The sequence below is a fragment of the Nonomuraea candida genome, from assembly GCF_000725485.1.
GTDB lineage: Bacteria > Actinomycetota > Actinomycetes > Streptosporangiales > Streptosporangiaceae > Nonomuraea > Nonomuraea candida.
The window spans coordinates 57,672-115,342 of the sequence record NZ_JOAG01000010.1; the positions used below are offsets into that span (position 1 = coordinate 57,672).

Genomic DNA, 57,671 nt, shown 5'->3' on the forward strand with positions numbered 1-57,671 from the left:
GTCGGCGGACCAGACCGGGGTCAGGCACGGCGTGCCGCCCCGCAGCCCGCTGACGATCGTGGTGGTCCTGCCGCCCTGGCTGACCTGGAGCCGGCCGCTCTGCGTCACCCAGGCCGCCTTCCTCCCGTCGGGCGAGACGGTGTACTGCGCCATGGAGCGGGACCTGACGAGCGTGTGCCACCGGCCGTCCTCGTACCGGCTGAGCCGGTCACCGGCGGCGGTGGCGTAGACGGCGGCGCCGGACAGCGGGGGCGGCGCGGCCTCGGGGGACGAAGGGGCCGCCGCCGACGCGGGCGCGGCGGACGCGGACGCGGACGCGAGCGTGGCGGACGCGGACGCGTCCGCGGTGGAGGCGAACGCGGGCGCGGCGGACGCGGAGGCCACCAGAGCGGTGGCGGCGCCGAGTGCGACTCCCGCCGCAAGACGAATCTTCATGACCAGCATGGTGCCCGACCCGATCGCCCGGATCGGGCCACGGCGCGCTACAGGCGCACGAAGGGCTCGCTGAAGTGGGAGGTCGCGAGGATCGCCCGCTCGGCCTTGAGCGCGGCGAGCACCTCGGCACGGCTGCGCGCGGCCGTCTCGGGGTCGTCGTCGTAGAGGTAGCGGATGCTCGGGTCGTCCACCTGCACCGGGTGGTGGACCAGGTCGCCGGTGAGGGCCACCTCGCCGACCCTGACGATCTGGTGGCCGGGGGTGTGCCCGGGAGCCAGGTGCACGCGCACGCCGGGTGCCGCCTCCGCGTCGCCCTCGACGACGTGGAGCTGCCCCTTGATGACGGAGACGACCTCGTCGAGCACCGGCCCGCCGACGGCGTCCAGCTCCGCCCGCTGGACGACGTGCTGGGCGTTCTCGAACAGCGGTCGGCCGCCGGCGACCGCGCCGGAGACGTGGTCGCTGTGCAGGTGGGTGAGGACGACGGTGCCGATCTCGGCGGGCGCGACGCCCACGGCGGCCAGCTCGGCCGCCAGCGTGCCCGGGACCGGGGCCCAGCTCGACGCGGGCGAGTCCGCGGCGCCGACGCCGGTGTCGACCAGGGTCAGCCGGTCCGCGGCGTCGCGGACGAGATAGCAGTGGAAGTGCAGGACCCAGGGCTCGTCGGGGAGCCCGGACCCGGCGAACATCTCCGCCGACGGGCGGCTCAGCGCGGGCCCCATGGGGCCCACGGCGTCGCAGAGCGGCGTGACTTCGACGCCGGAAACGGTGAGCGGTCGGTGTGGCACCCGACAAGACTAGGCGGCCGTGGCAGCCGGCAAGGCCAGGCGGCCGTGGCAGCCGGCAAGACTAGGCGGCCGTGGCACCTGGGCAAGGGCAGGCGGCCGTGGCAGCCGGCAAGGCTAGGCGGCCACCGGCTGGCGCGGAACGTACTCGTTCTCGAGGTCGGCGGCGTACACGGCGCGGCGGCAGTTCGCGCACCGGTACATGATCGGGCCCTCGTCCAGCTCGTGGTGGCACCGCGGGCAGCGGTTGACGGTCTTCATGGTGCTCCCCCAAGGAGATCTAGCGGTGTTCGATCCTCATGGAACCCTCACCGAGTTGCAGGGGCCCTGCATGCCACTTGACACCATGACGCTGCATCGGTGGGGGTTCTGTGTCGCCCGGCACACCGTGCGCGGTAATTTTCCTCGCAACACGTCGCCGAGAAGAACATTGTCACGTCTCCTGTCCCGCAGGGGCGGGTGGAAACACGAGAACAGCCCAGGAATAGCCCAAGAGGGCTAGGTGTTGTATGGGTCAGATCGTGTGGTAGCTTGCCACCGAGCGTCGAGCTCCAGCTCCGCTTGATCTCCAGAGAACGGTCCGTCCCTCGCTCTTGAGCCGGGGAAACGACCTCTCTTCTCTCTTCATCGTCTTCGCGACCGGCGTGACGTGCGCGTCCCGGCCGCTTCTCCCTCAAGGGGCTCAACATGACTGTGCAAACTCCCACCATTCCGCGGCAGCGTGCCGCATCCGACCAGATCCACCACGTCAGCGGCCTGCTGGACGTCCACGACAAGGCGGCGATCCTGCGGGCGGGCCACCTGCCGGGCCCGGGCGACGTGCGCCTGCCCCCCGAGCGGCTGCGCCAGTACGACCTGCGTCCCGGCGACCACGTCACCGCCTCCTTCGCCGGCAACAGGCTCGTGGACGTGCACGCGGTCAACGGCAGTGCCGAGTGGCGCGGGCGGCCCCGGTTCGGGGAGCTGACGCCCGTACATCCGGCCGAGCGGCTCGTCCTGGAGACCCCGGCGCTGAGCACGCGCGTCATCGACCTGTTCGCGCCCATCGGCAAGGGCCAGCGCGGCCTCATCGTCGCGCCGCCCAAGGCCGGCAAGACCATGGTGCTGCAGGCGCTGGCCGCCGGCATCACCGCCAACCACCCCGAAGTGCACCTCATGGTGGTCCTGGTGGGCGAGCGGCCCGAGGAGGTCACCGAGATGCGCGCCAGCATCCGGGGCGAGATCTTCTCCTCCACCTTCGACCACCCGGACCGCGACCACGCCGCCGTCGCCGAGCTGGCCCTCGAGCGCGCCAAGCGCCTCGTGGAGGCCGGCCGGGACGTGGTGCTGCTGCTCGACTCGCTGACCCGGCTGGGCCGGGCCTACAACAACCTGGCGCCGGCCGGCGGACGGGTGCTCACGGGCGGCATCGACGCCCGCGCCCTGTACCCGCCCAAGCGCTTCTTCGGCGCCGCCCGCAACGTGGAGGGCGGCGGCTCCCTCACCATCCTCGCCACCGCCCTGGTGGACACCGGCTCCCGGATGGACAACAGCCTGTACGAGGAGTTCAAGGGCACCGGCAACATGGAGCTGCACCTGGTCCGCGAACTGGCGGAGCGCCGCCTGTTCCCCGCCGTGGACCTCGACGCCTCCGGAACGCGCCGCGAGGAGCTCCTGCTGCCGGCCCAGGACCTTCAGGTGCTGTGGCGGCTGCGCCGCACGCTCACCACGTTGGAGAAGCACAAGGCCCTCGAACTCCTCAGGGACAAACTCCGCGCCACCCCCACCAACGCCGCCTTCCTCGCCGAAGCCGCCAGCTGATCCCCCAGCCCCCGGCCTCCACGCGCGCCGCGACGGCGAGAAGCCGCACGGACGCCCGGCACGACGCGGACGGCGCCGGCGCACCAGAATGAACGCCTCGGACGCACACCAGAAGTGGGGCTCCTCACCCGCACACCGGAGCGTGGCTCCTCACCGGCACCGCGAGCGGGCGCCTCGGACACACCCGATCAGGTGCCTCGGACGCACCCGAGCGAGCGACTCGGACGCACACGTGAGTGAGCGCCTCGGCGCACACGCGAGTGAGCGCCCAGGACGCACGAGCGAGTGGGCGCCTCGGACGTGCACGAGAATGGGCCGCATGCTGGCTGACATCGTCGAATATCTCATCTGTCCCGTCTGCCGAGCCGACCTGCGACTGCACGGCGGCGTCGTGCGGTGTGCGGGCGGGCATGCCTTCGACGTGGCCAAGCAGGGTTACGTGAGCCTGCTCGTCGGCTCCAGGCCCCCGGGCACCGCCGACAGCGCCGAGATGGTGGCCGCCAGGGCCGCGTTCCTCGACGCCGGCCACTACGCCCCGCTGGCGGAAGCTGTGGCGGATGCGGTGGCGGAAGCTGTGGCGGATGCGGTGGGGGATGGGGTGCGGGCGCACATCCGGGGTGAGAACGTTCCACAAAAACGTGAGTCCTCCACCGAAACGAATGACGGCGCGGAGTTGAGGGCGTACCGTGGGGCGGGAGTGGAGGCCGGTTACGGCCTGGACCCGCAGGGGGCCGGGCGGCAGCCGGAAATCGTCGAGGGTCGCGGCGCGGCGGGCAGGGCCGGGCCGGTGATCGTCGACGCGGGCGCGGGCACCGGGCACTACCTGGCGGGCGCGCTCGACGTGATCAACGATGGCATCGGGATGGCGTTCGATGTGTCGAAGCACGCTGTACGCCGGGCGGCGCGGGTGCATCCCAGGGCGGGGGCGTTCGTGGCCGACGTGTGGCGCCCGCTTCCGATCAGGAGCGGGGTGGCCGACGTGGTGATCGACGTCTTCGCGCCCAGGAACGGGCCGGAGTTCCGGCGGATCCTGCGGCCGGGCGGCGTGGCCGTGGTCGTCACGCCCGCGCCCCGGCATCTCAGCCCGCTGGTGGAGGAGCTGGGGCTGCTCTCCGTGGACGAGGAGAAGGAGCGCAGGGTGGCCCGCAGCCTGGAGGGGTTCACCGAGACCGGGCGGCGCTCGATCGAGTTCGAGATGGAGCTGGCACATGGCGACATCGCCCAGGTCGTCGGGATGGGCCCGAGCGCGTGGCACCACGACCCGGCCACGCTCGATGGGCGAATCGCGGCGTTTGTCTCCCGGAATGTCGCGAAAAAGCAGCAAAAAGTAGTAACGCGTGCGGCGTTTCATCTGTCTACCTTCGCGCCGACATCCTGATCAAGACCCGTTCCTTGACGGGTAGCTGCGACTGGTGTTACTGATGGGGCATTTAGTCCGAAATTCCCCCACATTCTCGGAGTATTTCCCCGGCGTAGGCGCAATACTGGACGGCATCCCTCGCCCCGAGGCGCGGGACATCAGAGGGAGGGGGCGCGCCGGATGAAGGCGGAGGAACGCTGGCAGGCCAGGTTCCGGGCGTCGCGCATGACGCTGCCGTCCTGGGCGCGCCAGGCCCCGAACCGCTCCATCTACCGCTCCAACGCCACCGGAAAGTGGGAGGTCTACGCCTGGGACCGCGTCACCGGCGCCACCCGCCAGGTCACCGACCAGCCCAAAGGCACGGCATACGCCGCGATCGACCCCACCGGCCAGTGGATCTACTGGTTCGCCGACACCGACGGCGACGAGTTCGGCGGCTGGTGGCGCGCGCCGTTCACGGGCGGCGAGGCCGCGCCGGTCGCGCCCGACCTGCCGCCGGGCCAGCCGGGCGGCATCGCGCTGTCCACGACCGGCGTCGCGGCGATCAGCCTGGCCCGCGAAGGGGCGTTCCGCATCCACCTGGTGCGCGCGGGCGAGCCGGCCCGCACCCTGTACGAGCACTCCGAGGCCGCCTGGGTGGCCGCCATGTCGCTCGACGGCTCCCTCATCGCCATCAACCACGGCGAATACGGCGACGTGCGCCACCCGGCGCTCCGCGTCGTGCGCCAGAACGGCGACACGGTCGGCGAGCTCCACGACGGCCCCGCCAAGGGCGTGGTCGGCCTCAGCTTCGCCCCGGTGCCGGGCGACCGCCGCCTGCTGGCCCTGCACGAGCGCCGCCAGCGCCACGAGCCCCTGGTCTGGGACCCGGTGACCGGCGAGCAGCGCGAGATCTGGCTGCGCGACTCCGGCGACCTGACCGCCGAGTGGTACGACGACGGCCGCGGCCTGCTCATCCTGCGCGACGACCGCGCCCGCAGCCACCTGCACCGCTACGACCTCGCCGGCGGCGGCCTGACCCTGATCGAGACGCCGCAGGGCGTGATCGAGGAGGCCGCGCCCAGGCCCGGCGGCCACGTCGAATACTCCTGGTCCAACGCCTCGCGCCCGCCCGTCATCCGGTCCAGCACCGGCCAGGTCGTGGTCAACCCCATCGGCCCGCCGGCCCCGCCGAGCGTGCCGGTGGAGGACATCGACGTCGAGGGCGAGGGCGGCCTCATCCACGCGCTGGTGTCCAGGCCGGAGGCGGGCGCCGCCCCCTATCCCACCGTCTTCCTGCTGCACGGCGGGCCGACGGCGCACGACCGCGACGCGTTCTCGCCGGAGGTGGCGGCCTGGGTGGACGCGGGGTTCGCGGTGGTGCGGGTCAACTACCGGGGCTCGACCGGCTACGGCTCGGCCTGGCGCAACGCGCTCCACGGCGACGTGGGGCACATCGAGCTGGCCGACGTGGCGGCCGTGCGCCGGCGGGTGGTCGAGCGCGGCATCGCCGACGCCGACCGTACGGTGCTGGCGGGCTCCGCGTGGGGCGGCTACCTGACGCTGCTCGGCCTCGGCACCCAGCCCGGCCTGTGGGCGTGCGGCATCGCGGCGGTGCCGATCGCCTGCCACCAGACCTCCTACGAGGACGAGGCGGAGAGCCTGCGCGCCTATCACCGCGCCCTGCTCGGCGGCTCCCCCGACGAGCAGCCCGAACGGTACGCCGCCAGCTCCCCGATCACCTACGTCGACCGGATCGAGGCCCCGCTGCTGATCCTGGCGGGCGAGAACGACACGCGGTGCCCGCTGCGCCAGATCGAGAAATATGTGGCCGCGCTGGCCGAGCACGGCCGCGAGCACGAGGTCTACACCTACGACGCGATCCGGGGCTCGCTCGTGGTCGCGGAGCGGATCGCGCAGACGATGCTCCAGCTCGAATTCGCCCGCAAGCACGTGGGTTGACCTGGCAGGTTGACGCTCTGTAAGAATAGCGCTGACCCTGATCCTTGAGTGCCGGTCAGCTCCCCTGTCAACGTCTCGCCCATCGCAGTCGGCCGAAAGGCGCACCTTTGAGCACCACTTCCGCCCGCGCGCCCCTGGCGGCGGCGCGCCGCGACACCCCGGCCCCGCGGGAAACGCGGTGAGCCCGCTGACCACCGGCGTGCGGCCGGTGCGGCTAGCGGGCGCGCAGGACCACGATGGCCAGGTCGTCGGCGCTGGGCTCGGAGGCGAACTCGGCCGCGCCCCTGCGGATGCGCTCGGCCACCGCCCTGGCCGACAGCCCCGCGCACTCGGCCAGCAGCTTGGCCAGGCCGCCGTCGTCGTCGAGCAGCCGCCCGCCCGAGCGCCGCTCGGTCACCCCGTCGGTCACGGCCAGCAGCACGTCGCCGTGGTCGAGGTGCACGGTGTCGGCCTCGAACACCACCTCGTGGAAGACCCCCAGCAGCGACTGCGGCGTGGTCACCGCCTCGACCTTGCCGCTCGGCTTGAGCCGCAGGGCCTCGGGGTGACCGGCCGACACCAGCCGCACCTCCAGCCCGTCGGGCACCGGCGTGATGTCGCCGTGCAGCAGCGTGAGGAACCTGGCCCGCTCCCCCTCCTCCAGGATCGCCTGGTTGAGCCGGCCGAGCACCGCGGCGACGCCGTAGCCCTCCCTGGCCAGCAGCCGCAGCGTGTGGCGGGCCAGGCCGGTCACGGCGGCGGCCTCGGGGCCGGTGCCGCAGACGTCGCCGATCGCGAAGCGCCAGGAGTCGTCGCCCGCCTTGAACAGGTCGTAGAAGTCGCCGCCGACCTCGTTGGCCTCGCCGGCGGGCTCGTAGATGACGCCGTAGTCGAGCCCGGGCACCTCGGGCTCGTTGGGCGGCAGCAGGCTGCGCTGCAGGGCCCGGTTGGCCGCGGCCTGCTGGGCGTAGAGGCGGGCGTTGTCCATGGCCAGCGCGGCGCGCCTGCCGATGTCCTCGGCGAACTGGATGACCTCGTCGGGGAAGCGGTCGGGCCGGCCCAGGCACATCATGCCGAGGCTGCGCCCGCGCGCGGTCAGCGGCACGGCGAGCACCTGCGACTCGGCCAGGTGGATCAGGGAGGTGACCCTGGTGTCGGCGGCGCTGACGTCCATCTCGTCGAGCTGCTCGCGCAGCCCGTCGATCCTGGCCTCGTCGGCGTGCCAGAGATAGACCAGCCGCGGCGGGCCGGAGTTGTCGGAGGTGTAGACCGCGCACCAGCTCGACAGCCGGGGCACGACCACCTGGGCGATGATCGCCGGCACCATGTCGGGGTCCAGGGTGCCGGCGAGCAGGTCACTGGCGTCGGCCAGGAACCCCAGCCAGTGCGGCCCCCTGCTGCTCTCCTCCAGCCATTCGGCTGCCACCCTGTCGGCGGAGCCGGGTAGCGTGAGCCTTGCCCAATGGACACGGGAATCGCCCGCAAAGGTGACTCCCCACTCCTCGACGTTGACGGAAGGAGCCTTCGGATCGCTTTGGGAGAGGTTTCGTTGCCGCAACTCCACCTGGACTGCGTCCCCGAAATGCTTCCAAATCACCTCAAACGGCTCGTCAGCGACCTGCTCGGCCAGATCGGCGGCGGCCTGCTCGGCGGTATGGAGCACGCCACCGGTGGCCCACGCGGTCATCACCTCGCGCGTGAACCTCATCGCAGCCGTCACAGCGGTCTCGCCGGGCGCGAACGTCGCAGCCAGCACCGCATGGGGAGAAGCAGTCATCCCAACGTGCCTACCACACTTCCCGCTGACTTGGGGTAAATCCAAGGACAGGACTACGAGCTACTCATCGTGACAGACTTGAATCACTCGCCGGAGCCAGCAGCGGGTGAAGGAGGCCCCATGACCACGGCCAAGGCCGCGCCAAGCTCAGAGGAGAGGACTTACACCGAGTCGGATCTCGTGCCCATCCTGGAGACTCTCTTCTCTTGGCGTGACGGCGACTTCCGGCGTCGGGTTCCTCATGCCCCTCCGGGCATCCTCAGCGAGGTGCGGCTGCTGCTCAACGAAGTGGCCGACCGTCGCGAGCATCTCGCCAACGAGCTGGTACGCGTACGTAAAGAAGTCGTCAAGGAAGGCCGCTTCGGCGAGCGCCTGACGCCCGGCCCCGGCGTCGGCGCCTGGGCGGAGAGCGTCGAGTCGGTCAACATGCTGATCGACGCGCTCGTGAGCCCGGTGAGCGGCGCGGCCGACGTCATCGACGCGGTCGCCAAGGGTGACCTGTCGCGGCGCATCGACCTCGACCGGTCGGCGCGCGGCGAGGTGCGCCGGCTGGGCAAGGCCATCAACGGCATGGTCGACCAGCTCGCGCTGTTCAACTCCGAGGTCACGAGGGTGGCGCGCGAGGCGGGCACCGAGGGCCGGCTGGGCGGCAGCGCCAACCTGCGCGGCATGTCGGGAAGCTGGCGCGACCTGACCGAAGCGGTCAACACGATGTCCTCGCGCGTGGCGGCGCAGGTGCGCGACATCGCCGTGGTGACCACCGCCGTGGCCAAGGGCGACCTGAGCCGCAAGGTCACGGTCGACGCCGTGGGCGAGATGTTCGAGCTGAAGAACACCGTCAACACGATGGTCGACCAGCTCTCGGGCTTCGCCGAAGAGGTGACCAGGGTCGCCCGCGAGGTGGGCACGGAGGGCCAGCTCGGCGGCCAGGCGCAGGTGACCGGCGTGTCGGGCGTCTGGAAGGACCTCACCGACAACGTCAACTTCATGGCCAACAACCTCACCTCCCAGGTGCGCAGCATCGCGACCGTGGCGACGGCGGTGGCCCAGGGCAACCTGTCGAAGAAGATCACCGTTGACGCGCAGGGCGAGATCCTGCAGCTCAAGGACACCCTCAACACCATGGTCGACCAGCTCCCTCACCGACAACGTCAACTCCATGGCCAACAACCTCACCTACCAGGTGCGCAACATCGCCCAGGTCACCACGGCCGTGGCCAACGGCGACCTCACCCGCAAGATCGACGTCGACGCGCAGGGCGAGATCCTCGAGCTCAAGTCGACCATGAACACGATGGTCGAGCAGCTCTCGTCGTTCGCCTCCGAGGTGACCCGCGTGGCCCGCGAGGTCGGCACGGAAGGCCAGCTCGGCGGCCAGGCGCAGGTGCGCGGCGTGTCCGGGGTCTGGAAGGACCTCACCGACAACGTCAACTCGATGGCCAACAACCTGACCTCGCAGGTGCGCCAGATCGCGGCGGTGTCGTCCGCGGTGGCCCAGGGCAACCTGTCGAAGAAGATCACCGTTGACGCGCAGGGCGAGATCCTGCAGCTCAAGGACACCCTCAACACCATGGTCGACCAGCTCGGGCGTGTCGGGCGTCTGGAAAGACCTCACCGACAACGTCAACTCCATGGCCAACAACCTGACCTACCAGGTGCGCAACATCGCCGAGGTGACCACCGCGGTCGCCAACGGCGACCTCACCCGCAAGATCGACGTGAACGCCCAGGGCGAGATCCTGGCGCTCAAGACGACCGTCAACCGGATGGTCGACCAGCTCTCGTCGTTCGCCTCCGAGGTGACCCGCGTGGCCCGCGAGGTCGGCACGGAGGGCCAGCTCGGCGGCCAGGCCCGGGTCGAGGGCGTCGAGGGCACGTGGAAGCGCCTCACCGAGAGCGTCAACGAGCTGGCGGGCAGCCTCACCACGCAGATCCGCGCCATCGCGACCGTGACCAGCGCCGTCGCCCGCGGCGACCTGACCCGTTCCATCGCCATCGAGGCGCAGGGCGAGCTGGCCGAGCTGAAGGACAACATCAACTCGATGGTGGGCAGCCTGCGCGAGACCACGCAGGCCAACCAGGAGCAAGACTGGCTCAAGTCCAACCTGGCCCGCATCTCCCGGCTCATGCAGGGCCACCGCGACCTGCTCGAAGTGGCCAAGCTGACGATGAGCGAGCTGACGCCGCTGGTCTCGGCCCGCTACGGCGCCTTCTACAGCATCGACCCCGAGGGCGACCACGAGCTGATCCTCATCGGCGGCTACGGGGTGCGCCCCGACCGGGGCCCGCGCCAGCGCTTCGCGATCGGCGAGGGCATCGTCGGGCAGGCGGCCCGCGAGGGCAGGCACATCGTGCTCGACGACGTGCCGCCGCAGTTCATCACCATCGACAGCGGCCTCAGCCGCTCCACGCCCGCGCAGATCGTGGTGCTGCCGATCCTGTTCGAGAACCGCGTGCTGGGCGTGCTGGAGCTGGCCTCGTTCACGCCGTTCGGCGAGGTGCACCTCGACTTCCTGACGCAGCTCGTCGAGACCATCGGCGTCACGATGAACACGATCATCGCCAACTCCCGCACCGAGGACCTGCTGACCGAGTCGCAGCGGCTCACCCGCGAGCTGCAGGAACGCTCCGACGAGCTGCAGCGCCAGCAGGAGGAGCTGCGCAGGTCCAACGCCGAGCTGGAGGACAAGGCGGCGCTGCTGGCCAAGCAGAACCGCGCGATCGAGATCCAGAACTTCCAGATCGAGCAGGCCCGCCGCACGCTGGAGGAGCGCGCGGAGCAGCTCGCGGTCTCCTCGCGCTACAAGTCCGAGTTCCTCGCGAACATGTCCCACGAGCTGCGCACGCCGCTCAACAGCCTGCTGGTGCTGGCCAAGCTGCTGACCGAGAACGCCGAGGGCAACCTCACCTCGCAGCAGGTCGAGTTCGCCCGGACGATCCACAGCGCGGGCTCGGCGCTGCTCCAGCTCATCAACGACATGCTCGACCTGTCGAAGGTCGAGGCGGGCCGGATGGACATCCACCCGATCCAGGTGTCGCTGCCGAAGATGGTCGACCTGCTGGAGGCCGCGTTCGCGCCGCTGGCGCAGGACAAGGGGCTCTCGTTCAGCGTGGAGGTCGATCCCGACGTGCCCCACGAGCTGCGCGCCGACGAGCAGCGGCTGCAGCAGGTGCTGCGCAACCTGCTGTCCAACGCGGTGAAGTTCACGCCGAGGGGCGAGGTGAAGCTGCGCGTCGCGATGGCCCCGCCGGGGGTCGACTTCGACGACGACAGCCTCCACGACGCCACCGATCTGCTGGCCTTCCAGGTGATCGACACCGGCATCGGCATCGCGCCCGACAAGCGCGACGTCATCTTCGAGGCGTTCAGGCAGGCCGACGGCACCACGAGCCGCAAATACGGCGGCACGGGCCTGGGCCTGGCGATCTGCCGCGACATCGCGCGGCTGCTGGGCGGCGAGATCCACGTCGACAGCGAGCTGGGCCAGGGCAGCACGTTCACGCTCTACCTGCCGGCCTCCTACACCGGCCCGCTGGCCGCGACCGACCCCGCCACCGCGCGCCGGCAGCTCATGACGCCGCCGTCGGACGACCAGCAGGGCGCCTCCACGACGCCCGAGCCGCCGCTGCCCTCGCTGGACCTGCCGATGCCCGAGCTGGTCGAGCCGCCGGTCGAGACGCCCAGCCAGTGGCAGGGCGACGACCCGCTCAACGGCGCCAAGATCCTGATCGTGGACGACGACATCCGCAACGTGTTCGCGCTGACCAGCGTGCTGGAGCGGCACGGCTCGACCGTCGTCTACGCTGAAAACGGACGGGAGGGCATCGAGCAGCTCGAACGAAACGAGGACGTCGCGCTCGTGCTGATGGACATCATGATGCCGGAGATGGACGGGTGGGCCACGACCTCGGCCATCCGCCGCATGCCCCAGTTCGCGGACCTGCCGATCATCGCGCTGACCGCCAAGGTCATGCGGGGCGACCGGGAGAAGAGCATCGCCTCGGGTGCTTCCGACTATGTGCCCAAGCCGGTCGACGTGGACCGCCTGCTCGAACGGTTGCGCGGCTGGCTCAGCCGTGGCCGGGGCTCCGCGTCCGACTCGTCAGCCTCAACAGCCGAAGGGTCGTGATCGATGCCGGATCGTGCCAAGATCCTCCTCGTCGATGACCGCGAGGAGAACCTGATCGCCCTCGAAGCCATCCTCAGCTCGCTCGATCTGGTGCCCGTACGCGCCAGGTCGGGCGAGGAGGCGCTCAAAGCGCTGCTCAACACCGAGTTCGCGCTGATCCTGCTGGACGTGCGCATGCCCGGCATGGACGGCTTCGAGACCGCCGCGCACATCAAGCGGCGGGAGCGCACCCGCAACATCCCGATCATCTTCCTGACCGTGGTGGACAGCGCTCCCGACTACGCCTTCCGCGGTTACGCGGCGGGCGCGGTGGACTATCTGACCAAGCCGTTCGACCCCTGGGTACTGCGGGCCAAGGTGTCGGTGTTCACCGAGCTGTACAACATGAACAAGCGCCTGGCCGAACAGGCGACGATGCTCCGCGACCGCCTCAGCGGCGAGCTGCCGCCGGGGGCGGGCGACCACGCGTCCGTGCTGCCCGAGCTGTCGCGGCGGCTGACGGCGGTGGAGGACGAGCTGGCCAGGGTCAGGGAGCTGGCCCGCAAGTCGCAGGATCCGGCCCTGGCCGTGCCGCTGGCCGATCTGACCGATCGTGTGACGCATCTGCGCGCCGGATTCGACGCGCTCTCCTGAGCCTTCCCGCGCCACCCCCGGGCTTCATCCTGCCCGGGGGGTGTCCGCGCGGCCATGCGCTGCCGGCGGCGAGGGTGAGGCGGGCCGGACCCTCCTGGGTGGCCACACACGCGCCGGGCCGCCCTGGGTGCCCGCTCGCGCGCCGGGCCGCCCTGGGTGCCCGCTCGCGCGCCGGACTGCCGCGGGCGCTCGTCGCCGCCGGGGGCGGTCAGGTCGTGGCGCGGCGGGTGGCGGCCGAGGCCATGCCGAGCCAGGTATGGGGGTTGCCCTCCCAGCACCAGCCGAGCTTGGGCGCGCCCTGGCTGATCCAGAGGGCCGGCACGCGGCGGTCGCCGCAGCGGGAGCCGCCCAGCGAGAAGCACTTGTTCTTCACCAGGATCTGCGGGAACTGCGTGACCAGCGCGATCCCCTCCTCGATCGTGAGCAGCGCGCGCCCTCTTTCGGTGATGGTGCTCATGGCGTCGTTGGGGATCGCGCCGCAGAACTCCTCGCCGCGCTCCACCTCGAACAGCAGGTAGGCGCGCGGGTCGGGAAGCGCGGTGGCGGGGGTGGCGACGAACCGCTCAAGGGCGCCGGGCTCGAAGGAACGATCGACGAACCCGGGCTTGCGCCCGCCGTGCAGCGTGGTCGCCGGCATGGTCTGCTCGATCGGCGCGACCTGGCGGGTGACCACCAGCAGGAACGGCGCCCGGCCGCCCGCCGGATCGCAGGCCGTGTCCCCGTGGCGGACGGCGAGCTCCCGCAGCGGGGCGAGCATCGCCTCGAACCCCGCCGGATCGAGCCCGGCCATGGCCGGGTAGCCGAGGCCGGCCAGGGTGCGGACCTGCCGGTCGAACTCGGCGCCCGGCTCGAAGGGGGCCTGACCGGTCGCGGGTCCGGCCTGATCGGTGCCTGGGGTGCGGGCCAAGGGGACCTCCCGGGTGAGAGCGGACGAGCGGCGGACGGCGGTGGTGCGGGTGGAGGTCAGTTCAGCTCCCTGAGACGTGCGGCGATAGGGCATCGAGACCGGCCCGGCTCCCGATGCGGGAAGCGGGACGGGCTTCGGGTCGGTCCGGCTCCCGGGCGGGGGACGGGCCCCGGGGTCAGTACGCGGCGCGGCGGGGGACGGCGCCGCGAGCGTGCGCGGCGTGCTGCCGCGCCGCCGGCTTCAGCTCGCGAGCCGGTACGGCGGTGCGCCGCCGCACCGCCGGTCGGTGGACCCGGACGGTGGCGGCGGTGAGGGAGGCGGGCAGCTTGATCTGGATCGGCTCTCGCATGTGCACCTTTCCCGTGCAAAACTTATGACGGTAGTAAGATTATGACCGGATCAGTGAGACGTCAAGAGGAAATTTATGACCGACACAAAAATCTTCGGCCTGCGGGAGCTGAAGAAACGGGAGACCCGCCAGGAGATCTCCGACCAGGCCACCCGCCTGTTCATCGAGCGGGGCTTCGAGGAGACGACGATCGCCGAGATCGCGGCGGCCGCGCGGGTGGCCAAGAAGACGGTCACCAACTACTTCCCCCGCAAGGAGGACCTCGCCTTCGACCACCACGAGCAGTTCGTGGCCGCGCTGGCCGAGATCGTGGCCCGCCGGCCGCCGGGCGAGTCCGCGCTCGCCGCGCTGAGGAGCGCCTTCATGGAGGCGGCCGGGCGGCAGGACCCCATGCTCGGGTTCACCCGTGACGGGTTCGGGCGGATGATCGTGGAGTCGCCGACGCTGGTGGCGCGCCTGCGCGAGCTGCTGGAGCAGCGGGAGGAGGCCCTGGCCCGGGTGCTGGCCGCCGAGACGGGCGATCGGGGGCTCGTGCCCCAGGTGGCGGCGGCCCAGCTCGCCGCCCCCTACCGGGTGCTGCTCGGCCGGATCATGGAGCTCACGCTGGCCGGGCTGGACAACGCCCGGATCACCGAGCTCGTGACCGAGTCGGCCCGCGAGGCGTTCGACCTCATGGAGCCGTCCTTCGCGACCTACGCGGTGCGCTGATCCCCACGGCCCGCGCGTTTCACCGGCGCGTCCGTGGGATGGGGTCAGTGGCGGAGCGACGTTCGCGGCGGGCGCGATCGCGGGGCCGCAGGTCAGTGGCGGGCGGCGTTCGCGGCGGGCGCGATCGCGGGCCGCGGGTCAGTGGCGGGCGGCGTTCGCGGAGGGCGCCGACCGCGGGGCCGCGGGTCAGTGGCGGGCGCGTTCGAGGGCGTCCCAGAAGCCGCGGCGCAGCGCGTGGCGCACCTCGTCGTGCAGCAGGAAGTCGATCGGCAGCGACGAGCCCTGCAGCAGCCGCGCCTCCAGGTCGGACGGCATGCGCGGCTTGCGCGCCAGCACCGCCTCCAGCCACAGGGCCGGCGCGTCTCTCGCCACCGACTCGCCGAAGTCGTGCCCCTCGCGGTGGGCGGCCTTGACGGCGTCGGCCAGCGTGGTGGCCCCGGCCGTGGCGGCGGGCGGCGTGACGGGGGCGGGCTGCGGGCCGGTGTAGGGGCCGAGCTGGGAGGGCTGGTAGGCGCCGCTCGACGGCGCGGAGAACTGGCCGGTCGTGGGGCTGGACGGCTGCGACTGCGCCTGGATCGGCCCGGTGACCGGAGCGGCGGGCGGCGGCTGGGCCGGCGGCTGCTCCTGCTGGTAACCAGTGTACGTGGGCAGCGCCGGCGGCGTGCCCTGCTGACCACGCCCGGACCCGTTGGCAGAGGGCCCGTTCAGGGAAGGCCCGTTGAGCGAGGGCCCGTTGACCGAGGACCCGCCGCCCGACGGCTGGCCGCCGGAGGAGGGCGCCGCGTGGCTGCCCCCGGACGCCTGCGGCAGCGAGGAGGGCAGTGAGGCCGGCGGCGAGGCGGGGGGCGAGGTGGGCGGCAGGGACGGCGGCTGCGCGGCCGGCAGCGAGTGGGCGGCCTGCCCGTTGCTGATCGGCTGGTGGTGCCCGTTGGAGGACTCGTTGACGCCCGACACCACGCTGACGTAGGGCCGCAGGTGGACCGCCCCCAGCTCCACCAGGTCGTCGCACTCCTGCCGCAACGACCGCGAGACGGCCCAGCCGCCCTCGGCCGCGATGTGGATGACGCTCACCCTGATGCCGAGGTCCTGCGCGTCGCACACGACCTGGGCCAGGTCCTCGTCGCCGCTGACCACCACGGCGTCGCAGATGGCGTTGTTGCGCGCCAGCGTCATCAGGTCGCGGTGCACCTGGGCGTCGACGCCCTCGCGCCGGCCCGGCCTGATGCGGGAGAGCCTGAGCTTGAGGCCGGGGATGTCGGCCAGCGCGTCGTGCTCGGGGGTGCGGCGGCCCTCGACCGTCGCTTCGTACCAGTAGCACCGCAACAGCGGCAGGCCCGTGCGCTCGCGCGCCAGGCCGGTCATGAGCTGCAGCAGCCCCGGGTAGTCCCAGGAGACCGCCTCGCGATGACGCGTGCCGTGCACGGCCATCGCTCCGTCAGCCAGCAGATAGCCGGCGTCCACGAACAGCGCGCAGCGATCCACTGACACCGCCCCTTTCCTGGTGGTCCGACCTTGCTGGCTCTGCACCGTCAGAGACCGGACTCGGCGGCCCTCTCTCAGGGTAATGAAAGCAGGTGATCGCGCGAGGGTTAATCCCGACGATTCGGCCCTCGCTCGCCGTCCGCCCGGACCAATAGCGCAGACCGTACCAGTTTGTCCCGTTCGTGGTCACGATCGCGCCCGCACGCTCAGAGCGGCCACCCCGAACAGGACCACGTCCTTGTCGGTGGCGATCGTCAGCGCGGGATCGACCCCCAGCTCGGCGCTGACGGTGTCGACGTCGGTCCCGAACGTCATCTCCGCCGCGCCGTTGGCCGAGCCGTCGAAGACGTTGGAGCGGTCGCGGTCGCCGCCGCCGGGCACGAGCGCGCCGGAGCCCAGCGAGACCCGGTCGCCCCGGAGGTCGGCGTCGCCCTCCCAGGTCACCAGCTCGACCCTGGCGGGCGCGGCGGCCGGGCTCAGCCCGCCCAGCGGGATGCGCGCCCGCCGCGCCGGGCCGCCGACCACGGTCGCCGTGTCGAGCACCACGGCCTGGCTGTAGGGCTCGGCCGGATCGGTGACGATCACCACCAGGCTCCACCCGGCGTGCCGGGAGACCCCCTCCTTCATCGGGGCGTCGGCCGCCCACCAGGTGCCGTTCGCGCGCACGTCGCCGGCCAGCTCGCTCACGTCGGCGAACGCCTGGTAGGCCGGGCCGTGCGGCAGCTCGCGCACCGACACCTCGGTGGGGCTCACCGTCAGGTATCTGCGCCGGCCCGGCGGCCTGATCCTGATCGGCCCGGCCTCCTCGCCCGCCGCCGACCAGTAGAGCCCGGCCCACACGACCTCGCCGCCCTTCGGCAGGGAGAGCCCCGCCCCGCTGGAGGAGGCGGTGTCGGGGCGGTCGTCCTGGTCGAGCGCGGTCATCGGCCACAGGTCGTTGTCGCGCTGGTCGCCCTGGCGCCGCCCGGCCTCCGCGCAGCTCGCCCGCTCGCGCGGGCAGCTCAGCAGCGCGTTGCCGATCGCCCTGACCGCCACCTTCCCGTCGGTGGCGAACCTGGCGGGCGCGCCCGTCGAGCGCACCCCCGCCTCGGCCCGCGCCCGCACCCGCAGCGGACCCGCGGCGATCCGCACGGCCGGCCCGGCCCCCTGCGGGGCCTCGTCGGCCACGTGCACCCGCAGGAACACCGCCGTGCCCTGCCCGGCCGGCAACGGCCGCCTGGCGCACCGGGCGCCGCCCTCCGCCGGGCGGCAGGCCCAGCCGTCGACCGTGCCGACCGGGTCGAGCAGCGCGACGCCGTGGCCGCGCGCGGCCGGGGGGACCAGCGTCACGCCGGGCGGCAGGTCCACGTGCGCGGCCAGCTCCTCGCTGGAGCTCTCCCCGTCGTTGTGCAGGCGGACGCCGACGATGCCGGGCTGGGCGCGTACGAGGGCGCCGAGCGCGTCGATTGTGGCCCGCAGCCGCGCCCGGCCCGGTCTGTCCTTGCGGACCGGCGCGGGCACCCGCGCCGGAACCCGGCTCGGCCCGGCCACGGGCGCCGGCACGGGCGCGACCGAGGCGGGCGGCAGCGCGGCCGACGTCGTGGTCACGGGCCGCCTCTTGACCGGCTCGTCGTCGGCGACCAGCAGGAAACCGGCCACCACGGCCGCCGCCACCACCACGGCCGAGCCGCCCATCACCGCCGCCTGCTGCCGGGGCACCCGCCGCAGCCCGCCGAACGCCCGCAGCACCCCACCCGCCCCCATGCCGCCGGCGCCCGCCTTGGCCAGCGCCGCCGCGTAGCCGCCGAACAGCGGCCCGGCGATCAGCGGCCCGACCATGACGCGCAGCCCGCGGTTGACGTCGGTCAGCTCCAGCAGCACCCCGTGGCACTCCTCGCAGGCGCTGACGTGCTCGTCCACGACCCTGGAGTCGCGCCGGGGCAGCCCGCCGCGCACGTAGGCGCCCATCTTGCCCAGCACCGGCCGGCACTCGTGCTGCGGCGGCGTGCCCAGGTGCATCTGCAGGTATGCCTGCCGCAGCCCCTCCCTGGCCCGGTAGGCCAGCGCGGCCACGCCGTTGGCCGACAGCCCGAGCAGCGGCGCGACCTCGGCCGGCCTGGCCCGCTCGACCTCGGTGTGCCACAGGACCGCCCGCCAGCGCTCGGGCAGCGACAGGTAGGCCCGGGCGATCAGCGACTTCTCCAGCCCGACGAGGGCGGGGTCGACGAAGGGCACCGCGGGGTCGTAGTCCTCGATCTCGCCCGTGCTCACCTGCCGGCTCTCGACCCTGGAGCGGTCGTAGACCGTGCGCCGCACCACCGTGAGCAGGTAGGTGCGGAAGCCGGAGTCGGGCCCGCCGCCCCTGCCCACGAGGTCGAGGATCTTCGTGAACGACTCGGCGACGACGTCGTCGGCCTCCGCGCCCCTGACGAGCTGCCGGGCGAGCGCACGGGACGCGGCGACGTGGCGCTCGTAGAGCTCCCCGTAGGCGGCGGCGTTGCCTTCTCTGGCCGCCTTCAGCAAATCTGCATCGCTTCGCGGCGATTCGACACCCATAGTGACCTCACGATTACGCGGGGTTGCCCCGCGCAATCATTCCGCATTCCCCGTCATGGCTAAACCGCGCCCGCGTCTTTATCCACGGGCCGATCCGATGGAGCGTTCATCCACGGGCCGATCCGACGGAGCGCGGCGCGGGCCGGCGGGAGCCGCCTGGTGGCGGCCGCCCCCGCGTCCGGGTACGCCCCCCGCCCCGCTCGTACGGCCAGGCGCCGGCGCTCGTGAGGGCGCTGGGCCCGGAGCCATAAGCTTGGGCGCATGACGGATCGCGACAACCTGCTGGCCGAGATCAGGAACAAGGCCATCGTGCACGGCAAGGTCACCCTCTCCTCCGGCCAGGAGGCCGACTTCTACCTCGACCTGCGGCGCATCACGCTCGACTCGGTGGCCGCGCCGCTCGTCGGCGGCGTGATGCTCGATCTGACGGCCGACCTCGACTACGAGGTGGTGGGCGGGCTCACGATGGGGGCCGACCCGGTGGCGCTGGCGATGCTGCACGTCGCGGCCTCCCGCGGGCGCAGGCTTGACGCGTGCGTGGTGCGCAAGGCGCAGAAGGCCCACGGCCTGCAGCGCCGCATCGAGGGGCCCGAGGTGAAGGGGCGGCGGGTGCTGGTCGTCGAGGACACCTCCACCACCGGCTCCTCGCCGCTGACGGCCGTGGAGGCGCTGCGCGAGGCGGGGGCCGAGGTGGTGGCCGTGGCGACGATCGTGGACCGGGGGGCCAGGGAGCGCGTCGAGGGCGAGGGGCTCGACTACCGCACGGCGTACACGCTGGGGGACCTGGGCCTCTAGCGCCGGCGCCGGAAACGGAGTGGATCTTTACGTGCGGTGTCACTAAGATCCGGCCCTGCCTTGACGTCAAAGGAAAGGACATGACGTGCGCAAGAAGGCAGTGGCCCTGGCCACCATGGCGATCGCCGGTACGGTCCTCGTTCATCCCACCGCGGCGTTCGCCGGGGCGTACTCCCCGGAGACCGCCTGTTCCAAGGAGTCGGGAAGCGGCGGCTGGACCCGCTCGCAGGACGGCCACCGGGCGGTCAAATCGGGCGGGTCGACGTGGGGTCACGTCTACCTCATGTGGAACGGCCGCCTGAAGAAGAACTGCGTGGCGGTGATCAAGACGGCTTTCGCCGGCACGCCCACGTACACGCAGGCGGTCCTGACGGTCGAGGGGCGCGGCACCTACCGTGACCCGAGCCGGCTCACGTCCAAGAAGTACAAGTACTTCGCCGCCGCCGTCGGCAACGGCAACGACCGGTGCGTGAAGTACGAGGGCTACACCGCCGACACGCGACTCGACTACACGCTCGCCTCGGCCAAGCGCTCCTACTGGGGCAACTGCAGCTGAACCCCCGGCTAGCCGGGGCCGCGGACGGTGAAGGCCTCACGGGCGCCGTCCGCGCCCTGGGCCCGCGGCTCGCCGTTGACCGTGACGCGCACCGTGCCCGCGTCGGTCAGCACGACGTCGAGCTCGGGCTCGAAATAGCGGACCTCCTCGCCCCTGCTCATCTCCCTGTGCTGCAGCACGTCGCCGCCGGGCACGCGCACCGTGACGAGGGGACAGGTCTCGGCGAGGCATTCGATGCCGACGGTGGGCGCCTGCGCGGTGGCCTCCCCACCCGTCGGCTCTCCCGCCGGCCCTCCTGTCGGCCCTCCTGTCGGCCCTCCTGCCGGCCCTCCTGTCGGCCCTCCTGTCGGCTCTGTGGCCGTCCCGGTGGCGGCGGCCGGCTCGCGCTCCGGTGGCGCGTCGAGCAGGCCGAGCAGCGCGCGACCGCCGATCACCAGCAGCGTCACGACGGCGCCCACCGCCAGGGCGGCGAGCGCTAATCGGGCCAGGCCCATCGGATCCGAGCTGTGGCGTCCCACAGGGGGCAGCGTACCCCGAGGTGATCCTCGTCACGGTGAACTCCCCCGCCGCGCCCCGGCGAGGACACGGGCAACAACCACGCGTTGTCTCTACCCCAGCGGGTAGGGAGCCGGGATACTGGGCCCTGGCGCGCAGCCGCAACTTCTCAGGGAGATGAATCATGCCTATTGCGACTCCAGAGATCTACGCTGAGATGCTCGACCGGGCCAAGGCCGGGGGGTTCGCCTATCCGGCGATCAACGTGACCTCCTCCCAGACGTTGAACGCCGCCCTGCGCGGCTTCGCCGAGGCCGAGAGCGACGGCATCGTGCAGGTCTCGACGGGCGGCGCGGAGTTCCTCTCGGGGACCACGGTCAAGGACATGGTCACCGGCGCGACGGCCCTGGCGGAGTACGCGAGGGTGGTGGCCGCCAAATATCCCGTCACGGTGGCGCTGCACACCGACCACTGCCCGAAGGACAAGCTCGACGGCTTCATGCGGCCGCTGATCGACATCTCCCTGGAACGCGTCTCCAAGGGCCTCGACCCCCTCTTCCAGTCCCACATGTGGGACGGCTCGGCCGTGCCGCTGGAGGAGAACCTGGAGATCGCCAAGGAGCTCCTGGAGAAGTGCGCCAAGGCGCGGATCATCATGGAGATGGAGATCGGCGTCGTCGGCGGCGAGGAGGACGGCGTCGTCGGCGAGATCAACGAGAAGCTCTACACGACGGCCGAGGACGCGCTGGCCACCGCCGAGGCCGTGGGCGTCGGCGACAAGGGCCGCTACATGCTGGCCGCCACGTTCGGCAACGTGCACGGCGTCTACAAGCCGGGCCACGTCAAGCTGCGGCCGAGCGTGCTGAAGGAGATCCAGGACGCGGTGGGCGCGAAATACGGCCAGGACAAGCCGTTCGACCTGGTCTTCCACGGCGGCTCCGGATCGCTGCTGGAGGAGATCCACGAGGCCATCTCCTACGGCGTCGTCAAGATGAACGTCGACACCGACACCCAGTACGCCTTCACCCGCCCGATCGCCGACCACATGTTCCGCAACTACGACGGCGTGCTCAAGGTCGACGGCGACGTCGGCAACAAGAAGACCTACGACCCCCGCTCCTACGGCAAGGCCGCCGAGGCGGGCATGGCGGCCCGCGTGGTGGAGGCGTGCCAGAGCCTCAAGAGCGCTGGGACGAAGCTCTCCTAGCCACGTCGGCGGCTCGGCGGGTATGACTTGTCCTATGGATAACCTTCTCGCCGGGCCGCCCCCGACGCACCTGCCGGACCTGCCCGAGGCCAGGGAGGCGCTGGAGTCGGGTGCCAAGGCCTCCGACGTGGCCGCCCGTTTCCCCGCCTACCCGGGGGCCTGGGCCGCACTCGCGGAGGAGTACTTCGCCCAGGGCCACGCCGTCACCTCATATGCCTTCGCCCGCACGGGCTACCACCGCGGCCTCGACCAGCTGCGCCGCAACGGATGGAAGGGGCACGGGCCGATCCCGTGGGAGCATGAGCCGAACCGCGGCTTCCTGCGCTGCCTGTACGCCCTGTCCAGGGCCGCCCAGGCGATCGGCGAGAAGGACGAGGCCGAGCGGTGCGCGCAGTTCCTCAAGGACAGCACCGAGAGTGGTTACGACGCGCTGACCAAGGGCTAGCCCTTGGGACGAATAGACACGTTCGGGTAGTCTCTCTACGCAAGAGCCCCTGTCGCGCTTGCGCCAGGGGTTTCGTTTTGTGCTCGGGAGACTGAACCATGCCGGCTGCCGTTCTCGTTGGTGCCCAGTGGGGCGATGAGGGCAAGGGCAAGGCCACCGACCTGCTCGGTGGCGACGTCGACTACGTCGTCCGCTATCAGGGTGGCAACAACGCGGGACACACCGTGGTCATCGGTGATCAGAAGTACGCGCTCCACCTGCTCCCCACGGGGATCCTCTCGCCGGAGGTGGTGCCCGTCATCGGAAACGGCGTGGTGATCGACCCGGGCGTGCTGCTCAGCGAGATCGACGGCTTGGCCGAGCGGGGCATCTCCGCGGAGCGGCTGCTGATCTCGTCCAACGCGCATCTGATCATGCCGCACCACAAGGCCCTGGACAAGGTGACCGAACGTTACCTGGGCAAGGCCAAGATCGGCACGACGGGGCGGGGCATCGGTCCCGCGTACGGTGACAAGATCTACCGCATGGGCGTGCGGGTCCAGGACCTGCTCGACCCCGGCATCCTGGCCAAGAAGATCGAGGTCGCGCTGACCGAGAAGAACCAGGTGCTGACCAAGGTCTACAACCGGCGCGGGATCGACCCGGCCGCGGTGCTGGAGGAATACCTCGCCTACGCCGAGCGGCTCAAGCCGCACATCGCCGACACCTCGCTGGTGTTGTCGAAGGCGCTCGACGACGGCAAGTTCGTGCTGCTGGAGGGCGGGCAGGGCACGCTGCTCGACATCGACCACGGCACCTACCCGTTCGTCACGTCGTCCTCGCCGACGGCCGGCGGCGCGTGCGCGGGGGCGGGCATCCCGCCGAACCGGCTGACGAAGATCATCGGCATCCTGAAGGCGTACACGACCCGCGTCGGCTCCGGTCCGTTCCCCACGGAGCTGACCGACGAGATGGGCGACTGGCTGCGCCAGACCGGCGGCGAGTACGGCGTCACGACCGGCCGCAACCGCCGCTGCGGCTGGTTCGACGCGGTGATCGCCCGCTACGCCACCCGGATCAACGGCGTCACCGACTACTTCCTGACCAAGCTCGACGTGCTGTCGGGGCTGGAGCGCATCCCGGTGTGCGTGGCCTACGACGTGGACGGCGTGCGGCATGACGAGATCCCCATGACGCAGACCGACTTCCACCACGCCACGCCGATCTACGAGGAGTTCCCCGGCTGGCAGGAGGACATCACCAGCGCCAAGTCGTTCGCCGACCTGCCGCCGAACGCGCAGGCGTACGTGCGCACGCTGGAGGAGATGAGCGGCGCGCCCATCTCGGCCATCGGCGTCGGGCCGGGCCGCGACCAGACGATCGTGGTGCGCTCGCTGGTCTGACGTCTATGAGTACCGCGCGGAGATCTCGGCGGCTGCCCTGGCCATCTCCGCGCGGGCCTCGGGCGGCGTCATGACCTCGACGTCCGGCCCGAACTGCAGCAGGTGGCGCACCGCGCTGAGCACCGGGTAGGCCAGCTCGACGCGGGCCCAGTCCGGGTCGTCGTCGGCGGCGACGGGCGGCCCGGTGAAGAAGCCGCCCGCGATGCGGGTCATCATGTCCAGCCGCCCGCGCCGCACCCGCACGCCCACGCGGACCTCCGCGTTGCGCTCCTCCACCCCACGCCGCAGCGTGTCCCAGACCTCGCCCAGCTCCACGCCCTCGCGCCGGCGCGCCTCGGCGGCGGTGACGGTGACGCCGGACATGCGCTCGACGCGGAACAGCCGCGGCCTGCCCCGGTGGTCGGCCACCAGGTACCAGACCCCGGCCTTGGCCACCAGCCCGTACGGGTCCACGGTGTAGGTGTTGACCTTCGTCCCGCCGCTGTGGCGGTAGCGGATGCGCAGCCTGCGGTCGGCGAGCACGGCGGTGTGCAGGCTCTCCAGGTGGGGCTCCGAGCGCGGCTCGGCCAGCCAGCGGCTGGGATCGACGAGGATGCGGCGGCTGGTCAGCTCGGCCGCCGGGCGGTGCGGGGCGGGCAGCGCGGCCATCACCTTGCGCAGCGCCGACGACAGCGCCCGGTCCAGCCCCAGCGCCGAGTGCGCGCTGCGCGAGGCCAGCACGAACAGCGCGCGGGCCTCGTCGGTGGTCAGCCCGGTTACATCGGTGCGGAACCCGGCCAGCAGGCCCACCCCGCCGTGCTTGCCGCGCTCGGCGTAGACCGGCACGCCCGCCGCCGAGAGCGCCTCGACGTCGCGGTAGATCGTGCGCGGCGACACCTCCAGCCGCTCGGCCAGCTCCCTGGCCGGGACCAGGTCGCGGTGCTGGAGCAGCAGCACGATGGAGAGCAGCCGGTCGAACTTCACCGCCTCAATATATGACGGCGGCTGTCACGTTATGGGGCCAGACTCCAGCCCATGAACGACATGGACAACGAGCTGAAGGCCGTCGCGGGGCCGGTGCTGCGACCGGGCGACGAGGGGTTCGACGAGGAACGGGCGGGGTTCAACCTCGCCGTACGCCACCGGCCCGACGTGATCGTCTGCGCCGTGGCGGCGGAGGACGTGCGGGTGGCGGTGGAGTTCGCCGGCGCCCGGGGGCTGCCGGTGGCGGTGAAGAGCACCGGGCACGGGTTCTCGGTGCCGGCCGAGGGCGGGGTGCTGGTCTCCACGCGGCGCATGACGGGCGTGCGGGTGGACCCGGACGCGGGCACGGCATGGGTCGCGGCGGGGGCGCGCTGGCAGGACGTGGTCGCGGCGGCGGCGCCGTACGGGCTGGCGCCGCTGAACGGCTCGGCCCCGCACGTGGGGGTCGTCGGCTACACCCTCGGCGGCGGGCTGCCCCTGCTCGGCCGCAGCCACGGCTACGCCGCCGACCGGGTGCGCGCCATGGAGGTGGTGACGGCCGACGGCCGGCTGCGGCACGTCACCCCGGACAGCGAGCCCGACCTGTACTGGGCGCTGCTCGGCGGCCGGGACAACTTCGGCATCGTGACCGGCCTGGAGTTCGGCCTCGTGCCGGTGGCCAGGCTGTACGGCGGCGGGCTGTACTTCGACGCCGTCCGGACCCCGGGCCTCCTGGAGTCCTACCTGCGCTGGACGGCCACCGTGCCGGAGCCGATGAACTCCTCCGTGGCGCTGATCCCGATGCCCGACGTGCCGGACGTGCCCGAAGCGTTGCGCGGCAGGCACCTGTTCCACGTGCGCATCGCCTTCACCGGCTCGCCGGAGGAGGGCGAGCGGCTGGTCGCGCCGCTGCGCGCGATCGGGCCCGCGCTGATCGACTCGCTGCGCGACCTGCCCTACGCCGAGAGCGCCTCCATCCACGACGACCCGCCCACGCCCATGCCGTGGTCCTCCGACTCCGTGCTGCTCGGGGAGCTGGACGACGCCGCGATCACGACGCTGGCCGGCCTCGTCACGCCGGGCCCCGCCATCGTCGAGCTGCGGCACCTGGGCGGCGCGCTGTCCCGGCCGCCGGTCCACCCGAACGCCGTCGGGCACCGCGACGCGCGGTACCTGATCGGCGTGCTCAACCCGGGCGCCGGCGACGCCCCGGAGCGGGCCGGCCTGGTGCGGGCCCTGGCCCCGTGGACCGTGGGCCGCTTCGTCAACCTCATGGGCCACGGGGCCGACGCGGGGCCCGAGCAGGTGCGCAGCGCCTACGAGCCGGCCACCCTGAAGCGCCTGACCACCCTCAAGACGGCCTACGACCCCGAGGACACCTTCAGGATCACCTATCACCTGCCGCCCGTCAGCGCGTGAGCACGGCAGGCCATCCACAAGGGGTTAACAGTTTCTTGTAGCACAATGCGCTTGCACTCTTGGAGTCCACGCCTGTAGCTTTGCGGTACAGCGGAGGGCCTTCAGAGGCGAGGATTCGTACGGCTCGGAGAAAAGCCGTGCCCCGGGCGGCATGCTGCGCAGAGGCGGACCCGGGGCGTACGAATTCAGCATACCCCGGGGCAACGCTGCATGTCAGCCAGGTCTTGGAGGCGCTGTCGTGCGTACCGAACTGCCCCGTTGGGTCGAGCGCGTGATCTCCGTGCCCCGGTTCGCTCCGTACCTCGGCGCCTTTCCGAGCGACCATCTGATCGCCTGGAATCTCTATCAGTGGAACATCGAGGTGTCCCAGGCGTTCTATGGGCCGCTGAACCTGCTGGAGGTCAGCCTGCGCAACGCCGAGCACGACCGGTTGCGCGCCCGGTTCGGGCGGGACGACTGGTGGCGGGTGGCGCCTCTGGACGCGTACGACGCGGACAAGATCACCGTGGCCGAGTCGCAGCTACGCCGGAAAGGCGTTCGCTCCCCTTCCGCCGATGCCGTGGTCGCCGAGTTGTCGTTCGGCTTCTGGGTGTCGCTCCTGAACCGCCGGTACGACCGTCATCTGTGGGTCCCGGCGCTGCACGCGGCATTCCCGCACTACCGGGGCAGAAGGGAGGCCCTGCGCGACAAGCTGGACGCCATGCTTCGGCTGCGTAATCGCATCATGCACCACGAGCCCATCCATCACCGGCACCTGGCGGCCGACCATGCCAAGATCTGCCTGCTGCTCGGCTACATCGAGCCGGAGATCGTCTCCTGGCTGCGGGTCTTCGACCGGGTGCCGGAGGTGCTGGCCCGCCGGCCGGAGCAGGCGAGATCATGAACGTGCCGCAGGGGCTGGTCTCCAGGGCGGACATCGCACGCCTGACCGGGGTGAAACGGCCGGCTGTGACCAACTGGGAGCGCCGTCATGAGGATTTCCCCCGGCCGTACCGCCTCGGAGGGGAGGAGCTCTTCCCCGTCGAGTCCGTGCTGGCGTGGCTCGGCCAGCGGAGGATCCCGCGGAACGCGCTCCTGCCGGGCGAGCCTCCCGGCACGACCTTCGGCCAGAGGTTCCTCGGGAACCTCGCCGACCAACCGCCTGCGGCACCCGCCGAGCCGTCCCCCGCACCCGGGCCTCTCCCTGAGGTGGAAGAGGAGGTGTGGCACCGGCTTCACCTGCTACGAGGCACGCAGGAGGTGGCCCGCTATCGCAATCTGGTGCTCAGTCTGGTCTTCGTGCGCGCACGGCACCCTGACGCGTGGCGGGCCATCGCGGAAAGGGATGTCCGCAAGCCGATCCCCCTTGTCCTGGACTCGCTGCAGGCGATGGCCCCAGGGCCCATGCGGATTGCCGCCTTTCTCGACGTCGAGACCGACGTTCCCGGCGAACTCCTCACCGTGGTCGATCTCGCCGTCGGCACTCTCGGCGGCGCCGAGGCCTTCCGCTTCTTGCTGGATCGCTTCGCCGCCAGGGAGGGCCGGAGAGGCGGGGAGTTCTACACGCCCCGCTCCGTGGCCCGGACCCTCGTGGACGCGCTCGCACCAGAGCCGCCCGCGCAGATCTATGACCCGTGCTGCGGCTCGGGCGAGATCCTGCTCACGGCGGTGCTGCGAGCGCGGGAGATGGGTACGGACCAAGGGTTCGTCGTCCACGGAGACGCGCTCAACTCCGAAGCTCTGGCCCTGGCGCAGATGAACCTGACGCTGCACGGCGCCGAAGCCCGGCTCGACCAGCAGAGCACGGACGTGCTCGGGTCTTTCCGCCCTTCCGCTCAGCGCTATCCCTACGTCATCACCAATCCCCCGTTCAGCATGCGCGACTGGTCCAGGGAGGATCCGGCCCAGAGCCCGCATTGGCGCTTCGGGCCGCCGCCGCGCCACAACGCGGACTTCGCGTGGCTGCAGTACGCACTCGGCCGTCTCGCGCCGGGAGGCCGCGCCGCGGTTCTCATGCCACCTGGCGCGGCCTTCCGGGAGGGGCGGGAAAGCGTGATCCGGCGAAGACTGGTGGAGAACGCCTGCGTCGAGGCGCTCATAGCGTTGCCTCCGATGCTCTTCTACTCGACGGGGATCGGAGCCACGATCTGGCTGCTGCGCCCGTCCGAGCAGTCAGGGCGTGGGGTCCTCTTCGTGGACGCGACGGAGCTGGGCCGGCTGTCACAACGCACTCAGCGCGAGCTGACGGAAGAGGACCACGCGGCGATCAGAGACGTGCTCGCCGACTGGCGCGCCGGCGTGACTCCGGCCCATGGATCCCTCCCGACTGCGGTGATGACGGCCGAGGAGCTCAGCGCGCATGACTACAACCTCAATCCCGGCAAGTACGCCGTCGGAGCGCCGACAGCCGTGCGAGGCGGTGGTCCGGACGCCGTCGCGAGGTTGCGCCGCGAGCTGCGCCGGTTGCACGAGCGGGCGGTGAAGGCGGACGTCGCCGTGGAACAGGTGATGGGCGGGCTCACATGGCCGAGCATCTGATCGGCGACCTGCCCGAGGGCTGGCGTGCGGTGAGTCTCGCCGAGATCGGTGAGCTCACCGCGGGCACCGCCACTCCGGCCACCTCGGAGGAAGGAACCGTCGCGGTGGCCAAGCCCAAGAACCTCGTCCGCGGCCGGATAGCCGGTCCTCCCGATCTCATAGACGAAGACGAGGCGCGGAGGCTGGACCGGTACCGGCTGGTGGAGGGCGACATCGTCTGCGTGCGAACCGGCGGGCTCGGCAGACACGCGCTGATGACCCGGGAACAGCACGGATGGGTGTGCGGCACGGGGTTGATCAGGGTTCGTCTGCGCGAGGAAGTCGATCATCACTACCTCAACCACTATCTGAGCCATCCAGCGGTCCTGGACTGGCTGACGCGCAACTCCGTGCGCAGCCCGATCCCCAGCATCAGCACCACCGTCCTGGGCACCTTGCCCGTGGCGCTTCCTCCCCCGGAGGCGCAACGGGCCATCGGCCATGCCCTTCACACCCTGAGCGAGAAGATCGAGGCACACGAGCGAATCGCGGAGACGACCACCGCACTTCGCGACACGCTCCTTCCGCTGCTGATCTCCGGAACCGTGATCGCCCCCGGCAAGGAGGGGTGAAGCCTCTCAGGAGGAGGTGAGCACGGCTGCCGTCATCGGGGTGTGGAGGGTCCAGCCGAGGGTCTCGTACAGGGCCTGGCCCTGGGCGGTGGCCACCAGGACGCCCGTGCGGGCGCCCCTGGCGGCGGCCGTGGCGGCGATCGTTCTCATGACGGTCGTGCCCAGGCCGCGGCGGCGGTGCCCGCCGGCCGTCTCCACCTGGTCCACCACCGCGGTCGTGCCCGCGATCGCGAACTGGCCGCGCGCCGCGACCTCCCCCGCCCCCGTCAGCAGGCGGGCGGCCGTGACGCCCGCCCTGGTGGTGACGGCCAGGTGGTAGCCGGGCGGGGGCGGCGGCGCGTCCCCGCCCAGCCGGGCGGTCATCATGAACTCGGGGTCCTGGACCGACCAGCGCGGCGGCAGCAGCGGGGCCACGGCCTGCACGGGCGCGCAGAGCTTGAGCCAGGTGCCCGGTACGGTGATCGCGGACGTCAGGCCGCGCACCGCCGCCGGCGTCGGGGCGGCGACGATGTGCCTGGCCACGTGACCGGGCAGGCCGACGTCCACGCGGAGGCCCCAGCGGTCGGTCACGGGGGCGGGGGCGCTGCGGGAGATGGCCCACCCCTCGACCCATGCCCGAACTGTGGGGGAATGGGCACCTTTGAGGACCTCCGTCATAAAGAACAGCTTATTGTCTGTCCGAAACCCCGCGACCGGGCGTAGCAGGATAAAAAGGACACGGCGTGGCACTGCCGTGACGTGCCCCGAGGCAGGTAGGGTCCCGGTTGTGCGCGTTGAGATTCATGGTCACCGGGGTGCTCGCGGCCTCTGGCCGGAAAACACCCTGCCCGGGATGAGCCGCACGATGGAGCTGGGCGTGCACGCGCTCGAGCTCGACGTCGCGCTCACCGCGGACCGGCGCCTCGTGCTCACGCACGACCTCACGGTCTCGGCCGTCACCAGCGCCGACAGGCGTCCGGTGCACGCCGGCGACCCCCTTTACCCCTATGTCGGCAAGCCGATCAACTCGCTCACCCTGGCCCAGCTGCGCACGCTCGACGTGGGCGTGCGGCTGCCCCGGCATCCCGACGACCCGTTCGCGCTGACGCAGGTGCCCATGCCCGAGACCCGCATGCCGACGCTCGGCGCGGTGCTGGGGCTGGTCAACGCCTACGAGGCGGAGGGGGTGCGCCTGCACGTCGAGCTGAAGTCCGACCCGACGCGGCCGGAGCTGAGCGCCGACCCCGAGCTGTTCACCGAGCTGGTGGTCGAGGAGCTCGACCGGCACGGCCGGCTCGGCAACGCGGCCATCCTCAGCTTCGACTGGCGGATCATCACCCACGCCGCCGCCCTCGCGCCCGGCACCCGCCGCTTCGCGCTGATCGAGCTCGACACCCTGCACTGGAACGCCGGCGTCGACACCGGCATCGACGCCGACGTGCCCGCCGCGGCGCGCGCGGCCGGGGCCACCACGCTCTCGCCCGAGCACGTCATGGTGGACGAGACGCTGATGGCGCGGGCCGCCGACGCCGGGCTCGACGTGGCGGTCTGGACCGTCAACGACCCCGCGCTGGCCGGCAGGATGCTCGACCTGGGGGTCGCCGGGATCGTCACCGACTACCCCGACCGCATGCGCGAGGTGTGGCGGGAGCGGGGCCTCGCCCTGCCCGAGCCGGTGCGTCCGCTCCGCCCCGTGGGCGTGTGACACGGGGCAGGCGATCGTCAGGTCAGAGCCAGCCGTTGCGGCGGAAGCCGCGGTGCAGCAGGACACAGGCCGTGACCATCACGGCCAGCACCGCCGGATAGCCCCAGACCTGCTTGGTCTCCGGCATGAAGTCGAAGTTCATGCCGTAGATGCCGGCGATCATGGTGGGCACCGCCAGGATGGCCACCCAGGAGGAGATCTTGCGCATGTCCTCGTTGGCCAGGGCGTTCGAGCGGGCCAGCGCGGCCTGGAGGATCGAGCTGCACAGCTCGTTGGAGGACTCCACCTGCTCGCACACGCGTGACAGGTGGTCGCCGACGTCGCGGAAGTACTCGCGCATCTCCGAGGGGATCACCCGGCGCTGGGGCAGCGCGGCCAGGGGCGACTGCAGCGGCGTGACGGCCCGCTTCATCTCCAGCATCTCGCGCTTGAGCTGGTAGATCCGGTTGATGTCGCGGGAGCTGACGTCGGCGAAGACCGTCGCCTCCACCTCTTCCAGCTCCAGCTGCATGAGGTCGGCCACCTGGAGGTACTGGTCGACCACGTGGTCGGAGATGGCGTGCAGGACGCCCGCGGGCCCGCGGTTCATCAGCTTGGGCTTGTCCTCAAGCCGCTCGCGGACCACCGTGAGCGGGCAGTGCTCGCCGTGCCGCACCGTCACCACGAAGTCCACGCCGAGGAAGACCATGATCTCGCCGGTGGCGATGATCTCGCTGTTGGCGGTCAGCTCGTCGTGGTCGAGGTAGGCGATGGTCTTGAGCACCATGAACAGCGACTCGCCGTAACGCTCGACCTTGGGCCGCTGGTGGGCCTTGACCGCGTCTTCGACGGCCAGCGGGTGCAGGCCGAAGACCTCGGAGAGCCACTCCACCTCGGGGGCCGCCGGCTCGTGCAGGCCCACCCAGACGAAGGCGTTGGCGCCGTCGGCGTTCTTGTTCTTGTTGTGCTCGCGGACGAGCCCCAGGGCGTCCGTGATCGTCGTGGCCGGCACCTTCCTGCCCTGGACGTAGGCGCCGAACTCGACTATGGAGTCGACGGGAGGCACACAGACCTCGCGCACCGCCTGCTTGGCCAGCGGGTGCGGGGCGTGCGAATGCACGGAGTGACGGTTGATGCGACGGAAAAGGGTGGACGAGCGCATGGCAGTCCCTTTCCGCCCGACCAGGCACGCTCCACGCGCGATGAAGTCACCTCAATCAACACAAATGGCGTGGAGGCACGATCAGGCTGCCGGATTGGAGTGGTCGGGGGTATTCGGGTCGTACGTGAGCGAGCACGTACTGCTGGGATCACCAGGATTCATCCCGGACCACCTCCAATCGCAAGAGACGCCGCAAAGCCGCCCTAACTTACCACAGGCGGGTGAACCTATCTGACGATACTCGTCGGGACGCTCTCCGCTCAGGTAGAACCGCACAAAGTTTGCCGCCTGTTCCGGCAGGTGATGTCCAGGCGACCTGGGCATGCGACAGGCGGTGGGCCTGCGACAATGGGCGCGTGCGCGTTCTAGTCATTGGTTCCGGAGGGCGTGAGCACGCCCTGTGCCGGTCACTCAGCCTCGATCCCCAGGTCAGCGAGCTTCACTGTGCGCCAGGCAACCCTGGCATCGAGCAGGTCGCGACCGTTCATCCCGTCGATCCCCTCGACCCCGGGCAGGTGGCCGAGCTGGCCCGGCGGCTGCGGGTCGACCTCGTGGTGGTCGGCCCCGAGGCGCCGCTCGTCGCGGGGGTGGGCGACGCGGTGCGCGAGGCGGGCTTCGCCTGCTTCGGCCCGTCGAAGGACGCGGCCATGATCGAGGGCTCCAAGGCGTTCGCCAAGGAGATCATGAAGGCCGCCGACGTGCCCACGGCGCGCTCGCGGACCTGCACCACCGAGGCCGAGGCCGCGGCGGCGCTCGACGAGTTCGGCGCCCCCTATGTGGTCAAGGACGACGGGCTGGCGGCCGGCAAGGGCGTCGTCGTCACCGAGGACCGGGAGCGGGCGCTGGCGCACGCGCTGGCCTGCGAGCGGGTGGTCATCGAGGAGTTCCTCGACGGGCCCGAGGTGTCGCTGTTCGCGCTGTGCGACGGCAGCACGGCCGTGCCGCTGCAGCTCGCGCAGGACTTCAAGCGCGCCCACGACGGCGACCAGGGCCCCAACACCGGCGGCATGGGCGCCTACACGCCGCTGCCGTGGGCGCCCGACGGGCTGACCGACCAGGTCATGCGGGAGGTCGTGCACCCCACGATCGGGGAGCTGGCCCGGCGCGGGCTGCCGTACCAGGGGGTGCTCTACGTAGGGCTGGCCCTGACCTCGAAGGGGCCCAAGGTCGTCGAGTTCAACGCGCGCTTCGGCGACCCCGAGACGCAGGTGATCCTCGACCGGCTGGAGACGCCGCTGGGCGGGCTGCTGATGGCGTGCGCCACCGGCGAGCTGGGGCTGGACCCGGTGTTCAAGGGCGGCTCCGCGGTGACCGTGGTGATCGCCTCGGAGAACTACCCGGAGGCGCCGGTCAAGGGCGACGTCATCACGGGGCTGGAGCCGACCGGGAACGCGTACGTCCTGCACGCCGGCACGGCGCGGCAGGGCACGGACATCGTCTCCAGCGGCGGGCGGGTGCTCAGCGTGGTCGGCCACGGCCCCGACCAGGAGAGCGCGCGGGCCGCGGCCTACGACCTCGTCGGCCGCATCCGCATGCGCGGCTCCCACCACAGGACGGACATCGCCCGATGAAGCACGTGCACTCCGGCAAGGTCCGCGATCTCTACGAGACCGACGACGGCCTGCTGCTGATGGTCGCCTCCGACCGCATGTCCGCCTTCGACTTCATCCTCGAGCCCGAGATCCCCGACAAGGGCGCGATACTCACGCAGATGTCGCTGTGGTGGTTCGACCAGCTCAAGGACGTCGTGCCCAACCACGTGGTGGCCCCGGGCGACGACGCGCGCAGCGTGTTGTGCCGGCCGCTGAAGATGGTGCCGGTCGAGTGCGTGGCCCGCGGCTATCTCGCGGGCGGCGGGCTCGGCGAATACCGCGCGGGCGGGGCGGTCTCCGGGGTGCCGCTGCCGGCGGGGCTGGAGGACGGCTCGCGGCTGCCCGAGCCGATCTTCACGCCGTCCACCAAGGCGCCCCAGGGGCAGCACGACGAGCCGATCCCGTACGAACGGGTGGTGGCCGAGGTCGGCGCGGAGGTGGCCGAGGAGCTGCGGCGCATCACGCTGGCCGTCTACGCGCGCGGCGCGGAGATCGCCGGGGAGCGGGGCATCGTGCTGGCCGACACCAAGATCGAGCTGGGCTGGGACTCCGAGGGCGTGCTGACGCTCGGCGACGAGGTGCTGACGCCCGACTCGTCACGATTCTGGCCGGCCGACGAATGGCGGCCCGGCCGTTCGCAGCCTTCTTTTGACAAGCAATTTGTACGCGATTGGCTACTATCGCCCGAATCCGGATGGGACAAATCCTCCGGAAACCCCCCACCTCGGCTTCCCGACCACGTCGTCGAGCGAACCAGGCAGCGATACCTAGAAGCGTATGAGCGCGTCACGGGGTCTTCGTTTAGCGGATGATTCGGCAGGGCCATGTGGTGTGAGCGACTACTGTTGGCCCGATCAAGCCCTCACCCGTTGAATTCAAGGAGCCGCACGAATGGTCCGTTACCGCGTGCGCGGTGGCAACGCACTGCGTGGAACCGCGTTCATCCAGGGCGCGAAGAACGCCGTGCTCCCCATGATCGGTGCGGCCCTGCTCGCCCCGAAGGGCCGCACCGTCCTGCGCAACGTGCCGATCATCGAAGACGTCCGCCGGGCGGTCGAGCTGGCCGAGGCGATCGGTGCGTACGTCGAGCTGCACGAGTCCGAGCGCACGCTGGTCATCGACGCCTCCAGGGTGAACAGCCCGGTGCTGCCCGCCGAGATCGCCAGGCGGTTCCGCGGCTCGGTGCTGTTCACCCCCGCGCTGCTGCACCGCCTCGGCGAGGCCGTCGTCGAGGGGGTGGGCGGCTGCAACCTCGGCAGCCGCAACCTCGACTTCCACTACCTCGGCTACAAGCGGCTGGGCGCGATCGTGGACGAGGGCGAGACCGTCATCCACGTCAAGGCGGCCGGCCTGACCGGGGCCACCCTCTACCTCGACACCCCCTCCCACACCGGCACCGAGAACCTCATCATGGCCGCCGCCCTGGCCAGGGGCACCACCGTGATCGAGAACGCGGCGCTGGAGCCGGAGGTGCTCGACGTCATCGACATGCTGACCAAGATGGGCGCGCGCATCAGCGGCGGCGGCACCGGCTTCATCACGGTGCAGGGCGTCGAGGAGCTGCACGCGGTCGAGCACACCGTGATGCCCGACCGGCTCGACGCCGGCGTCTTCGCGATGGCCGCGGCGCTCACCGGAGGCGAGGTCAGCCTCGTGGGCACCGGCCTCGACCTGGGGGTCGTGCGCTACAAGCTGGAGCAGATGGGGGTCGAGTTCCACCGGCAGGGGGCCGTCCTGCACGTCCGTTGCGACGGCCCGCTGCGCCCGATCAACATCATCACCGACACCTACCCCGGCTTCGCCACCGACCTGCAGTCGCCGATGATGACCGTCGCGGCGCTGGCCGAGGGCACCAGCTACATTCACGAGCGCATCTTCGACGGCCGCTTCGCGCTGGCCGGCGAGCTGAACAAGATGGGCGCCAACGTGGAGGTCGACGGCAGCCGGGCGGTCGTCCGCGGGCGCACGCCGCTCACCGGCACCCGGGTGACGGCCCACGACCTGCGTTCCGGGATCGCGCTCGTACTCGCCGGGCTGGCGGCCGATGGAGAGACTCTGATCGACTCGGGATACCTGATCGATCGCGGTCACGCGCATCTCGCCGCGCGAATGCGCGCGCTCGGCGCGGACATTACACGAGAGATTTCCGAGCACTAAAAAACGCTAGAAAAAGCGCACTGAGCTGCCAGAACCTCTTGTCGGGCGGTCAACCAGAACGGCTTTCCGGAAAAGTCGGGCGTGACATTACGGCCCCCGCGAGCGATCGTTCCAAAAGAGAGCACTGCAAACGGACGGCAGGATGGGACGAACATTGGTCGAGAGGGCCGAAGAAACTCCCCGAGTGTCACGCCCGGGCGCTATGACACCGGACCTCACCATCGGCGTGGTCGGACCCCACGACCTGGTCGAGCGAGTCATGCTGATGGGTCACGCCGCGGCGCCGCTGCCGTGTCGCCTTGTCGCGGCCGCGTACCGCGACGAGCAGGAGGCACCCGACAAGGTGACGCGGCTCGGTCCCGGTGTCGACGCATGCCTGTTCGCCAGCCCGGTCCCTTATGACCTGGCCAGGCGTTCGGGCGTGCTGACGATGCCCGCGACGTACGTGCAACTCGGCGGAGCAGCACTGGTGGCGGCGCTGGCCAAGGCCGCGCTGGACACCCGGATGGACCCCCAGCGGGTCAGCATCGACGTGGTCAGCAGGGCCGATGTCGAGGAGGCGTACACCGACCTCGGCATCCCCGCCGCGGACGTGCACAGCCGCGACGAGCCGGGCGCCACCGGCACGATCGCGGCCTACCACGAACGCCTGGCCCGTCAGGGCGCCACCACGGGCGCGCTGACGTGCCTGCCCGCGGTGGCCGAGCGCCTGCACGCCGCGGGCGTGCCGGTCATCAGGATCAGGCCGACCTCCGCGGCGGTCCGCACGGCGCTGCACACCGCGGCGCTGCTCGGCGCGCACCACCGGCTGGAGGAGTCACAGCTCACGGTCGTGCTGGTGGAGGTGCCGACGCTGCGCGAGCCCGTGCGCCGCGCCGCGCCCCGCTACTGGCGCGACGAGCTGCGGCTGTCGCTGCACCGGCTCCTGGTCCAGGAGGCGAACCGGATCAACGCCACCGTCTGGCCCATCGACGATCACAGCTACCTGGTGACCGCCACCAGGGGCTCGATCGCGGCGGCGACAGACGGGTTCAGGGTGTTGCCCTTCGCGGCCCGGATCAGGGACGAGCTGGGGCTGGCGGTCGAGGTCGGTGTGGGGATGGGGCGCACGACGCACGACGCCGAGTCGCACGCCAGGGCCGCGCTGGCCCGCACGCAGGCGGGCAAGCAGGCACAGGGGTTCGCGGTGGACCGCGAGGGGCGGGCGCTCATCCCGGCCCCGCGGATGCCGCCGACCGGGGCGACGGCACTCAAACCCAAGGGGGTGGAGGTGCTGGCCCGGCTGGCGGCCAAGCTCGAAGGTGGCGACACGGTCGTCGACGCCGAGGGCGCGGGCAAGATGCTGGGGGTCACACCTCGTACGGCCCGGCGATTGCTGCGCACGTTGGTTGACGAGGGACTCGCGTGGCCGCTTCCGCCGAACCGTACGCCTCAGCCGGGCCGGCCACGACAGCTCTACCGGCTGATCGTGGAGAAGCTCGGACCGCGCTGAGCAGGCGCGAGGGGCGGGCCCGCCGGGTGTGAACCCGGCGGGCCCGCCCTGCGCCATGCCCCGAAGATGGACGGCAGGCGTCGGCTTCGGGAACTTGAGGACCGACTCTTGTGAACTAATTGGTTGGCCCGTGTAGATAGGGGTATGTTCTCCGACGCCCCCGATCGACGGGATTCGGACGGGGGCACCAAATTCTCCGGGGTGCGGCTCTCCGCCGAGGTCTCCCGTTCGAGGTGCACGTTTCCCCTCTTTCCCGGCGTTCTCCCGCAGCCGGCCACCGGCGTGGTAGGGATTGGGCGCGTTTCGGGCTGGTTCATCCCTGGTTGTGTCCGCTGGAAGGCGGCTGCGCGAGGCTGTGGGGGTGCTGGGAGCGCCTGTGACGGCGGGGGCGGCGTCCCGGGTCGGCCACCGCTCGCAAGGCCGGACACCGGCGGCGTCAGCCCGCCCGGCCCGTCGGCCCTCGAGCCCGTCAGCGGCCTGAGCCCGCAGCGCCCGAGCCCGTCAATCCGTCGGTCCGTCGGTCCGTCAGGCCGTCAGTTCGTCAGGCCGTCAGTCCGGCCGGTCGGCGGCGGGGGTCAGCAGGCGCACGAGATGCCGGACACCGGGGCCGTCAGCTCGTCCACCGGGCGGCGGGTGAGGCCCGCGGCCGTCTCCACCGGGAAGCCCTCCCTGGCCCAGTACTCGAAGCCGCCGATCATCTCCTTGACCCGGTAGCCCAGCCGGGCGAACTCCAGCGCGGCGCGGGTGGCGCCGTTGCAGCCCGGACCCCAGCAGTAGGTGACGACCACGGCGTCACGCGGCACCTCGGCGGCGGCCCTGGCCGCGATCTCGCGGGTGGGCAGGTGCACGGCGCCCTGGATGTGCCCCTGGTCCCAGCTCTCCCTGCTGCGCGAGTCGATCACGATGAGGCCGGGGAGCGCGGCGGCCAGGTCGGCGGCCACGTCGGAGACGTCGGTCTCGAAGGCCAGGCGGGCGGCGAAGTGCGCGACGGCGGCGGCGGGGTCGGCGGGGGCCACGGAGGCGACGGCGGACATCTGCGGGTTCCTCTCGGAGGCTGATCGGGACAGCAGAAGTCTGGCGAACGCGCAGGTGGACCCACCAGTGGCGGAAATGTCGCCTATCGCTAATATCCCGCCACAGTCCGAAGTCTGATACTCGCAGGCTTTTGTCGGAGGTGCCCTGTATGTTCATGAGCCATGAGCACCAACGCTACTGACAATCGCCCCACACTCCTGGTCTGGGGAGCCCTGGCGATCGTCTATGTGGTGTGGGGCTCGACGTACCTCGGCATCAAGATCGCCATCGAGACGATGCCGCCGCTGCTCCACGGCGCGCTCAGGTTCGTCACCGCCGGCCTGCTGCTGGCCGGCTTCCTGCTGCTCAGGAAGGGCCGGGCGGCGTTCCGGATGTCGCCGCGCCAGTTCGGCGGCGCCGCGCTGGTCGGGCTGCTCCTGCTCACCGGCGGCAACGGCATGGTCGCCGTGGCGCAGCAGTACATCTCCAGCGGCCTGGCCGCGCTGCTCGTGGCCTCGGTGCCGCTGTGGCTGGTCGTCTTCAGGTTCCTGGTCAGGGACCGGCCGGCGGTGCTGACGCTGGCGGGGGTGCTGGTCGGGTTCTGCGGGGTGGCGGCCCTGTCGCTGAACGGCGGCGGCGAGTCCGGCGGCACGACCGGCATCGTGGTGATCCTGCTGGCGTCGCTGTCGTGGTCGATCGGCTCGTTCCTGTCGGCGCGGATCCCGATGCCGCCCAACGTGTGGACGGCCAGCGCGATCGAGATGCTGGCCGGCGGCATGGGGCTGGCCGTGGTCGGGCTCTCGCTCGGCGAGCGGCTCGACGTGACCGCCGTGTCGGGGCGGTCGTGGGCGGCGGTGGCCTACCTGGTGCTGGTGGGGTCGCTGGTCGGGTTCACCGCGTACACGTGGCTGCTCGGCAACGCGCCGATCTCGCTCGTCTCGACGTACGCCTACGTCAACCCGGTCGTCGCCGTGCTCCTCGGCGTGCTCGTGGTGGACGAGCACGTGACCTCGCAGATCCTGCTCGGCGGGCTGGTGATCATCGTCGGCGTCGCCCTGGTGGTCTCCACCGAACGGCGCGGCAGATCCCGCCCCGCGCCCGTCCCCGAAGCGGCCCGCGCCGCACGCTGAACACCCCGGACCGGACATCGACCGGCACCGCTCGCGCGACGGCAGGACCGCGCCGGCATCCGACCGGACGCCGCCCGGGTGACGGCCGGGCCGGCGCCGCTCGCGGGACGGCGGGGCCGGGCCGGTCGCTCGGTCAGGCGCCGGTGGTGAGGGTGGCGGTCGCGGCGGCCAGGTCGGCGAGCTCCTGGCGGGCGAGGTCGGCGAACTCCCGCTCGTTGGCCGGCTCGGCCCAGCGGGCGTAGGCGTTGCGGAAGGCCAGGCAACCCAGCTCGGCCGCCAGGCTCGCGGCGGGGTCGGGCACGCCGCGCCCGCGCAGCGCCCCGGCCATGGCCGCGGTCAGGGCGGCGAGCTTGAGCAGCTCACGCTCCCGCAGGTCGGCCGAGCTCTCGACGACCGCCCGGCGCCGGTGCGCCCACGCGTGGCGCTCGCGGCCGAAGAACGTCGCCACGGCTTCCAGCGCCGCCCCCAGCGCCTCGATCGGCGCGGCCGTGCCGGGAGCGCCGGTGATCGCCTCGGCGAAGACGCCGTTGAGCCTGTCCTGGCTGCCGAACAGCACCTCGCGCTTGTCGGCGAAGTGCCGGAAGAACGTGCTCTTCGCCAGCCCGGCGCGCTCGGCGATCTCCGCCGCGGTGGTGCTCTCGTAGCCCCGCTCGACGAACAAGTCGAGCGCCGCGCGCTCCAGACGCTCCCGCGCGTTCGGCTCCCATCGTGCCATGGCCGGAAGTCTACGTGATGAGACTTGGTCCCATCAGTGCTACGGTGATGAGACCAAGTCCCATCACTTGCGGGCCAGGAGGCTCACTCATGCGTGTTCTCGTCACTGGTGGAAGCGGCCACATCGGCTCGGCCGTCGTCCCCGACCTGCTCTCCGCCGGCCACGAGGTGGTCGGCCTGGCCCGCTCCGAGGCGGCGGCCACCACGCTCAAGGCGCTGGGCGCCGAGGCCAGGCGCGGCGACCTCGACGACCTGGACGGCCTGCGCGCGGCCGCCTCCGACGCCGACGGGGTCATCCACCTCGCGTTCAAGCACGACGTCATGTACGCCGGCGACTACGCCGCCGCCATCGAGGCCGACCTGGCGGCGCTGGAGGCGTTCGGCGAGGCGCTGGCCGGCACCGGCAAGCCCTTCGTCGGCACGTCGGGCACGGTCATGGCCGCGGTCGCCGGACGCGCCGGCACCGAGGACGACACGCTGCCCCCCGGCCCCGGGCTGCAGGCCAGGGCCGCGTGCGAGAACCTGGCCGTCGGCCTCGCCGCGCGCGGCATCAGGTCCTCAGTCGTCCGGCTCCCCCTGACCACGCACAGCGCGCTGGACCGCGGCGGCTTCATCCCGACGCTCGTCGCCACCGCCCGGACCACCGGCGTGTCCGGATATCTCGGCGACGGAACCAACCGCTGGCCCGCCGTCCACACCCTGGACGCCGCCCGGCTCTACCGCCTGGCCCTGGAGCAGGCGCCGGCCGGGTCACGGCTGCACGCGGTGGCCGACGAAGGCGTCCCGTTCCGGCTGATCGCCGAGACGATCGGCCGGCGCCTGGGAGTCCCCGCCGCCGTGATCCCGGACGACGAGGCCGCGGCCCACTTCGGCTTCCTGGCCCCCGTCGTCGGGGCCGACAACCCGGCCACCAGCGCACACACCCGCGCGCTCCTGGGCTGGCGGCCGGCCCACCCGGACCTCATCGCCGACCTCGGCCTCGACCACTACTTCAGCGAAAGCTGAGGGCCCTGCTCAGCGGCGGAAGTTCCGGGCGGCGGTCAGGAAGGCGTCGTTCTCCTCGGGCGTGCCGATCGAGACGCGCACGCCCTCGCCCGCGAACGGCCGCACCGCCACGCCCTCCTCCGCGCAGGGGACGGGGAAGTCGAGGGTGCGCTCACCGAGCCGCAGCCAGACGAAGTTCGCCTCGGTGGGCGGCACCTTCCAGCCGTCCGCGATGAGCGCCTCGCGGACCCGGGTGCGCTCCTTGACCACCCGCTCGACCCGTTCGAGCAGCTCCTCCTCGGCCTCCAGCGAGGCGATGGCCGCCACCTGGGCGAGGTGGTTGACGGCGAACGGGACGATGGTCTTGCGCACGGCGGTCGCCACCGGCTCGTGCCCGACCAGGTAGCCGACGCGCAGCCCCGCCAGCCCGTACGCCTTGGAGAACGTGCGCAGCACGCAGACGTTGGGCCGGTCGCGGTAGAGGGTCAGGCCGTCGGGGACGTCCTCGTCGCGCACGTACTCGCGGTAGGCCTCGTCCAGCACCACCAGCACGTCCTCGGGCACCCGGTCGAGGAACGCCTCCAGCTCGGCCCGCCGGACGGCGGTGCCCGTCGGGTTGTTCGGGTTGCACACGAACACCATGCGGGTCCGGTCGGTGATCGCGTCGGCCATGGCGTCGAGGTCGTGGTCCTCGCCGGCCAGCGGCACCTGGACGGACGTCACCCCGGCCAGGTCGGCGAGCAGGGGGTAGGCCTCGAACGACCGCCACGCGTAGACGACCTCGACCCCGGGCTCCCCCACCGTCTCGAAGAGCTGCTGCGCCACCGTGACGGAGCCGGCCCCGAGCGCGATGTGCTCGGCGGGCACGTCGAAGCGGCGCGCGATGGCCTCGGTCAGCTTGACCGCGCCGGGGTCGGGGTAGCGGTTGATCTCCTTGGCGGCCTCGGCGATGGCCTCGACCACGGAGGGCAGCGGGCCGTAGGGGGACTCGTTGGAGGACAGTTTGTACGACCGCCCGTCGGCGGAGGTGACCGCCTTGCCCGGCTTGTAAGCGGTCATGGTGTCCAGGATCTGGCGGAAACGAGGCATGTCCTCACCTTATAAAGGCGTGGCAGGGTGAAGCATCATCCGGTTCCCGGGCTCAGGAGGGGCCCACCCACTCCTGGCATCCGCCGGTCACGAACGCCTTGTCGGACGGCAGGATGGTGACGGTGAGCGGGCCCCGGGTCGCGCCCGAGGCGATCACCTCACGGGACGTGCCCGTGAGTCCGCTCAGCCGCGCCCAGGTGCAGTCACCGCGGTAGTTGGTCATGGGGAGCTGGCCCCGGGTGGTGTACGTGCCGGGCTCGATGTCCACGCCCACCACCAGCATGCGCGGCAGGTCAGGATCGACCCTCTCGGTCCAGGGCATCGTCTTGAACACGTTGGGCAGGTCACTGGGCGGCACGCCCGCCCTGCCCGGCTGCGCGGACGCCACGGGCGCGGCGCCGGCGGATCCGTCGCCGGACGGCTCGCCGCCGAACAGGGAGAGCAGGGCAACGACGCCCGCGGCGACGACCAGAACCACGAACGCCAGGACGGCTAACGGACCAACGTCTCGGGTCATGCGATCAACCATCCCATCCGGGCGGGGCCGGGAAAAGGACTGCCGCCGGCCGGAGGCAAGGGCTGGGGGCGGGGGCTGGGGGCGGGGCTGTCGCCAGCCGGAGGCGGGGCAGGGGCGGGGAAAGGACCTCCGCCCCGACGGAACGCGGCTATTCCTTGAGGCTGCGCAGCATCGGCGGGTGGAGCAGCTCGGCGGGGCCGCGGCGGTAGAGCTTGGCGGGGCGGCCGCCGTCGCGCGTGGTCGTGCCGCCCGTCTCCAGCAGGAAGCCCTCGGCCTTCGTCACCTTCCGGTGGAAGTTGCGCGGGTCGAGCGGCCGGCCCCAGACGATCTCGTAGACCCGCCGCAGGTCGGCCACCGTGAACTCGGGCGGGCAGAAGGCCGCGCCCAGCGGGGTGTACTCCAGCTTGGCCCGCGCCCGCTCGATGCCGTCGAGCATGATGCGCCGGTGGTCGAAGGCCATGACGGTCAGGGAGTCGATCGGCTGCCAGCTCATGTGGGCCTTCTCCGAGGCCGGCAGGTCGGGGGCGAGACCGAGGTAGGCGACGCTCAGCACGCGCTGGCGCGGGTCGCGGTCGGGGTAGCCGTAGGTCTGGAGCTGCTCCAGGTGCACCGGCGCGCCCGGCAGGCCGGCCCGCTCGGACAGCAGGCGGTGGGCCGCGGCGGGCAGGTCCTCGTCGAGCTGGATGAAGCCGCCGGGCAACGACCAGCGGCGCAGGAACGGCGGGTTGTCGCGGCGCCACACGAGCGCGCACAACGCCTGGTTGCGTACGGTGAGCACGACCAGGTCGACACTGACCGGGATGCTCGGGACCATGCACGGCACGTTACACGCACGACCAGACCCCGGCGAACCACTCGCGCGGCAGCCCACGACCGGCGGCCCGGCGACCCGCGGCCCGGGAACACGCCAAAGCCCGCCCGGCGGGCCGGGGCAGGGAACGTCAGGCCGGGGCAGGGAACGTCAGGCCGGGGCAGGGAGCGTCAGGCCGCGATGCGGACGTGCAGGGGCTCGGACGTGGCCTGGCCCGAGGGCAGCTTGACGCTGATCCTGACCCACTCGCCGCCGGGCACCTGCGCCCAGTCGAACGGCACCCACGCCGTCGCCATGCCCTCCGGCAGCTCCTCCTCGATCGGGTCCTCGTCCAGCCGGCCGACCGCCGAGATCGCCATCTCCCTGGTCCCTCCCGACCAGGTCACGGTGACCGTGCCGGAGGCGAGGTTGTAGCCGCGCACCTCGACCCCGTCCTGCGCCTCGCGCGGCCGCCTGATCGCGTCCACCGCGATGGGCCGCTGCCAGTCGCGCATGATCTCCGTCTCCAGCGACGGCTCCCCGCAGGTCATGAAGTCGCTCCACATGTAGGAGACGATCTTCTGCACGTAGCGTCCGGCCATGGTGACCGCCTGGTCCAGGCGTTCCTTGTCGGTCTTGCCGCGGGTGCCCTGCGCGGCGCACGGCCGGTCGCCCGACGGCTCGAACGCCTCCACGTTGGCCCACAGCTCCACGTGATAGCCCTGGTCGATCAGCTCCTCGCGGGCCGCGGCCATCTCGCGGTAGTAGTCGCGCGTGGAGCCGTGGTAGGCCGTCTCGTACGTCGACTCGCCCACCACCGGCCGCAGCCGCTCGTCCACCTCGTCGCCGCGCTCGTCGGGCCAGAACAGCCCGACCTTGCCCGTGCCCCGGCTGTCCTGCGGCGCGATGATCCCGACCCCGGTCTTCACCAGGGCCTTGAACCCCTCGGCCACCTGCTTGGGGGTCTGCCCGAAGGCCACCCGCCGGCGCGCGTCGAGATAGGGGCTGATCAGGATCGGCTTCTTGAGCTCCTGGTCGACGATCCGGTGCTGGTCGGCGTAGACCTCCAGGGTCGGGTTGGTGGCCAGCGTGGCCGACATCTGCACCTCGAACGGCTGGTAGACGCCGCCCAGCGAGTCGCGCCCGGCGAAGCGCACGCCGTAGTCCTGGAGGATGCGGCGGGTCAGCGTGGTGAGCGTGCCGAGGTGGCGCGTCTCGGCCCTGATCGGGTTCTTCGAGTCGCGCGGCGCGAGCGGGAGCGCGGGGAAGACGCGCATGCCGAACTGGTCGCCCAGGTCGAGCAGCTTGGTGAGGCTGTCCTTGACGGAGCCGGCCACCAGGATCATGTCGTAGGAGCGCGCCCTGCTGCTGAAGTCGCACGTCGCGTCGTCGGAGCCGTCGGCCTGGGTGATCAGGCGGTAGTAGATCCGGTCGCCGACCTGGACGGAGTGCTCCATCTCGGGGCAGCGGAACAGGTCGGGGCCGAACGTCTCGTCGGTGCGGTAGACGTACATGCGGCCGACGCGGTTGCCCGGGTTGGCCTCCCGCAGGTCCCGCTCGGCGGCGTCGTGGCAGGTCAGGCCGTCTTCGCGGCAGGACTTGTAGAGCGGGTCGAGGGTGCCGTCCTTGCCCAGCACGCGGCCCTCGTCGTCGATCGTGCGGAACTGCAGGCCGTACCCGATCCGGATGACGGTGTCGCCGCCGACGCGGTGGATCTCCTGGAGCTGGCTGCGCCAGGTGCAGGGGTTCGACTTGGGCATGATCCAGTAGCCGGTGACGGCGTAGGGGGCCTTCTCGCCGGTATCGAACGTTCCACAGGGGTCGGTGAACTCGCTCACCTTGGGCGTCGGCGCGGTGCTCGACGGCGTCGGCGTCGCGGACGGCGCCGCCGTGCGGGCCGTCTCGTCGGAGGACGGCCGCAGGACGACCACCACGGCCGCGATCACGGCCAGGATGGCTGCGCCCGCGACCAGGAAGAGCCAGCGCACGTTCAGGAACCTACCCGCCCTCGGATAAATACGGGATAATTACGGCTTGACCCCGGCCCACGACTCCAGCTGGGCGACGAACCTCTTGGCCGAGTTGGGCCAGTGGTGGTTGGCGCGGGCCGCCGCGTAGCCGCGCGCGCCCTGCGCCCGGCGTTCGCGTACGTCGTCGCGCAACGTCAGCACGGCCTGCGCGACGGCCTTGGGGTCCTCCCAGGGCACCACGACGCCGCTGTCATAGCGCTCGACCAGCTCCACCGCCCGCGGCGACGGGGTCGTGATGACGGGGATGCCGTGCGCCATGTACTCCATGATCTTGGTCGGCATCGAGTGCCGGTAGTTGGGCTCGTCGTGCAGCAGCGACAGCCCGGCCAGCGCGCCGTCGAGCCGCTTGAGCGCCTCGTCGTTGGGCATGAAGTCGCGCCACTCCAGCAGCCCCTCGGTGACGGCCTGGTTGAGCATGGGGCGGCTCTGCGGATCGGCGTAACCGATCAGCTCCACCGCCACCCGGTACGGCTGCAGCAGCTTGGCCACCTCGACCGCCTCGGCCACGCCCCGGGCCCGGGAGAGCCACCCGAGATAGACCACCCGGTCGTCGCCGGGAGGCGTCACGCTGTCGGGCACCCAGGTCTCGTTGGGCACGATGGGGTGGGCGTGCTTGAACCGGCCGGCGTACGCGGTCTCGGCCAGCATCAGGTGCAGGTGCCGCTCGGCCGTGCCCTCCATGACGCGGGCCAGGAAGCGCACGGGGGGCCGCAGCGCCGACGGCAGCCACGGCTTGAGCGAGAGCGTGGCGGGGGTGTCCTCGTGGACGTCCCACACCACGGGCGGCCTGTTGCGGATGCCCCAGACGGCGAACAGCAGCTCGGGATCGTGCACCAGCACGATGTCGACCTTGTCACGCATCCGCTTGAACAGCCGCCGCGCCGCCCAGACCGCGGCCATGCGTTTGCGCTGCGCGGCCCTGGGCAGATCGACGCCGGTCACCCAGGGTCGCGGCACGACCCCGAATCCGGTGAAGGAGGCGGCGTACGTGACCTCATGACCGGCATCCACAAGGGCACGGATCTGCCGATGCAGAATTCTCGCGTCCTCGGGGTTATGCACCACCGTCATGACGAGCACGTGCACTGCGCGCAGCCCTCCGTCGCTACAGCCGCTCGACGCGTTCACCCTCGGCGAGGACGCCGCGGGTGTCCAGCACGAGCCTGGCCTTCGACTCGACCATGTCGAGGTCGAACGCGGCGTGCTGCTGCAGGAGCAGCGTCACGTCCGCGTTGATCACGGCCTCGGCCAGATCATCCTCACGCGGCACCGGGGTGCCGTCTACCGACCACTCCTTGACGTACGGGTCCGCGAACGAGAGGTCGGCGCCCAGCTCCAGCAGCGCACGCGCCACCGGCAGGGCCGGAGTCTCCCGGTCGTCGGCGATATCCGGTTTGTAGGTGACGCCGAGCATAACGACTCTCGCGCCGTTCACGGGCTTCTTATGCCTGTTCAGCAGTCGCTGTACGCGGGCCACCACATAAGACGGCATCCGCTCGTTGATCTCCTGCGCCAGCTCCACGAACCGGAACGGGTAGCCGAGCTTGCGCACGGTGTACGACAGGTAGGACGGGTCGACGGGGATGCAGTGCCCGCCCACGCCCGGCCCGGGCAGGAACTTGTGGAAGCCGAACGGCTTGGTGCCGGCCGCCTCGATGGCCTCCCACAGGTCGATCCCGAGCTCGTCGCAGAAGATCGCCATCTCGTTGACGAGGGCGATGTTGACGTGCCGGTAGGTGTTCTCCAGCAGCTTGGCCATCTCGGCCTCGCGGGTGCCGCTGACCGGCACCACCTGCTCGATGAACTGACCGTAGAACGCGGTCGCGCGGTCGCGGCAGGTCGGCGTGAAGCCGCCGACGACCTTGGGCGTGTTGCGCAGGCCGAACTTGGGGTTGCCCGGGTCGATGCGCTCGGGCGAGAAGGCGAGGTGGAAGTCCTCGCCCGCGATCAGTCCCGAGCTCTCCAGCAGCGGCCGGGCCAGCTCGTCGGTGGTGCCGGGCCACGTGGTGGACTCCAGCACGACGAGCGTGCCCTTGCGCAGGTTGCGCGCGACGGTCTTGGTGGCGCCCTCCACCGCGGACAGGTCCGGCCGGTGGTCGTCGTCCAGCGGGGTGGGCACGCAGATGACGATCGTGTTGCTCCTGGCCAGCACGCTCTCGTCGAGGGTGGCGCTGAACCCGCTGGCCAGCATGTGCTCGAGGTCGGCGTCGGTCAGGTCATCGATGTAGGACTGCCCGGCGTTGAGCGCGTCGACCTTGGCGGGGTCCACGTCCAGGCCGACGACCCGCAGGCCGGCGCCCACAGCCTCCTTGGCGAGAGGCATGCCGACGTAGCCCAGCCCGATGACAGTCAAGTCGATTTCTGTCACAGCTGTGCCTTGGGAAGCCGGAAACAACACTTCATGGTCGCAAAGGTTATCTCAAGTCCACCTAGCTCACGCCTAATGCGCCCGAACCCATCACAAGTGGGACCAAGATTCATGGTCATCATTCGGCAAGGGACCGGTATAGAGCTTGATAAGTCTCGGCAACGCGGCTCCAGGTCCGCTTGGCGGCCACTTCCGCACGGCCCGCCTCGCCCATCTCGGCGCGCTTGGCGGGGTCGTCGCGCAGGCCGGCGATCGCCTTGGCCAGCTCGGCGGGGTCGCCGGCGGGCACCAGCATCCCGGCGCCGTCGGAGCCGACGAGCTCGGACAGCGCGGGCAGATCGCTGAGCACGACCGGCTTGCCGAGCGCCATCGCCTCGACCGGTTTCAATGGCGTAACAAGCCGGCAGACGCGCAGGTCCTCGCGCGGGCAGGCGAAGATGTCGATCGCGTCCTGCGCCTGCAGCGCCTCGTCGGGGCCGACCCGTCCGGGCAGGATCGCGTCCTTCAGGCCCAGCTCCTCGACCAGGGCGAGCAGGTTCTCGCGCTCGGTGCCGTCGCCGACGATGAGCACCCGCACGGGGGTGCGCTCGTCACGCAGCAGCGCGGCGGCCCGCAGCAGGGTGGCGAAGCCCTCGTAGGCCACGATGCTGGAGACCGAGCCGACGACGATTTCGTTGTCGGCGATGCCGTACTCGCGGCGGAACGAGGCGCCGTCGTACTGGGCGGTCAGCAGCGAGTCGTCCACGGCGTTGGGCGCCAGGTGGATCTTCTCCCTGGGCACGCCGCGCTCGACGATCTCGGCGGCCATCGTCTCGGCCAGCGTGACGACCGCGTCGGCCTCGCGCATCAGGAACGCCTCGCGCTCGCGCTGGAGCACGTGCCGCTGGCTGCCCACGCGGATCGGGTCGCGCGAAGCCCAGGTCTCCTCCAGGAAGCCGCGCACCTCGTAGACGAACGGGGTGCCCGTCCGGTCGCGCACGGCGTGCGCGATGGAGCCGTTGCGGTGGTCGGTGGCGGCGTGCAGGATCTGCGGGCGCAGCTCGGTGACGAGCTTGGTGACGCGGTCGGCGGCCCTGATGATGCGGCCCTGCGTCTCGAACGGCATCTCGCCGTGGGGCTCGGGCAGCAGCCGGTGATAGGGGATGCCGTCGATCTCGTCGTACGGCGCCGCGTCCGCGTGGCCCTGCAGCATCGGCCAGCCCCAGCTCGTGACCACGTGCGGGTCGATGCCGGCGACCTTCTGGGCGGTGACGATGCGGTGGGTGCGGACGGTGTAGCCGGCCTGGGTGTACGGCAGCGCGTTCGTGACCACGTGCAGCACGCGGTTCCTGACCCGCTCCAGGATGGCCACCTTGGGCCCCGGCGGGATCGGGTCGGGGCTGATCGCGGCCAGCTCGCCCCGGTAGTAGGCGGCCCGGCGCTTGACGAAGGGGTATTTGGTGTGGGCCTCGAGCACTTCGGCGGCCTCGCTGACCCGGCCGGCGTCCCAGTGCGCCTTGGCTTCGTTCCACGGGCCCTTGACCACGCGCATGCCGAACTTGCGCACCATGCGCCGGGCCCGGCGGGCGGCCGGCCAGGCGACGCTGCCCACGATCGGCCGCAGCTTGGGCGGCAGCGTGTCGGCGGCTGCCTGGGCCACGCGGACGGGGTCGGTTCTGACCTTCGTGATGACCACGCGGGAAACGATGATCGGGTGATGGACGAAGCCCTTGAGAAGTCCACCGACGCCGGCACGGGCGGACTTCGCGGAAACCCCGTCGGATCTACGGGAGGAGTCTTGACGACTGGCGTCGGATGCCACGCTGGGACCGTACCATAGGCAGCGTTTTTTCCCTTCCGCTATGAAAGGCGAGGTCAATGAGGGAGAACCCCCTGGTCCTGCACGTATTGGGTGCTCGTCCCAATTTCGTGAAAGCGGCCCCGGTGGTGCGGGCACTCGGCGAGCTCGGCGTGCGGCAGGGCATCATTCACACAGGTCAGCACTATGACGCGCTGATGTCCGACGTCTTCTTCGCCGACCTCGGGCTGCCCGAGCCGGTGGCGAACCTGGGCGTCGGCTCCGGCAGCCACGCCAAGCAGACGGCGGCCCTGCTCGTCGGCCTGGAGGAGGTCGTCCAGGCGCAGCAGCCCGACCTGGTCGTGGTCTACGGCGACGTCAACTCCACGCTGGCGGCGATCCTGGTCTGCGCCAAGCTCGGCGTGCCGACCGCGCACGTCGAGGCGGGGCTGCGCTCGTTCGATCGGGGCATGCCCGAGGAGGTCAACCGGGTCGTCACCGACGCGCTGGCCGACCTGCTCTTCGCCACCTCGCCCGAGGCGCTGGCGTTCCTGGCGAACGAGGGCGTGCCCGCCGCCAAGGTGCACCTGGTGGGCAACCCCATGATCGACAGCCTCTTCTCGGCGCTGCCCGCGCTGGACCCGGCGCCCGTGGTGGCGCGGCTGGGCCTGCCCGCGCGCTACGCGGTGGCCACCCTGCACCGCCCGGCGAACGTGGACACTCCCGAGGCCGCCAAGGAGCTGGTCGACGCGGTGCTGGAGGTCTCGCGGCAGATCCCGGTCGTGGTGCCGGTCCACCCGCGCGGCAAGGCGCGGCTGGCCGAGGCCGGTCTGGTGGACGGCGAGTCCGTCCGGGTGGTCGACCCGCTGGGTTATGTGGACTTCCTCTCACTCGTACGCGGCGCCGCGCTGGTCGTCACGGACTCCGGCGGCGTGCAGGAGGAGACGACCATGCTGGGCGTCCCCTGCCTGACCGTCAGGCCCAACACCGAGCGCCCGATCACGATCACCCATGGCACGAACCGCCTGGTCACGCCCGCCCTGCTGCCGGCCGCGGCGGAGAAGGCGCTGGCCGACGGCGCCGCCACGCCGGCCGGGGAGCTGCCCGTGTTGTGGGACGGCAAGTCCGGACCGCGGATCGCCACGGTGATCGCCGCCTGGCTCAAGGGGGACAACCTGGCCCCCGCATCTCACGGCAAACGCCCCGAATAGCGGGCGTATCACCCGTACTATGAGTTTCTCTGCTGAGCGATAGGCGTATCACCATGGCCGAAACCCCCGAAGAGCCCACCTTCCAGCGACTCGGGCCCGTCAACTGGCTACCCGAGGAGCGCAAGCTCGTCGAGCGGTACGAGGCGGAGGTCAGGGAGCTGCGGCGGCGGCTGGAGATCGCCGAGGCCAAGGCCGCGTACGCCACCTGGAAGCTGGAGGCCACGCAGGCCAAGCGCACGTTCAAGCTGGGCGAGGCGCTCGGCTCGAAGAGCCCCGGGAAGATCGTCGAGGCGGTCCGGTCGAGGGAGCGGGCGCCCAAGCCGCCCGTCCCGGTCAGCGAGGCGATCGCGGCGGCTGAGAACCGGCCGCCGCTGGTCGAGGTGCCGGCCGTGAAGTGGCCGAACGGGCCGGTGAACCGCCCCGACCTGAAGGTCGCGGTGATCCTGGACGACTTCTCCCGGATGGCCTTCCGCTACGAGTGGGACCAGATCGAGTTCGGGCTGAAGGACTGGCCGGAGATCTTCGCCGAGAAGCGGCCCGACCTGCTGTTCTGCGAGTCGGCCTGGCACGGGAACCAGGGCCGCTGGCGCTACCAGATGACCGGCACCAACGCGCCCAAGGAGCCGCTGCGCGACCTGGTGGCCTGGTGCAGGCGCGAGGGCATCCCCACGGTCTTCTGGAACAAGGAGGACCCGCCGAACTTCGACTTCTTCATCGACACGGCCAAGCTGTTCGACTACGTGTTCACGTGCGACGGCGACATGGTGCCGAAATATCGGGAAATTTTGGGACACGACCGGGTGGACGTGCTGCAGTTCGCCGCCCAGCCCCGCGTGCACAACCCGATCCAGCAGAACAAGGGCCGCCTGCACGACGTGGTCTTCGCCGGCATGTACTTCCGGGACAAGCACCCCGAGCGTCGCGAGCAGATGGAGACCGTGCTCGACCCGGTCAGGGAGCTGGGCCTGCACATCTTCGCGCGCAACGGCGAGGTGGACGAGAAGTACGCCTGGCCCGAGAAGTACCGCCCGCACATCGTGGGCGAGCTGCCCTACGACCAGATGCTGGCCGCGTACCGGATGTACAAGGTCTTCCTCAACGTCAACTCCGTGCTCGACTCGCCCACCATGTGCGCGCGGCGCGTCTTCGAGCTGTCGGCCTGCGCGACCCCCGTGGTGTCGGGGTGGTCGCGGGCCATCGAGGAGACGTTCGGCGAGCTGGTCCCGATCGCGCGCGAGCCGGTCGAGTCCTACAACCAGGTGCTGCACCTGATCAACAGCCCCGAGCTGCGGGCCAGGATGGGGCACCTGGCGATGCGCGAGGTGTTCGACAAGCACCTGTTCTCGCACCGCGTGGACCAGATCCTCCAGGACCTCGGCCACCGCGTGACCTCCCGGTCGCGCTCGATCACCGTCGTGCTGCCCACCAACCGGGCCTCCCAGATCGAGCACGCGATCTCCTCGGTGGCCAAGCAGCGCCACCGCCCGCTCCAGCTCGTCATGGTGCTGCACGGCCTGGACATCGACCCGGTCGTGGTGGCGGACAAGGCCCGCATGGCGGGCGTCACGGACGTCACGGTCCTGCCCGCCGCCGCCGAGCTGTCGCTCGGGGCCTGCATGAACCTGGGCATCGCCGCCGCCGAGGGCGAGCTGATCGCCAAGATGGACGACGACAACCTCTACGGGGAGCACTACCTGTCGGACCTGGTCCGCGCGTTCGACTACTCCGACGCGGAGCTGACCGGCAAGGGCGCGCACTACGCGTACTTCGAGGGCAGCAACACCACGATGCTCCGCCTGCCCGGGCTGGAGCACCGCTACTCCTGGCTGGTCCAGGGCGGCACGTTCCTGGGCAAGGCCGAGCTGTTCCGCTCCTACCCCTTCGCCGACATCACCCGGGGCGAGGACACCCACCTGGTACGCCGCCTCAAGGAGGACGGGGTGAAGATCTACTCGGCGGACCGGTTCAACTTCGTCTACTGGCGCAGCGCGGACACCTCGATGCACACCTGGCAGGCCGACCACATCAAGCTGACCAGGAACGCGCAGTTCTCCTTCGTCGGCCGCCCGGACGACCACGTCCTCATCTGACCCGCCCCAGCCGACCACGTCCTCATCTGATCCGCTGCGCCGAGCCGGCCCGCCCCGCCGCGGGACGCGCCGGGGGTGACGCGTCCCGCACGGGCATGGCCCATGTCACGTGGCGACGCGGGCGAGGTTCTGGTCGGCCAGGTTCGCCAGGTCGTACAGGCCCTGCGGCTTGACCCGCTGGCCGACCACCAGCATGCTCATGATCAACGTGCCGCGCCTGATCATCACCGAGCCGATCTGGGCGGTGGTGCTGCCGCCGGCCGCCGTGGTGAGGTAGGCCCGCGACTGGTCGCCCTTGGCGGGCATCTTCAGGGTCTTCGTGCGATAGGTCACCTTCGCGCCGCCGACGTCGGTCGTGTAGTCGGCGCACTGCTTGGGCAGCGGCGCGGGGAACTCGGCCGCCGGCAGCGACACCACGGCCTGCGTGATCGAGCCGCGCGCCGCGGAGAAGGCGATCACCGCGGCCGGCGACCTGGCCACCTCCGGCTTGGCGGCGTCGAGCTGCGCGGCCCCCGCGCACAACGGCTGCTGCTCCTTGGCCTTGCGGATCGCGGCCAGGCCCTGCTGGGTGGACTTCAGCGTGCCGAACGCGCCCACCTCCGGCCCGTACGCGACGCTCATGCCCTTGGGCACCGGCAGCAGCGCGGCCCGCAGCTTGGCGCCCTCGACCTGTGGCGGGGCCGCCTCGGGAGACGAGGCGGGTGTCTTGACCTCTTCTGCTGAGGAGCATCCGGCGATGACCAGAGTGCTGACGAATATACCGGCGAATGCCTTCTTCACGGGTCCCCCATTTTCATTTCAACGGCATTATCGGAAAACGCTAGAGGACCTGGCGGGCAGGGACGCGAGCAACGCCGTTATTTACGGTATTCAGGCGATTCGCGATCGTTTCCCGGTTCGCCCACGTTAGGCATTCGTCCTGGTGACGGCCGCAGGCCCGGCGCGAGCGGCATTCACGGGTACCAGGATGCGCAAAATGTTCCCCGAACCGCTGCGCGGCACCGCCCGGCTTTTCCGCGCGCTGCCGATGATCGCGGCATGAGCCTGACTCCGCGCGCCCTCGGCATGGATCTGACCATTTCCCGGCGGGACTTCTTCGACGGCATCGCCGTGGGATGCGTGGCGGCGCCGGCGAAGCCGGCCCAGGGGACGCCAGGGCCCGCGGAGCGCTTCACCGTACGGGGGGACACGAGTGCGGCGCTCAGCGTGCCGCACGCGCTGCGGGACGGGCGGTTCTGGGAGCACGCGGGCCCCGCCGTGCCCACGGGCGAGCGCTACGACCTCGTCGTGGTCGGAGGCGGGCGCGGCGGGGCCGGGGCGGCGGCCGAGTGGCTGGCGCGGCATCCGCGCGACCGGGTCCTGATCCTCGACAACCACGACGATCCCGGCGGCCCCGGTGACCCCCGCGACCCTGGTGACCCTGGTGACCCCGGCCGTGGCAAGGCCCTCTGGGGGCCGGGCCCGTTCGACGCGGTGATGTGCGACGAGGAGAGCTTCGGGGCCGACACGCTGGTCAGGGTCGGCACGCCCGGCTGGGTCGAGCGGCTGCCGATCGCCCGGCGGGCCCGGCGGGACCTGCTCGCGCTGCACGGTGACGCGCCCGACTGGTTCCCCGGGCTGACGGCGGAGGGCAAGCAGGAGCGGCTGGCGGAGCTGACGTACTCGCGGTTCCTGCGGGAGGTGTGCGGGGCGCATCCGGACGTGGAGCGGTTCTGCCGGACGATGTCGTGCGCGGAGTGGGGCTACGACACGCGGGCGTTCGGCGCGATCGACGCCTGGGGCACCGGGTATCCGGGGTTCGGCGGGCTGGGGCTGGACCGGGAGAAGCCGTCCCGGTACAACTCGCCGACCGTGCGGGGGCGCTGGCACGGGCCGGCGGTGGACTCGCCCCCGCTGGAGATGACCGCGCTGGAGAGGACCGCGCCGGGGCCGGGCGGGCCGGCACCGGGCGGGCGGGCACCGGGCGGGCGGGTGCGGGACGGGCGGGTGCGGGTGCGGCCGGGCAGTCCGGTGGTGTCCGTGCGCGACGGGACGGCGGCGGCGACCGTGGGCTACTTCGACGGGCACCGGGTGCGCACCGTGGAGGCCGGGGCGGTGATCCTGGCCTGCTGGAGCGCGGTCGTGCCGTACCTGGTGCCCGGCCTGCCGGCGGAACGGCGGCGGGCGCTGCGCGCGGCCGTGCGGGTGCCGCTGGTGCGGGCCGACGTGCGGCTGCGCGAGGCGGGGGCGTGGCGGCGGCTGGGCGCGCGGCGGGTTCGGTGGACGGGCGCGTACTGGCGCGCGTGCGCGTTCGCGCCCCCGGACACCGTGCGCCTGCTGGCCACGCCGTGCCGGTCGGAGCTGGGGCCCGACGCGGGCTCGGCGGCGGGGCGGCGGGAGTTGTTCCGCACGCCGTACGACGTGCTGGAGCGGACCGTACGTGACCAGCTCGCGCGGCTGCTCGGCCCGGCCGGGTTCGACCCCGGCCGCGACATCGCCGCCATCACCGTGCACCGGTGGGGCCACGCGCTCGCGCCCGAGTACTGCCGGCCGTGGCACGCGTTCTACCCCGACGGGCCGTTCCCCGCGGACGCGGCGCGCGGGCCCTTCGGCAGGATCGCGATCGCCGGCTCCGACGCCGGGCCCGGCTCCCGCGACGAGGCCCCCGTCCTGGCCGCGCGCCGGGCGGTGGCGGAGCTGTCGCGATGAGGCGGCCGTGGCCGGGCGGCTCACCGCCCCGGGCGTGACGCCGTGGCAGGTGCCCGTGTACACGCTGCTCACCTGGGCCGGACTCATCGTGATCTCGCTGGTGGTGCCGGCGTGGTCGTGGTCGACGCTCGCGGCGGCCCGCCGCGACCGGGGACTCTTGTCGCAATAATCCCGGTAATAACGCCTTCCTCCCACTGCGCCGGAAGCATAATCGGTGCTAGTCTCCTGTGCGATCTTCCGGAGGTGTATTTACACAAGGTGTGGAAATGCCCCCGACTCGAGGTTGGGACATGGGCTCGCGAAACCGGTCAATTCGGTTCAAGATCTTTTTATTGCTGCTGCTACCCCTCCTGTCTCTGAGCGCGCTCTGGGGTTTCGTCCTCAACCTCACCATGAGCGACGCCCGGTCGCTGCTTCGCGCCAACGCCCTGTACGAGACCATCGGCATCACCTCCACCGACCTGGGACTTCAGCTCCAGGCCGAGCGCGTGCGCTCGGCCGAGGCGCTCACCACGCGTGAGCTCACCGAGGTGCTCAACGGCCAGCGCGCCCGCACCGACAGCTCCGTCGCGGACTTCCGGCAGGCCGTCACCGACGCCGGCGGCGCGGTCGGCGAGGACCTGCGCCTGACGCTCGACACCCTCGACTCGGCGCTCGACCGGCTCGACACGATCCGCGCCGACATCGACAGCGGGCTCAGCTCCCGCCTGGCCGGGCTCAACGAGTACAACCGCGTCCTCGACGCGCTCTTCGCGCTCTCCGACCACCTCGTCTCCGTCCCCGACCTGACGATCTACCAGCAGGCGTCGTCGTTGCAGGCCATGGGCATGGCCAGGGAGTACATCGCCAGGGAGCACGCCCTGGTCATCGGCGCCCTGGCCGACGGGCGGCTCACCGAGCCCGAGACCGCCGCCTTCACCGAGTACGCCGCCTCCAGGAAGTTCCTGCACTCGCGCGGCCTGGCCGGGCTCGACGTGACGCTGCGCAGGCCGTACGAGCAGGTCTTCGCCACCGAGCCGTTCCTCGGCTTCGCCACCATGGAGTCACGGGTCATCAAGACCGGCGCGCCGCCCGACGCCGACGGCTGGCGCGCGGCCGTCGACAAGCTCACCACCCGCCTCGACGACCTCTCGACGAGCTCCTCCGCCGTCCTGGCCGGGCGCACCTCCGAGGCGGCCACGGGAACCGTGGTCCAGATCGCCGTCGCCGGCGGCGCCGGTTTGATCGCCGTGCTCGCGTCGATCATCATCTCTGTACGCTTCGGTCGTCGCCTGGCCGGAGAGCTGGCCGGGCTGCGCGGCGCCGCGGTCGAGCTGTCGCAGCAGCGGCTGCCCGACCTCGTGGCACGCCTGCGCCGGGGCGAGGACGTCGACGTGCGGAAGGAGGCCAAGGCGATCAAAGTGAGCGGTTCCGCCGAGATCACCGACGTGGCCAGGGCCTTCGGCTACGTGCAGCGCACCGCCGTGACGGCCGCCATCGGCCAGGCCGCGCTGCGGCGCGGGGTCGGCCAGGTCTTCCTCAACCTCGCCCGGCGCAAGCAGGGCCTGCTGCACCGCCAGCTCGCGCTGCTCGACGGCATGCAGCGGCGTACACATGACCCCGACAAGCTGGAAGAGCTCTTCCGCCTCGACCACCTGACCACCCGCATGCGCCGGCACGCCGAGAGCCTGATCGTGCTGTCCGGCGCCGCCCCCGGCCGCGCCTGGCGCAAGCCGGTGCCCGTGATCGACATCGTCCGGGCCGCCGTCGCCGAGGTCGAGGACTACACCCGGGTCTCCGTGGAGGCCATGCCGGCCGGCGCGATCGACGGCACCGCCGCCGCCGACCTGACCCACCTGGTGGCCGAGCTGGTCGAGAACGCCACCATCTACTCCCCGCCCGACACCGTCGTGCGGGTGCGCGGCGACATGGTGAGCAACGGCTACGCCATCGAGGTGGAGGACAAGGGCCTCGGCCTGGCGGCCCACGAGTACGCGCGGCTCAACGCGCTGCTGGCCGCGCCGCCCGAGTTCG

The 57,671-nt window shown here is 71.5% G+C and carries 48 protein-coding genes and 1 pseudogene (2 of these 49 cut by a window edge); 27 read left to right on the forward strand and 22 right to left on the reverse strand.

The genetic code is table 11. The annotated features are described in order from the left end of the window. From IO39_RS10030 to IO39_RS56000, 3 genes are all read right to left on the reverse strand, one after another. A protein-coding gene (locus IO39_RS10030; protein ID WP_157548132.1) for a TolB family protein crosses the window boundary here: on the reverse strand, positions 1–435 show its start. 543 nt of this gene lie to the left of the window's left edge; only the first 435 of its 978 coding nucleotides appear in the window; the start codon lies at positions 433–435; its stop codon lies beyond the left edge, outside the window. A 47-nt stretch (positions 436–482) separates the two neighbouring features. Beyond that, a complete protein-coding gene (locus IO39_RS10040; RefSeq protein WP_245641891.1) occupies positions 483–1,223 on the reverse strand; it encodes an MBL fold metallo-hydrolase in 741 nt (246 codons plus the stop codon). A gap of 114 nt (positions 1,224–1,337) precedes the next feature. Further along, positions 1,338–1,481, reverse strand: coding sequence for a hypothetical protein (locus IO39_RS56000; RefSeq protein WP_169789043.1), 144 nt, complete (start codon positions 1,479–1,481; stop codon positions 1,338–1,340). Positions 1,482–1,907: 426 nt separating this feature from the next. Between IO39_RS56000 and rho the strand changes: the two genes are divergently transcribed. The 3 genes from rho (at position 1,908) to IO39_RS10055 (ending at position 6,321) form a co-directional block, all read left to right on the forward strand. Beyond that, positions 1,908–3,020: a transcription termination factor Rho gene (gene rho / locus IO39_RS10045; RefSeq protein ID WP_043619577.1), complete on the forward strand. Its 1,113-nt coding sequence runs from the start codon at positions 1,908–1,910 to the stop codon at positions 3,018–3,020. Between the two features lie 319 nt (positions 3,021–3,339). Next, positions 3,340–4,398, forward strand: coding sequence for a putative RNA methyltransferase (locus tag IO39_RS56675; protein WP_211266966.1), 1,059 nt, complete (start codon positions 3,340–3,342; stop codon positions 4,396–4,398). A 162-nt stretch (positions 4,399–4,560) separates the two neighbouring features. Then, positions 4,561–6,321: a S9 family peptidase gene (locus tag IO39_RS10055; RefSeq protein WP_043619578.1), complete on the forward strand. Its 1,761-nt coding sequence runs from the start codon at positions 4,561–4,563 to the stop codon at positions 6,319–6,321. A 214-nt stretch (positions 6,322–6,535) separates the two neighbouring features. Here IO39_RS10055 and IO39_RS10060 read toward each other — a convergent pair whose 3' ends face one another. Beyond that, a complete protein-coding gene (locus IO39_RS10060; RefSeq protein ID WP_043619580.1) occupies positions 6,536–7,726 on the reverse strand; it encodes a PP2C family protein-serine/threonine phosphatase in 1,191 nt (396 codons plus the stop codon). 471 nt (positions 7,727–8,197) lie between these two features. On the opposite strand from IO39_RS10060, the pseudogene IO39_RS10065 reads away from it, so the two are divergent. Together IO39_RS10065 and IO39_RS10070 are read left to right on the forward strand one after the other, a co-directional pair. Next, positions 8,198–12,207 (forward strand): annotated as a pseudogene (locus IO39_RS10065) (HAMP domain-containing protein). A gap of 3 nt (positions 12,208–12,210) precedes the next feature. Further along, positions 12,211–12,840: a response regulator gene (locus IO39_RS10070; protein WP_043619582.1), complete on the forward strand. Its 630-nt coding sequence runs from the start codon at positions 12,211–12,213 to the stop codon at positions 12,838–12,840. Between the two features lie 208 nt (positions 12,841–13,048). Here the strand turns inward: IO39_RS10070 and IO39_RS10075 are convergent, their stop codons facing one another. Continuing rightward, positions 13,049–13,747: a DUF5701 family protein gene (locus tag IO39_RS10075; protein WP_043619584.1), complete on the reverse strand. Its 699-nt coding sequence runs from the start codon at positions 13,745–13,747 to the stop codon at positions 13,049–13,051. A gap of 175 nt (positions 13,748–13,922) precedes the next feature. Next, complete coding sequence (locus IO39_RS54265; RefSeq protein ID WP_157548134.1) at positions 13,923–14,096, reverse strand: hypothetical protein; 174 nt, start codon at positions 14,094–14,096, stop codon at positions 13,923–13,925. Between the two features lie 75 nt (positions 14,097–14,171). Between IO39_RS54265 and IO39_RS10080 the strand changes: the two genes are divergently transcribed. Continuing rightward, a complete protein-coding gene (locus tag IO39_RS10080) occupies positions 14,172–14,804 on the forward strand; it encodes a TetR/AcrR family transcriptional regulator (RefSeq protein ID WP_043619586.1) in 633 nt (210 codons plus the stop codon). A gap of 186 nt (positions 14,805–14,990) precedes the next feature. On the opposite strand, the gene IO39_RS10085 is transcribed toward IO39_RS10080, so the two are convergent. Together IO39_RS10085 and IO39_RS50435 are read right to left on the reverse strand one after the other, a co-directional pair. After that, positions 14,991–16,286 carry an NYN domain-containing protein gene (locus tag IO39_RS10085; RefSeq protein WP_043619588.1) on the reverse strand — a complete coding sequence of 432 codons (1,296 nt, stop codon included), beginning with the start codon at positions 16,284–16,286 and terminating at the stop codon, positions 14,991–14,993. A 186-nt stretch (positions 16,287–16,472) separates the two neighbouring features. Further along, complete coding sequence (locus IO39_RS50435) at positions 16,473–18,788, reverse strand: sigma-70 family RNA polymerase sigma factor (RefSeq protein WP_052422685.1); 2,316 nt, start codon at positions 18,786–18,788, stop codon at positions 16,473–16,475. A gap of 294 nt (positions 18,789–19,082) precedes the next feature. Here IO39_RS50435 and pyrE point away from each other — a divergent pair, with 294 nt between their 5' ends. Both pyrE and IO39_RS10100 read left to right on the forward strand, forming a co-directional pair. Continuing rightward, positions 19,083–19,616 carry an orotate phosphoribosyltransferase gene (pyrE, locus tag IO39_RS10095; RefSeq protein WP_043619590.1) on the forward strand — a complete coding sequence of 178 codons (534 nt, stop codon included), beginning with the start codon at positions 19,083–19,085 and terminating at the stop codon, positions 19,614–19,616. 85 nt (positions 19,617–19,701) lie between these two features. Further along, entirely contained in the window at positions 19,702–20,172 is a 471-nt protein-coding gene (locus tag IO39_RS10100) for a hypothetical protein (protein WP_043619592.1), read from the forward strand. An 8-nt stretch (positions 20,173–20,180) separates the two neighbouring features. Here IO39_RS10100 and IO39_RS56680 read toward each other — a convergent pair whose 3' ends face one another. Next, entirely contained in the window at positions 20,181–20,690 is a 510-nt protein-coding gene (locus IO39_RS56680; protein WP_084772627.1) for a hypothetical protein, read from the reverse strand. A gap of 161 nt (positions 20,691–20,851) precedes the next feature. Between IO39_RS56680 and fbaA the strand changes: the two genes are divergently transcribed. From fbaA to IO39_RS10120, 3 genes are all read left to right on the forward strand, one after another. After that, positions 20,852–21,874, forward strand: coding sequence for a class II fructose-bisphosphate aldolase (fbaA, locus tag IO39_RS10110; RefSeq protein ID WP_043619594.1), 1,023 nt, complete (start codon positions 20,852–20,854; stop codon positions 21,872–21,874). A gap of 34 nt (positions 21,875–21,908) precedes the next feature. Continuing rightward, the gene (locus IO39_RS10115) at positions 21,909–22,319 is read left to right on the forward strand and encodes a DUF3151 domain-containing protein (RefSeq protein ID WP_157548136.1); all 411 of its coding nucleotides are present in this window, start codon (positions 21,909–21,911) and stop codon (positions 22,317–22,319) included. A gap of 98 nt (positions 22,320–22,417) precedes the next feature. Then, complete coding sequence (locus IO39_RS10120; RefSeq protein WP_043619598.1) at positions 22,418–23,701, forward strand: adenylosuccinate synthase; 1,284 nt, start codon at positions 22,418–22,420, stop codon at positions 23,699–23,701. A gap of 3 nt (positions 23,702–23,704) precedes the next feature. Here the strand turns inward: IO39_RS10120 and IO39_RS10125 are convergent, their stop codons facing one another. After that, positions 23,705–24,664: a helix-turn-helix transcriptional regulator gene (locus tag IO39_RS10125; protein WP_043619600.1), complete on the reverse strand. Its 960-nt coding sequence runs from the start codon at positions 24,662–24,664 to the stop codon at positions 23,705–23,707. A gap of 51 nt (positions 24,665–24,715) precedes the next feature. Here IO39_RS10125 and IO39_RS10130 point away from each other — a divergent pair, with 51 nt between their 5' ends. The 4 genes from IO39_RS10130 (at position 24,716) to IO39_RS10145 (ending at position 29,190) form a co-directional block, all read left to right on the forward strand. Continuing rightward, a complete protein-coding gene (locus tag IO39_RS10130) occupies positions 24,716–26,062 on the forward strand; it encodes an FAD-binding oxidoreductase (RefSeq protein ID WP_052422687.1) in 1,347 nt (448 codons plus the stop codon). 238 nt (positions 26,063–26,300) lie between these two features. Further along, positions 26,301–26,945: a hypothetical protein gene (locus IO39_RS10135; RefSeq protein ID WP_043619604.1), complete on the forward strand. Its 645-nt coding sequence runs from the start codon at positions 26,301–26,303 to the stop codon at positions 26,943–26,945. Next, on the forward strand, positions 26,942–28,579 hold the full coding sequence (locus IO39_RS10140) for an N-6 DNA methylase (RefSeq protein ID WP_084772629.1): 1,638 nt from the start codon (positions 26,942–26,944) through the stop codon (positions 28,577–28,579). Before IO39_RS10135 ends, IO39_RS10140 begins: the two co-directional genes overlap by 4 nt. Continuing rightward, positions 28,564–29,190: a restriction endonuclease subunit S gene (locus tag IO39_RS10145; protein WP_052422689.1), complete on the forward strand. Its 627-nt coding sequence runs from the start codon at positions 28,564–28,566 to the stop codon at positions 29,188–29,190. Before IO39_RS10140 ends, IO39_RS10145 begins: the two co-directional genes overlap by 16 nt. A gap of 6 nt (positions 29,191–29,196) precedes the next feature. Here IO39_RS10145 and IO39_RS10150 read toward each other — a convergent pair whose 3' ends face one another. Beyond that, positions 29,197–29,847, reverse strand: a complete 651-nt coding sequence (locus tag IO39_RS10150) for a GNAT family N-acetyltransferase (protein ID WP_063765243.1) — start codon at positions 29,845–29,847, stop codon at positions 29,197–29,199. Positions 29,848–29,956: 109 nt separating this feature from the next. Between IO39_RS10150 and IO39_RS10155 the strand changes: the two genes are divergently transcribed. Continuing rightward, positions 29,957–30,874 carry a glycerophosphodiester phosphodiesterase family protein gene (locus IO39_RS10155; protein WP_043619608.1) on the forward strand — a complete coding sequence of 306 codons (918 nt, stop codon included), beginning with the start codon at positions 29,957–29,959 and terminating at the stop codon, positions 30,872–30,874. 22 nt (positions 30,875–30,896) lie between these two features. On the opposite strand, the gene corA is transcribed toward IO39_RS10155, so the two are convergent. Then, on the reverse strand, positions 30,897–31,973 hold the full coding sequence (gene corA / locus IO39_RS10160) for a magnesium/cobalt transporter CorA (protein ID WP_245641893.1): 1,077 nt from the start codon (positions 31,971–31,973) through the stop codon (positions 30,897–30,899). Between the two features lie 398 nt (positions 31,974–32,371). Between corA and purD the strand changes: the two genes are divergently transcribed. The 4 genes from purD (at position 32,372) to IO39_RS10180 (ending at position 37,256) form a co-directional block, all read left to right on the forward strand. Next, positions 32,372–33,586: a phosphoribosylamine--glycine ligase gene (purD, locus tag IO39_RS10165; protein WP_043619614.1), complete on the forward strand. Its 1,215-nt coding sequence runs from the start codon at positions 32,372–32,374 to the stop codon at positions 33,584–33,586. After that, on the forward strand, positions 33,583–34,419 hold the full coding sequence (locus IO39_RS10170; RefSeq protein ID WP_043619616.1) for a phosphoribosylaminoimidazolesuccinocarboxamide synthase: 837 nt from the start codon (positions 33,583–33,585) through the stop codon (positions 34,417–34,419). Before purD ends, IO39_RS10170 begins: the two co-directional genes overlap by 4 nt. A 79-nt stretch (positions 34,420–34,498) precedes the next feature. Next, a complete protein-coding gene (gene murA, locus IO39_RS10175) occupies positions 34,499–35,764 on the forward strand; it encodes a UDP-N-acetylglucosamine 1-carboxyvinyltransferase (protein WP_043619618.1) in 1,266 nt (421 codons plus the stop codon). A gap of 202 nt (positions 35,765–35,966) precedes the next feature. Then, positions 35,967–37,256, forward strand: coding sequence for a GTP cyclohydrolase IIa (locus IO39_RS10180; RefSeq protein WP_043619620.1), 1,290 nt, complete (start codon positions 35,967–35,969; stop codon positions 37,254–37,256). 575 nt (positions 37,257–37,831) lie between these two features. Here the strand turns inward: IO39_RS10180 and IO39_RS10185 are convergent. Then, positions 37,832–38,290, reverse strand: a complete 459-nt coding sequence (locus IO39_RS10185) for a rhodanese-like domain-containing protein (protein ID WP_043619623.1) — start codon at positions 38,288–38,290, stop codon at positions 37,832–37,834. Between the two features lie 162 nt (positions 38,291–38,452). On the opposite strand from IO39_RS10185, the gene IO39_RS10190 reads away from it, so the two are divergent. Then, positions 38,453–39,400, forward strand: coding sequence for an EamA family transporter (locus IO39_RS10190; RefSeq protein ID WP_052422690.1), 948 nt, complete (start codon positions 38,453–38,455; stop codon positions 39,398–39,400). Positions 39,401–39,533: 133 nt separating this feature from the next. Here IO39_RS10190 and IO39_RS10195 read toward each other — a convergent pair whose 3' ends face one another. Continuing rightward, positions 39,534–40,115 (reverse strand): TetR/AcrR family transcriptional regulator, encoded by a 582-nt coding sequence (locus IO39_RS10195; RefSeq protein ID WP_043619625.1) that lies wholly within the window; start codon positions 40,113–40,115, stop codon positions 39,534–39,536. An 89-nt stretch (positions 40,116–40,204) separates the two neighbouring features. On the opposite strand from IO39_RS10195, the gene IO39_RS10200 reads away from it, so the two are divergent. Then, on the forward strand, positions 40,205–41,119 hold the full coding sequence (locus tag IO39_RS10200; RefSeq protein WP_043619627.1) for an SDR family oxidoreductase: 915 nt from the start codon (positions 40,205–40,207) through the stop codon (positions 41,117–41,119). Positions 41,120–41,128: 9 nt separating this feature from the next. Here IO39_RS10200 and hisC read toward each other — a convergent pair whose 3' ends face one another. From hisC to IO39_RS10235, 7 genes are all read right to left on the reverse strand, one after another. Further along, entirely contained in the window at positions 41,129–42,187 is a 1,059-nt protein-coding gene (gene hisC, locus IO39_RS10205) for a histidinol-phosphate transaminase (RefSeq protein WP_211266967.1), read from the reverse strand. Between the two features lie 52 nt (positions 42,188–42,239). Further along, a complete protein-coding gene (locus IO39_RS50440; protein WP_157548138.1) occupies positions 42,240–42,704 on the reverse strand; it encodes an Rv1352/Rv1906c domain-containing protein in 465 nt (154 codons plus the stop codon). 148 nt (positions 42,705–42,852) lie between these two features. Further along, positions 42,853–43,518, reverse strand: a complete 666-nt coding sequence (locus IO39_RS10215) for an NUDIX hydrolase (protein WP_043619629.1) — start codon at positions 43,516–43,518, stop codon at positions 42,853–42,855. A 167-nt stretch (positions 43,519–43,685) separates the two neighbouring features. Then, a complete protein-coding gene (locus tag IO39_RS10220; protein WP_043619631.1) occupies positions 43,686–45,482 on the reverse strand; it encodes a DUF4434 domain-containing protein in 1,797 nt (598 codons plus the stop codon). A gap of 39 nt (positions 45,483–45,521) precedes the next feature. Continuing rightward, a complete protein-coding gene (locus IO39_RS10225) occupies positions 45,522–46,610 on the reverse strand; it encodes a glycosyltransferase (protein WP_043619633.1) in 1,089 nt (362 codons plus the stop codon). Between the two features lie 19 nt (positions 46,611–46,629). Next, a complete protein-coding gene (locus IO39_RS10230) occupies positions 46,630–47,877 on the reverse strand; it encodes a nucleotide sugar dehydrogenase (RefSeq protein WP_281200068.1) in 1,248 nt (415 codons plus the stop codon). A gap of 133 nt (positions 47,878–48,010) precedes the next feature. Further along, a complete protein-coding gene (locus IO39_RS10235; protein ID WP_245641894.1) occupies positions 48,011–49,567 on the reverse strand; it encodes a glycosyltransferase family 4 protein in 1,557 nt (518 codons plus the stop codon). A 182-nt stretch (positions 49,568–49,749) separates the two neighbouring features. Between IO39_RS10235 and wecB the strand changes: the two genes are divergently transcribed. Then, positions 49,750–50,880: a non-hydrolyzing UDP-N-acetylglucosamine 2-epimerase gene (gene wecB, locus IO39_RS10240; RefSeq protein ID WP_043619639.1), complete on the forward strand. Its 1,131-nt coding sequence runs from the start codon at positions 49,750–49,752 to the stop codon at positions 50,878–50,880. Between the two features lie 53 nt (positions 50,881–50,933). After that, entirely contained in the window at positions 50,934–52,970 is a 2,037-nt protein-coding gene (locus IO39_RS10245; protein ID WP_043619649.1) for a glycosyltransferase family protein, read from the forward strand. Between the two features lie 105 nt (positions 52,971–53,075). On the opposite strand, the gene IO39_RS10250 is transcribed toward IO39_RS10245, so the two are convergent. Next, on the reverse strand, positions 53,076–53,750 hold the full coding sequence (locus tag IO39_RS10250) for a hypothetical protein (RefSeq protein WP_043619652.1): 675 nt from the start codon (positions 53,748–53,750) through the stop codon (positions 53,076–53,078). A gap of 258 nt (positions 53,751–54,008) precedes the next feature. On the opposite strand from IO39_RS10250, the gene IO39_RS10255 reads away from it, so the two are divergent. The 3 genes from IO39_RS10255 to IO39_RS10260 all read left to right on the forward strand — a co-directional run. Then, on the forward strand, positions 54,009–55,658 hold the full coding sequence (locus IO39_RS10255) for an FAD-dependent oxidoreductase (protein ID WP_245641895.1): 1,650 nt from the start codon (positions 54,009–54,011) through the stop codon (positions 55,656–55,658). 7 nt (positions 55,659–55,665) lie between these two features. Further along, entirely contained in the window at positions 55,666–55,827 is a 162-nt protein-coding gene (locus IO39_RS54275) for a hypothetical protein (protein ID WP_157548140.1), read from the forward strand. A 163-nt stretch (positions 55,828–55,990) separates the two neighbouring features. After that, positions 55,991–57,671 carry the 5' portion of a sensor histidine kinase gene (locus IO39_RS10260; protein WP_052422692.1) on the forward strand. Its footprint extends 434 nt past the window's final position, so the window shows 1,681 of its 2,115 coding nt (coding positions 1–1,681); it begins with the start codon at positions 55,991–55,993; its stop codon lies off the right edge, out of view.

Bases quoted from the DNA above. Each gene is read 5' to 3' on its own strand.
- IO39_RS56000 (WP_169789043.1), bottom strand. From the start codon at position 1,481: ATGAAGACCGTCAACCGCTGCCCGCGGTGCCACCACGAGCTGGACGAG.
- IO39_RS10170 (WP_043619616.1), top strand. From the start codon at position 33,583: ATGAAGCACGTGCACTCCGGCAAGGTCCGCGATCTCTACGAGACCGAC.
- IO39_RS10200 (WP_043619627.1), top strand. From the start codon at position 40,205: ATGCGTGTTCTCGTCACTGGTGGAAGCGGCCACATCGGCTCGGCCGTC.
- IO39_RS10130 (WP_052422687.1), top strand. From the start codon at position 24,716: ATGAACGACATGGACAACGAGCTGAAGGCCGTCGCGGGGCCGGTGCTG.
- IO39_RS10195 (WP_043619625.1), bottom strand. From the start codon at position 40,115: ATGGCACGATGGGAGCCGAACGCGCGGGAGCGTCTGGAGCGCGCGGCG.
- rho (WP_043619577.1), top strand. From the start codon at position 1,908: ATGACTGTGCAAACTCCCACCATTCCGCGGCAGCGTGCCGCATCCGAC.
- fbaA (WP_043619594.1), top strand. From the start codon at position 20,852: ATGCCTATTGCGACTCCAGAGATCTACGCTGAGATGCTCGACCGGGCC.
- IO39_RS10140 (WP_084772629.1), top strand. From the start codon at position 26,942: ATGAACGTGCCGCAGGGGCTGGTCTCCAGGGCGGACATCGCACGCCTG.
- IO39_RS10145 (WP_052422689.1), top strand. From the start codon at position 28,564: ATGGCCGAGCATCTGATCGGCGACCTGCCCGAGGGCTGGCGTGCGGTG.
- IO39_RS54265 (WP_157548134.1), bottom strand. From the start codon at position 14,096: ATGCGAGAGCCGATCCAGATCAAGCTGCCCGCCTCCCTCACCGCCGCC.
- IO39_RS10070 (WP_043619582.1), top strand. From the start codon at position 12,211: ATGCCGGATCGTGCCAAGATCCTCCTCGTCGATGACCGCGAGGAGAAC.
- IO39_RS10190 (WP_052422690.1), top strand. From the start codon at position 38,453: ATGAGCACCAACGCTACTGACAATCGCCCCACACTCCTGGTCTGGGGA.
- pyrE (WP_043619590.1), top strand. From the start codon at position 19,083: ATGACGGATCGCGACAACCTGCTGGCCGAGATCAGGAACAAGGCCATC.
- IO39_RS10150 (WP_063765243.1), bottom strand. From the start codon at position 29,847: ATGACGGAGGTCCTCAAAGGTGCCCATTCCCCCACAGTTCGGGCATGG.
- IO39_RS10185 (WP_043619623.1), bottom strand. From the start codon at position 38,290: ATGTCCGCCGTCGCCTCCGTGGCCCCCGCCGACCCCGCCGCCGCCGTC.
- wecB (WP_043619639.1), top strand. From the start codon at position 49,750: ATGAGGGAGAACCCCCTGGTCCTGCACGTATTGGGTGCTCGTCCCAAT.
- IO39_RS50440 (WP_157548138.1), bottom strand. From the start codon at position 42,704: ATGACCCGAGACGTTGGTCCGTTAGCCGTCCTGGCGTTCGTGGTTCTG.
- IO39_RS56675 (WP_211266966.1), top strand. From the start codon at position 3,340: ATGCTGGCTGACATCGTCGAATATCTCATCTGTCCCGTCTGCCGAGCC.
- IO39_RS10120 (WP_043619598.1), top strand. From the start codon at position 22,418: ATGCCGGCTGCCGTTCTCGTTGGTGCCCAGTGGGGCGATGAGGGCAAG.
- hisC (WP_211266967.1), bottom strand. From the start codon at position 42,187: ATGCCTCGTTTCCGCCAGATCCTGGACACCATGACCGCTTACAAGCCG.
- IO39_RS10245 (WP_043619649.1), top strand. From the start codon at position 50,934: ATGGCCGAAACCCCCGAAGAGCCCACCTTCCAGCGACTCGGGCCCGTC.
- IO39_RS10255 (WP_245641895.1), top strand. From the start codon at position 54,009: ATGAGCCTGACTCCGCGCGCCCTCGGCATGGATCTGACCATTTCCCGG.
- IO39_RS10080 (WP_043619586.1), top strand. From the start codon at position 14,172: ATGACCGACACAAAAATCTTCGGCCTGCGGGAGCTGAAGAAACGGGAG.
- IO39_RS10115 (WP_157548136.1), top strand. From the start codon at position 21,909: ATGGATAACCTTCTCGCCGGGCCGCCCCCGACGCACCTGCCGGACCTG.
- murA (WP_043619618.1), top strand. From the start codon at position 34,499: ATGGTCCGTTACCGCGTGCGCGGTGGCAACGCACTGCGTGGAACCGCG.
- IO39_RS10055 (WP_043619578.1), top strand. From the start codon at position 4,561: ATGAAGGCGGAGGAACGCTGGCAGGCCAGGTTCCGGGCGTCGCGCATG.
- IO39_RS10215 (WP_043619629.1), bottom strand. From the start codon at position 43,518: ATGGTCCCGAGCATCCCGGTCAGTGTCGACCTGGTCGTGCTCACCGTA.
- IO39_RS10180 (WP_043619620.1), top strand. From the start codon at position 35,967: ATGACACCGGACCTCACCATCGGCGTGGTCGGACCCCACGACCTGGTC.